Origin of the sequence: Fibrella musci (assembly GCF_041321105.1) — a bacterium.
Lineage (GTDB): Bacteria > Bacteroidota > Bacteroidia > Cytophagales > Spirosomataceae > Fibrella > Fibrella musci.
Genome location: NZ_JBGGWD010000012.1, coordinates 1 through 51,096, shown reverse-complemented (window position 1 = coordinate 51,096; position 51,096 = coordinate 1). Strand labels below are relative to the sequence as shown.

Annotated in this window: 29 protein-coding genes and 1 tRNA gene; 24 read left to right on the top strand and 6 right to left on the bottom strand. The window is 55.7% G+C overall.

Annotation, left to right across the window (positions count from 1 at the left end):
* Positions 1-78 precede the first annotated feature (78 nt).
* The 3 genes from ACAW74_RS28505 to ACAW74_RS28495 all read right to left on the bottom strand — a co-directional run bounded on the left by ACAW74_RS28505 (position 79) and on the right by ACAW74_RS28495 (position 2,755).
* Positions 79-456 (bottom strand): HPF/RaiA family ribosome-associated protein, encoded by a 378-nt coding sequence (locus ACAW74_RS28505; protein WP_370701619.1) that lies wholly within the window; start codon positions 454-456, stop codon positions 79-81.
* A 298-nt stretch (positions 457-754) separates the two neighbouring features.
* Complete coding sequence (locus tag ACAW74_RS28500; protein ID WP_015333537.1) at positions 755-940, bottom strand: CsbD family protein; 186 nt, start codon at positions 938-940, stop codon at positions 755-757.
* Positions 941-1,063: 123 nt separating this feature from the next.
* Entirely contained in the window at positions 1,064-2,755 is a 1,692-nt protein-coding gene (locus ACAW74_RS28495; RefSeq protein ID WP_370701618.1) for an AMP-binding protein, read from the bottom strand.
* Between the two features lie 96 nt (positions 2,756-2,851).
* Between ACAW74_RS28495 and ACAW74_RS28490 the strand changes: the two genes are divergently transcribed.
* Together ACAW74_RS28490 and ACAW74_RS28485 are read left to right on the top strand one after the other, a co-directional pair.
* Complete coding sequence (locus tag ACAW74_RS28490; protein ID WP_370701617.1) at positions 2,852-3,424, top strand: hypothetical protein; 573 nt, start codon at positions 2,852-2,854, stop codon at positions 3,422-3,424.
* An 88-nt stretch (positions 3,425-3,512) separates the two neighbouring features.
* Positions 3,513-4,208 (top strand): hypothetical protein, encoded by a 696-nt coding sequence (locus tag ACAW74_RS28485; protein ID WP_370701616.1) that lies wholly within the window; start codon positions 3,513-3,515, stop codon positions 4,206-4,208.
* 9 nt (positions 4,209-4,217) lie between these two features.
* On the opposite strand, the gene tgt is transcribed toward ACAW74_RS28485, so the two are convergent.
* Positions 4,218-5,348: a tRNA guanosine(34) transglycosylase Tgt gene (tgt, locus tag ACAW74_RS28480; protein WP_370701620.1), complete on the bottom strand. Its 1,131-nt coding sequence runs from the start codon at positions 5,346-5,348 to the stop codon at positions 4,218-4,220.
* Between the two features lie 188 nt (positions 5,349-5,536).
* On the opposite strand from tgt, the gene ACAW74_RS28475 reads away from it, so the two are divergent.
* The 6 genes from ACAW74_RS28475 (at position 5,537) to ACAW74_RS28450 (ending at position 10,552) form a co-directional block, all read left to right on the top strand.
* Complete coding sequence (locus ACAW74_RS28475; RefSeq protein ID WP_370701615.1) at positions 5,537-6,700, top strand: glycosyltransferase; 1,164 nt, start codon at positions 5,537-5,539, stop codon at positions 6,698-6,700.
* Positions 6,701-6,794: 94 nt separating this feature from the next.
* Positions 6,795-7,415 (top strand): 16S rRNA (guanine(527)-N(7))-methyltransferase RsmG, encoded by a 621-nt coding sequence (gene rsmG, locus ACAW74_RS28470; RefSeq protein ID WP_370701614.1) that lies wholly within the window; start codon positions 6,795-6,797, stop codon positions 7,413-7,415.
* 132 nt (positions 7,416-7,547) lie between these two features.
* A complete protein-coding gene (locus ACAW74_RS28465; protein WP_370701613.1) occupies positions 7,548-7,874 on the top strand; it encodes a hypothetical protein in 327 nt (108 codons plus the stop codon).
* A 176-nt stretch (positions 7,875-8,050) separates the two neighbouring features.
* Positions 8,051-8,124 (top strand) — tRNA-Asn (locus ACAW74_RS28460).
* A gap of 96 nt (positions 8,125-8,220) precedes the next feature.
* Positions 8,221-8,955: an nSTAND3 domain-containing NTPase gene (locus ACAW74_RS28455; RefSeq protein WP_370701612.1), complete on the top strand. Its 735-nt coding sequence runs from the start codon at positions 8,221-8,223 to the stop codon at positions 8,953-8,955.
* 4 nt (positions 8,956-8,959) lie between these two features.
* Complete coding sequence (locus ACAW74_RS28450) at positions 8,960-10,552, top strand: nSTAND3 domain-containing NTPase (RefSeq protein ID WP_370701611.1); 1,593 nt, start codon at positions 8,960-8,962, stop codon at positions 10,550-10,552.
* 455 nt (positions 10,553-11,007) lie between these two features.
* Here ACAW74_RS28450 and ACAW74_RS28445 read toward each other — a convergent pair whose 3' ends face one another.
* Together ACAW74_RS28445 and ACAW74_RS28715 are read right to left on the bottom strand one after the other, a co-directional pair.
* Positions 11,008-11,289: a toprim domain-containing protein gene (locus ACAW74_RS28445; protein WP_370701610.1), complete on the bottom strand. Its 282-nt coding sequence runs from the start codon at positions 11,287-11,289 to the stop codon at positions 11,008-11,010.
* A gap of 2 nt (positions 11,290-11,291) precedes the next feature.
* Positions 11,292-11,528, bottom strand: a complete 237-nt coding sequence (locus ACAW74_RS28715) for a DUF8464 domain-containing protein (RefSeq protein WP_502918619.1) — start codon at positions 11,526-11,528, stop codon at positions 11,292-11,294.
* 296 nt (positions 11,529-11,824) lie between these two features.
* Here ACAW74_RS28715 and sbnA point away from each other — a divergent pair, with 296 nt between their 5' ends.
* From sbnA to ACAW74_RS28365, 16 genes are all read left to right on the top strand, one after another.
* Complete coding sequence (sbnA, locus tag ACAW74_RS28440) at positions 11,825-12,817, top strand: 2,3-diaminopropionate biosynthesis protein SbnA (protein WP_370701609.1); 993 nt, start codon at positions 11,825-11,827, stop codon at positions 12,815-12,817.
* 7 nt (positions 12,818-12,824) lie between these two features.
* Entirely contained in the window at positions 12,825-13,790 is a 966-nt protein-coding gene (locus ACAW74_RS28435) for a 2,3-diaminopropionate biosynthesis protein SbnB (RefSeq protein WP_370701608.1), read from the top strand.
* Positions 13,791-13,887: 97 nt separating this feature from the next.
* A complete protein-coding gene (locus ACAW74_RS28430; RefSeq protein ID WP_370701607.1) occupies positions 13,888-14,799 on the top strand; it encodes a tryptophan 2,3-dioxygenase family protein in 912 nt (303 codons plus the stop codon).
* Positions 14,796-16,151: an FAD-dependent oxidoreductase gene (locus tag ACAW74_RS28425; RefSeq protein WP_370701606.1), complete on the top strand. Its 1,356-nt coding sequence runs from the start codon at positions 14,796-14,798 to the stop codon at positions 16,149-16,151. Before ACAW74_RS28430 ends, ACAW74_RS28425 begins: the two co-directional genes overlap by 4 nt.
* Positions 16,152-16,191: 40 nt before the next feature.
* The gene (locus ACAW74_RS28420) at positions 16,192-18,609 is read left to right on the top strand and encodes an outer membrane beta-barrel protein (protein ID WP_370701605.1); all 2,418 of its coding nucleotides are present in this window, start codon (positions 16,192-16,194) and stop codon (positions 18,607-18,609) included.
* Between the two features lie 15 nt (positions 18,610-18,624).
* Positions 18,625-19,563, top strand: a complete 939-nt coding sequence (locus ACAW74_RS28415) for a DUF6734 family protein (RefSeq protein ID WP_370701604.1) — start codon at positions 18,625-18,627, stop codon at positions 19,561-19,563.
* A complete protein-coding gene (locus tag ACAW74_RS28410; RefSeq protein ID WP_370701603.1) occupies positions 19,560-21,170 on the top strand; it encodes a condensation domain-containing protein in 1,611 nt (536 codons plus the stop codon). Before ACAW74_RS28415 ends, ACAW74_RS28410 begins: the two co-directional genes overlap by 4 nt.
* A gap of 94 nt (positions 21,171-21,264) precedes the next feature.
* A complete protein-coding gene (locus ACAW74_RS28405) occupies positions 21,265-22,227 on the top strand; it encodes a glycosyltransferase (RefSeq protein ID WP_370701602.1) in 963 nt (320 codons plus the stop codon).
* Positions 22,214-24,634 (top strand): penicillin acylase family protein, encoded by a 2,421-nt coding sequence (locus ACAW74_RS28400; protein WP_370701601.1) that lies wholly within the window; start codon positions 22,214-22,216, stop codon positions 24,632-24,634. The genes ACAW74_RS28405 and ACAW74_RS28400 overlap by 14 nt, the downstream gene beginning before the upstream one ends.
* 246 nt (positions 24,635-24,880) lie before the next feature.
* The gene (locus tag ACAW74_RS28395) at positions 24,881-25,261 is read left to right on the top strand and encodes a hypothetical protein (protein WP_370701600.1); all 381 of its coding nucleotides are present in this window, start codon (positions 24,881-24,883) and stop codon (positions 25,259-25,261) included.
* Between the two features lie 8 nt (positions 25,262-25,269).
* Positions 25,270-26,163, top strand: coding sequence for a glycosyltransferase family 2 protein (locus ACAW74_RS28390; protein WP_370701599.1), 894 nt, complete (start codon positions 25,270-25,272; stop codon positions 26,161-26,163).
* Positions 26,160-26,732 (top strand): GNAT family N-acetyltransferase, encoded by a 573-nt coding sequence (locus ACAW74_RS28385; RefSeq protein ID WP_370701598.1) that lies wholly within the window; start codon positions 26,160-26,162, stop codon positions 26,730-26,732. Before ACAW74_RS28390 ends, ACAW74_RS28385 begins: the two co-directional genes overlap by 4 nt.
* A 16-nt stretch (positions 26,733-26,748) precedes the next feature.
* Positions 26,749-28,752 (top strand): AMP-binding protein, encoded by a 2,004-nt coding sequence (locus ACAW74_RS28380; protein ID WP_370701597.1) that lies wholly within the window; start codon positions 26,749-26,751, stop codon positions 28,750-28,752.
* 57 nt (positions 28,753-28,809) lie between these two features.
* Positions 28,810-39,618, top strand: coding sequence for a non-ribosomal peptide synthetase (locus ACAW74_RS28375; RefSeq protein ID WP_370701596.1), 10,809 nt, complete (start codon positions 28,810-28,812; stop codon positions 39,616-39,618).
* A 33-nt stretch (positions 39,619-39,651) separates the two neighbouring features.
* Positions 39,652-41,376, top strand: coding sequence for a carbamoyltransferase N-terminal domain-containing protein (locus ACAW74_RS28370; protein WP_370701595.1), 1,725 nt, complete (start codon positions 39,652-39,654; stop codon positions 41,374-41,376).
* A gap of 68 nt (positions 41,377-41,444) precedes the next feature.
* A partial coding sequence (locus ACAW74_RS28365; protein ID WP_370701594.1) for a non-ribosomal peptide synthetase occupies positions 41,445-51,096 on the top strand: 9,652 nt, incomplete at its 3' end.

The following is a 51,096-nucleotide window of genomic DNA, read 5'->3' as shown; positions in this document are numbered from 1 at the left end:
CGGACCGCTGACGCATCTTACTCTTGCGTCAGCGGTCCGCCGCCCGGCCATTATTCATTATACACTATTCATTATTCATTAAAACTCGTCCTGCTCTTGCTCAACGGCGTTTTCTTCGAGCTGGTAACGAGCGCTGGTGATAGCTGGGCTTGAGAAGTCGGTACGTTTCTGTTTACAACGTACCAGTTTGTCCTTCATCACGTCGACTACCTGATCCACAGCGGCTTCAAAGGATTTATTGCGTTCTGTAACAAAGAGTTCTTTTCCTGGGATGTTGAGCCGAACCTCAACGATTTTGTCTTTCACTTTGGTCGTTTCGGCCCCATCAAGTTTTAAAAATACCTCCGCACTCACTATGCGGTCGTGGAAGGTGTCGAGCTTGTTAAGTTTCTTCTGAATGAAGTCCAGAAGTGTCTGATCGGCCGTGAAGCGCACGGCGTGAGTTTGTACTCGCATACTGTCCAAGCGGTTATAAAGTGAAACATATACCAATGGACTACCTAAGTTTGCCAAAATGCCTATACGAGTCAACCCCAACGTCGAAATATCCAAACGTGTTTCACGGGTAATCTGAGCAAATGGCGCTTCAGGTAAGTGAGTGTGCTAATATGCCACTGCGTGGAACAGTCGGTAAATGAAGATTCTTTATATTATCTAACTACCGCCCTGTCAGAAACGGAAAGGTGCCCATTTGGGCACAAAAAAGCCCAATTAGCCATGTAGACCAATTGGGCAAATCAGGTAGCGCTGTTCCTTACAGATCAGCTATAGACTTATTGATTTCGTCTTTCGTTTTACCGGTCTTCTGCTGAATCCGGCCCCACATTTCATCTTCTTTGCCGTCGGCGTACGTCAGATCGTCGTCGGTCAGGTCGGCGTAGGCCTGTTTGATTTTCCCTTTCATTTCGTTCCAGGCGCCTTTCAATGTTGTCTCGTTCATAATGTTGAATGGATTTGTGTGTAAATAAGACAGACCCACGTTGAGTCATGGTAATAGAACTAGGACAAGAAAAAATTGTTTGTGCGATTGATTTATGCGCGCAAAAGCCTGTAGCGAATGTATTTATTCCCAGATAATTAACTGGTCCTGGTTGTACCAAGGTTGTAGTTGGGCATCGTAACGCGCTTCGATGATATTGCGCTTAATCTTCATGGTGGGCGTCATCATGTTGTTGTCGACCGTCCAGGCATCGCGCACCACTACCACCTTGCGCACGCGTTCGTAGGCATGGAGCGTCGGATTGAGGGCGTTGATGGTATCTTCCAGGCTGCGCTCGACCAAAATACGTTCGGCGTGTTTTCCCATTTCGGAGAGTACAACCAGCGCCATCGGTTGCGGTAACTGTTGCCCGGCCACACAAATCTGCTCGACGTAATTGTTGTCGGCAAAACCAAACTCGATCTGCGACGGCGCTACGTACTCGCCTTTGGCCGTTTTGTACATCTCCTTCACGCGCCCCGTAATGGTCAGGTACCCATCCTCATCCAACGTACCTACGTCGCCCGTGGCCAGCCAGCCATCCTGCAAGACCTCGCGGGTCAGCTCCGGATTTTTGTAATAGCCGCGCATTAGCCAGGCCGAGCGGGTCAGGATTTCGCCTGTGTGCGGGGCAATGGCTACTTCCATACCGGGGTAGTGTTTGCCCACCGTACCGTCGCGCATGTCGTCGAGGGGCATCATCGACACGGCCCCGAGGTTTTCGGTCATGCCGTAGGCTTCCTGAATGCGGATGCCCAACCGCCGAAACCACTGAATGAGCGACTTGGGCATGGGGGCGGCCCCCGTCAGGATGAGCACGGCCTTGTTGAGCCCCAGCCCCTGCCGAATCTTCTTCTTGACGAAACCCGATAGAATTGGGATACTGAGCAGTCGGTCGAGTTTTGCCTGCGGCATTTTGGCTAATATGCCCTGCTGAAACTTGGTCCAGATGCGCGGTACGGCCAGAAAATGGGTGGGTTTGGCTGCCGCCAGGTTCTTGGCAAAGGTGTCGAGCGATTCGGCAAAATAGACCGTGCCGCCCGTCGCCAGGCTCGTGGCCTGCACAATGTTGCGTTCGGCAATGTGACAAAGCGGCAGGTACGAAAAGAACCGGGCGTTGGGCGTGTCGTGTTTGAGCAGAACGCGGGTGTCGAACAGCGCCTCGGATACGGCCCGGTGGTCGATCATGACGCCCTTAGGCACGCCCGTTGTTCCCGACGTATAAATGATGGTAAACAGATCGTCGGGCTGGGGGCGGGCAATAGCGGTCATGGGTTCGTAATGCGCCATAACTTCATCCCAGGCCATTAGCTCACTACGATCTGCGGTGTCGGTGACGAGGCCGTAAGTGGGAAAGCCCACGAGCGTGACGCCCTCGGGAACGCCTGTTTTCATCCCTGTCCAGTTATCCAGCTTGCCCACAAACAGCACGGGGCACCCACTATGCGCCAGCACCTGATGGAGCTGATCGGCGGTGAGGGTAGGGTAGAAGGGCACCGAGATGTGCCCACTCAGCAGAATGGCGAGATCGGCGATGAGCCAGTGCGCGCAGTTTTTGGAGACCAGTCCGATGTTGCTGCCCGGTGGCAGGCCCAGCGCATTCAGGTACGTGGCCATCCGGCGAGCCTGTTGGCCGACGTCAGCCCAGGTATAGTCGATGAAGCCGTCACCCACGGGCTGCCGCAGGTACGTTTGCGTTGGTTTTTCGTGCTCCCAGCGAAGGAAAAGATCGATCAGGGAGGCATAGGGGGCTGACGAAGTGGGTGAGGCGTTCATCGATATAGTCAGTTGGTAGTGCTTTTAAGTGCAATTTAATGTCGGAAAAAGCATATCAAACAAGTCGAAACAAAATCTTACTCAGCCGGTTAGGAAATGATTATCGTAAACGCCCGGCGCATCGTCTGGCGGCAACAAGTACTCAACGACATGGCAACGACAACGACGAAAAAAGCTGATGATAAGTCGGCGAAACGTAAAACCAGTGGCGACCACAAAACCCACGCCACGACGAAAGCAACGACAACCAAGACCAAAGCGTCTAAGAAAGCCGATAACTACACCGACCCTGAGCTGCGCGAGAAGCTGAAAGCTGACATCAAGGCCGGCGAAAAAGGGGGTAAAGCAGGGCAATGGAGCGCCCGGAAGGCTCAACTGCTGGCTCATGAATATGAGAAAGCGGGCGGAGGCTACAAAGACGACCACAAAACGGAAGCGCAGCAACACCTCGACAAATGGACGGACGAAGACTGGCAAACGGCCGATGGCAAACCCGCTGAACGCGAGGGCGGCACCACGCGGTACCTGCCCAAAGAGGCCTGGGACAAGCTGTCGCCTGCGGAAAAGAAAGCCACCAACGCCAAGAAAGTAGCCGGTTCGAAAACCGGCAAACAGAACGTACCCAACACCGCAAAGGCAAAAAAAGCCCGGACCGGCAACGCGGATTAAGGCGATGAATTGGCATTTGTTTGCCTAGTAAGTAGCCAGATATAGGATTTGCGTGTCTAAATTGGGAGCCGCTAACTGCCGACCCTTTATGCACGTTTATCGCTTCTGGCTACTTCTGTTCTGTCTGATAACGCCCGCGCTGCTGTTGGCTCAGCCGCACAAAACGGTAAAGAAACGATCGACTCACCTGTCTGAGCAGTTCGACGTACTGGCCGACAATGATACCGTGCGCGATGGTACGTACGAGAAGCGAAGTATGCATAATCGCAAACTGCTCGAAACGGGTCAATACAAAGCCAACAAACGCGTAGGCGTCTGGACCTTCTACGGTTCCGATGAACAGCCCGAACTAATCTACGACTACGACGCCCGGCAAGTGAAAAGCAACACGCGCATCCCGTCGGCCTCGTCGGTGGCGCAGGTGCAGGAAGGCGACAGCATAGTGACGATGGTGCTCGACAACGGGCCGGTGTATCTGGCGAGTTCACCGCAGATATACGGTATCATCGCACGCACCGTTCGGTTGCCCATTAACCTGCAACGGGCTGGTGTGAACTTTCTGTCATTCAAGGTGTTGGCAACGGTATCCATTAGCGGAGCGCGCTACCGAGTTATCGCGTCGAACCAGGATAAAGAGTTTCTCAAAAGTTGCCGGGAGGCAGTCGATCTGGCGCTTAAAGACGTCGACTGGGCGCCCGCCCGTTACCGCGATCAGCCTGTCACGGCAACGTACCTGTTCGAGGAGGTCGTCCTGCAAGGATACGTCGTCGCCCAACCCCGTTAAGTGTTGCTATTACATCCGCACCATTAGCCGGGTCGTCATTTCGTTTTTCCAGGCGACAAAATCACCCGCTGCGATGTGCGCGCGGGCCTGCCGAACGAGCCAGAGGTAAAACGTCAGGTTTTGCAGGGAGGCAATTTGCCCGCCTAGCAGTTCGTCGGCTTTGAAGAGGTGGCGCAGGTAGGCTTTGCTATAAAACGTGCTCGCGTAACCACCCAGCGTGGCGTCGATCGGGCTGAAATCGCGGCTCCACTTCTCGTTTTTGATGTTGATGATGCCTTCCGTGGTAAACAGCAGCCCATGCCGGGCGTTGCGGGTGGGCATCACGCAGTCGAACATATCCACGCCTAGGGCAATGGCTTCGAGGATGTTGGCGGGCGTACCTACGCCCATCAGGTAACGAGGCTTATCGCGCGGCAGAATCGCGTTCACCAGATCGATGGTCTTGTACATCTCCTCGGCGGGCTCGCCCACCGCCAGACCACCGATGGCGTTGCCGGTCCGTTCTTTACTGGCGATCGTCTCGGCCGACTGCCGCCGCAGGTCTGGGTACGTGCTGCCCTGCACAATCGGGAACAGGTATTGCTGGTAGCCATAATGCCCTTCGGTTTCGTCGAACCGGCGGATGCAGCGGTCGAGCCAGCGGTGGGTCATGTCCATCGAGGCTTTGGCGTAGGCGTAATCGCAGGGGTAGGGCGTGCATTCATCGAAGGCCATCATGATGTCGGCCCCGATTGTGCGCTGAATGTCCATGACCCCTTCCGGCGTGAAGGTGTGCTTCGAGCCGTCGATGTGCGATTTGAACGTGACGCCCTCTTCCTTGATCTTCCGCGTATTCGACAGCGAATACACCTGATATCCGCCCGAATCGGTCAGGATGGGGCGTTGCCAGCCGTTGAAGCCGTGTAGCCCGCCCGCCTGCCGCAGCACGTCGAGGCCGGGGCGCAGGTAGAGGTGGTAGGTATTGCCGAGGATGATATGGGCGTTGATGTCGGTTTCGAGTTCGCGCTGATGCACCGCCTTCACCGTTCCCGCCGTACCGACGGGCATAAAAATGGGCGTTTGAATGGCCCCATGATCCGTCGTCAACGTACCTGTGCGGGCCTGCGACTGCGGATCATTGTGTTCAATCGTAAAGGTCATAATGGTAATGGCGCCATCCTTTGCCTGGTCTGCTGCCGGACGCGGCGATTCTCGGAGCGTCATTTTTTTGCGGATAATCTGTTGCTGACGCTCGCGAGACGCAAAGGGTTGCGTCTCTACAAAGGTACGTCGCTATCTTTACAGACCGTTTCTCCTCGTACTCATTTGATAACACCGCTACGGTTCTTGTGATTCTCATTCTACTGGCAGGCTGGCTCGTTGTGCTGGCTGTTCAGGTTGGTTGCCTGCTGTTTTTGTTTGCCCGAACGGCCTTTCGGCCTGTGCCTGATCTTGCGCCGCCAACGGCTCCCACAACGGGCGTAACCATCGTGGTTTGCGCCCATAATGAGCACGATAACCTGCTCGAACTGCTCCCGTTGCTGACGTCGCAGGACTACCCACTCTACGAAGTGCTGGTGATGGACGACCGCTCGACCGACCTCTCCGACGTGCTGCTCGACGAGATGGTGACGCTGCTGCCCAACCTGCGCTTCATCCGGATCGACGTGGAAGCGGCGCACGTGACGCCCAAAAAATACGCGCTGACCATCGCGCTGAAGAAGGCAACGTACCCCGTGGTGCTGCTGACCGACGCCGACTGCCGCCCCGCCTCCGACCAATGGCTGGCGGGTATGGTGGCCCCCCTTCAGAACAAGGAAACGGAGATCGTGCTGGGCATATCGCCCTACGAACGGGCACCGGGTCTGCTCAATTTCCTGATCCGGTCCGAAACGCTCTTTACCGCTGTGCAATACGTATCGCTGGCGCTGGCGGGACGGGCCTACATGGGTGTGGGCCGCAACCTGCTCTATCGCCGCGACGTCTTTTTCCGGCATAAAGGCTTTTACAGCCACATGCGCGTGTGGGGCGGCGACGACGATCTGTTTGTGAACGAAGCGGCCACGGCGCAGAACGTGGCCGTGAGCCTGCACCCCGACACGTTTACGACCTCGGCGCCGAAACGTACCTGGGCCGACTGGAAGCGGCAGAAACAGCGCCACCTGAACGTGGGACGGCATTACAAGAACGGCGACAAAGCCGTGCTGGGCCTCATCACGGCCTCGCACGTACTGACCTGGCTACTGGGGCTGGGCGTGGCTGGGTACGTGCTGTATCTGGCCGCTACGGGACAGCGAGACGCCCTGCTCAGTCCGATGCTGTTGGCGGCTACGGGCCTGTTTGTGCTGCGTTTTGGTTTATTTTGGGGGCTAATCGGCCGCATCAGCCATCGACTGGGCGCCATGGTGTCCTGGTACGCCATCCCCGCCACCGACCTGCTGCTGGCCATCTATTATTGCTTATCAACCGCCCGTATGGCCCTGACCTTCCGTCGGAAACAAACGGGTTGGTAGTATAGAATGTATAATGCACGATGTACAATGGCTCCGCTCCCGGACTCTGTCCATTATACATTGTGCATCGTGCATTGTACATTATCCATCATCCATGGAACAACTCCTTTCTTATTTCCCCAACCTCACGGATGAGCAGCGGGCGCAGTTTGCGGCGCTGGACGGGCTCTATCGGGACTGGAACGCCAAAATCAATGTGATTTCGCGGCAGGACATCGACGCGCTCTACGAAAAACACGTACTGCATTCGCTGGGTATCGCCAAAGTGATCTCGTTTAAGCCCGGTACCGAAATCCTCGACGTAGGCACGGGCGGCGGCTTTCCGGGTATTCCGCTCGCGATTCTGTTCCCGATGGCCAAGTTTCACCTGGTCGACAGCATCGGTAAGAAGATCACCGTGGTGAAGGAGGTGGCCGGGGCGCTTGGCCTCACCAACGTGCGGGCCGAGCAGGCGCGCGTGGAGCACCTGAGCGACACCTACGATTTTGTGGTAAGCCGGGCCGTCACGCGTCTACAGCCGTTTATGGGCTGGGTACGTTACAAGATCATCAAGCGCGGCAACAACGACTTGCCCAACGGTGTTTTATACCTGAAGGGCGGCGACCTTGCCGAGGAAATTGCCGAAATCCCCGAAAAAACGAAGATTTATAACCTCTCCGACTATTTTGCCGGCGAGTTTTTCGAAACCAAGAAAGTGCTACACGTTAAAAAATAGGTTGTCTGTCTAGTGTCTTCAGTCTTCTGTTCACTGTCTTCTGTTGGCTGACGCAGACGTACTCCGGCGTCAGCCAACAGAAGACAGTGAACAGAAGACTGAAGACACTAGACAGACAACTGAAAGACAATTATGAACGAACGATTCTCCAGCAGCAGCTTTAAAGATCCGATCCGGCGTGATGTGATCGAATTCAACGATAAGGGCGTCACCTTCAGCGTGAAGAAGCTCATCGGCGGCACCGACAACTTCGTGTTCTACTCCGACATCTCGGGTGTCGAAATCGATAACGGTCTGTTCTTCGCCACCATCCGCGTGATTCCCCGCGCCCGGCCCGAGATCATCATCAACAACTTTACCAAGGGCGATGCCCGGCGCGTGAAGGAGCTGATCCTGCAACAGGTACCTAATCACCGCCCCGACGCCTTCGGTGGCCCGACGACCGTTGGCCCGCGGTAAAAATTTTTGTCATTGATCGGGGTGCATTAGTGATTGGTTGTCACTGAGTTCCGACGACCGAACCACCGATACGGGCCGATCAATGACATTTTTTTAGCCTCAGCACTTGCGCAGGGTCGTTTTACGCCCTACTTTTGCACCACGATTTCACCGCAACGGTAAGTCGTCCGGCACATTCCCGAATAGCTCAGCCGGTTAGAGCATCTGACTGTTAATCAGAGGGTCGCTGGTTCGAGCCCAGCTTCGGGAGCAAAACCCCCAAATCAATTTGATTTGGGGGTTTTTTTGTTACATTGTAAAAAGAATATGTCTGAACAATCATACCTGTATTAGCTAAACGATTACTATGTTAAACTATGACTTCCTAAACTTATCACCACTTGAGTTCGAAAGTCTTTCTAGGGATTTGCTTCAGTGTCAGTTGCAAATAATGCTAGAGAGTTTTACAAGTGGGAAAGACGGTGGCATTGATCTAAGGTACATATCAGATGGTAAAAGCTTGATTGTACAGTGTAAGAGATACAATAACTATAGTTCATTATATTCTGATTTAAAAAAAGAGGTTTTAAAACTTAGGAAGTTAAACCCTAATCGCTATATATTAGTGACTTCGTCGGGATTAACTCCGTTTCAAAAAAAAGAAATACTAGATTTGTTTGGTTCGTTTATAAAAATAGAATCGGATATATTAGGAAAAGATGAAGTAAATAACTTGTTGGGGAAATATCCTAGTATCGAGAAAAAGTATTATAAGCTGTGGCTTACCAGTATAAATATAATGGACAAAATACTTAATTCTAGAGTTTATAATGGATCAGAATTTGCTCTGCAAGAAATTCAAAATAAAGTCAAGTTGTATATCCAAAATGAAGGAGTAAATCAATGTATAGAAAAGATCAATTCCAATAGATATGTGATAATATCTGGTCTGCCCGGAGTTGGAAAGACTGCCTTAGCGAATTATTTAGCAGTGTATTATCTAGGAATGGACTACCAAGAATTCGTGTATATATCTTCAAACATACAAGATGGGGTTATGATGTATAAACCTGATGTGAAACAAGTATTTTTTTTTCGATGATTTTTTGGGTACGAACTTTTTAGAAATTGGTTTTAATAAAAATGAGGATAATGAAATAGTTAGGTTTATAAAATTAATATCTTCTTCTAATGATAAAATATTAATTTTAACAACTAGAGAGTATATTTTATCTCAAGCCAAAGATAAGTCTGAAATATTAAATTATTCAGATATTGATTTTTCGAAATGTATAATTGATTTGGGTTCTTATACGAACCTGATTAAGGCAGAAATATTATACAGTCATTTGTACTACTCAAAAGTGCCTGAAAAATATATTAACGCGATAGTGAATACAGGTTTTTATAATTTTATAATTTATCATAATAACTACAACCCCCGAATTATAGAATATTTTACAAGCAAAAGTGTTTGGAGAGGAATAGATACAAATGATTTTCTTGAAAAAATTAAGGATTTTTTAAATAATCCCACTAAGGTTTGGGAGCATGCTTTCCTAAATAAAATATCAGTAATATCACAATACTTACTGATTAATTTGTTGCCCTTTTATAAAGGTATACTAATTGATGACTTGAAAGAAGTGCTATATAGTTTTTTTTCTGTCACATCATCAAAATACAATAATTTATGTTTTGATAGTATTCATTTTATGAAATCTATATCGGAGCTTGAAGGTAGTTTCATAACTACATCCTCTGATAATCGTGGAAGAACTATTGTAAAGTTTAAAAATCCATCCATATTTGACTTTTTAGTTATATATGTTGATACACATTTGAAAGATGTTATAGATGATATGATGAAATCATCAATATTTTTAAATCAACTTATTGATATTTCTGTTTTAAATTCAAATAAAATAAATTTAGTTGAGGTTGGTGATATGAGTTTTATTGCGAAATTGTTTAATAAGATAGTTTTGGATTTTAATAAAATGTCGATTTTAGACATAAATATTATGGTGTTTCAATCGAGAATTATTATTTCAAACAAGCATTATAATAGTATAGATGATAAACTTGTATTTTTGATCGAAAAATTTAATGTAAGTGCGAATTGTGATATGTATAATTTTATAGTTAAGAAATTTCAGGAGGTAGCTGAATTTGGATCTATTGACGGTAGGGATATTTCAAGATATGTGAGTTTGCTTAACTTGGTTAAAAGTAAGGTGCACTTTAATGTATTAGAAACTGTCAGTCGTATAGTAGATAATATCAAGACTATTGAAGACATTGAAGCGCTACTTGTTTTCTCAACACTATATGTGGATGAATTTTCAGTATATCTGAAAACGGACAATAATTTAGAATTTATGATTCAAGACGTTATTAGTTCTAGAGTTGAAAACAGTGATAGTATGTTTCTTTCCGATCTCATAGATATAGCAGATAGATTCCGAAGCGCTTTTGATTTGAATCTTGGCTATACAATAGATAGAATTCATTCACGTTTAGAGGAAGAGATGTATAGTAATATGCGAGACGCGCATGATAGTAATGAAGACTATATTGATGAAGATGATCGACATGAAATGCCTTACAGAAATGAGGAGACATTGGGTCGTAGTATTAACTTAATTGAAGATATTTTTGATTCTTTAAAAATACATTCTGGTACGAAAGATGATTGATCTGATTGCGTTAACTTGCGAATAAGTCTGTAATAAAGGCTAGCTGAATTATTAATGCTCTTTGATAACTTGATTAATTATGGTACTGAGCCAATATACAGACCTATTTACATGGCAACATTTTGCTATCTATTCTGTTTTCTTTGCCTCAAATGCGCTTTCTGACATCCTTGACAACAGAAGGTAGTGTCTATACGTCTAGCTTCAAAACTTTTTTTACAGAACACACAGTGTTTCATGTAGAACATACCTCGTTGCTCTTCTTTCCAGTGACCAATGTCACGATTATAATGACTTGTTACTTTGTTTTTTTGTGCTGATTCATAACTGTAATTTCTGAGCCCGTTTTTACCTTCTTTTAGTTTGCTATTTTGTTTCATGCTTATTGTACGCGTTAAGGATGGGTAAAACCTTTGTTAAACCTTCGTAAAACCTTGTCAATGGTGCCTGAAATGCTACCCTAAATGGTGCCTTATATGGTACTCATTATAGTCTTTGCAGGCTGGATAATATACTGAGCAGTCACTAGCCGCTATGCTTTCTGTTTGCAGATGCCCTAAGGCACGTTTTCCTGACGTATCGTTGTCGAAAAAGACGTTTACCTGTCGATAGGTGGTAAGTGTAGGTACTACCTCTTGAAGAAAGGAAAGCGAGTTCAAAACGATAGTTGGGTTTCTAAGCCGTATTGTTTTGAATTGCTGACAGCAAGAGAGTAGATCAAAAAAAACCTCAAACACGTTTAGCGTATCGCTATTTTGCCCGCTAAGGCTCGAAAACCATTTTGGGGATGTTGAACTTTGAAATGTTCACTTCGTAGCTTATAACCCCCCTTATCGTTTTTAAAGCTTAAGGCAAAATAATGTTTGCTCTTAACCTCATAATGCACTTCAGCTAGGTAGTGGCTCGCACAGGGAAGATGATACAACGACTTTGTAAGTAGGCCAGTAAAACCCGATTGCGGATAGGTTGAGTGCATACAATACAAAGCTTGCTCTCTGTTTGAGAAGTTGAGCCGTTAAAGAAAAGGACGCGTTTCCTTGGTCCCTCGCTCTTTAGCGACAGAGCAGGCTTATACGTACCTGGCTAGCTGATCGGGTGCCGCTCAACTACCCTTACCCCATATCTACACCCACCGCTGACCGGTACATGCACGTCGTGCCAACGGCCGGTTTTGTCGTCCCAATGAATGGGCTTGTCCTCTTTATTTGAGGTTGCTTGCGCGTCCCGTCAACTTAGACCTACTAATAGGTAAAAGACGAACACGTATAGCAGATGACTATCCTACAAGAACCGTATATCAGTGCCGGACGAATTAGCGACCACTGCCTTGAACTGGTGGGCAATACGCCCATGGTGCGGCTGGGCGAAGGCAGTATACCCAACGCCAACGCCTACGTTAAGCTGGAAGCGTATAACCCCACGGGGTCAGTAAAGGACCGTGCGGCCCACTATATCCTGCGTAACCTGCTGGCGATGGGCACTATCGACGCCGATACCGAAATCGTCGAATCGTCGTCGGGCAACTACGCCGTGGCGCTGGCGGCCTACTGCCAGTATTATGGGCTGCGGTTTCGCTGCGTGATCGACCCCAACATTACGCCTTATAACCTGCGGATGGTGGAGGAATTCGGCGCGGTGATCGACATGGTCTCTACGCCCAACACGGTCGGCGGCTACCTGAAGGCCCGCCTGTCGCGTATTCACGCGCTGATGGCCGAGCCGCAGAAACGCTACTGGATCAACCAGTACGCCAACCCGCTCAACGCCCAGGCCTACTACGAAACGCTGGGGAACGAAATCGGTAATCAGCTACCCTCGCTCGATTATGCCTTCGTAGGGGTCAGTTCGGGTGGTACCATCACGGGCCTGTCGCGCAAGCTGAAAGAGACGTACCCAGCCATTCGCATCATCGCAGTCGATACGGTCGGGTCGGTAGTGTTTGGCTCACCCCCCAAAGGGCGCTACATCCCCGGTATCGGGTCGAGTCAGCGCCCGGCTATTCTCGATCAGGCTTATATCGATGATGTCGTCTGGATCGACGAAGCCACCGCCGCCCAGGCGTGCCATGCCCTGCTCAAAGACCATTTCCTGTTTACCGGCGGCTCGTCGGGGACGGTCTACGCGGCCATGAAGTACTATTTCGGTCGGCAGCCCCATAGCCTGTCGTCCCCGACAGCCCTGGCCATTTTCGCCGATAGCGGCAGCAAGTACCTCGACACCGTGTATAACCCGGCCTGGTGCCGCGACAAACTGGGCCTGGCTTAATTCCATCATGATCACTTACATCAACCAGTACGATATACTGTCGGCACCGCTGTCGTGGCCGGCCTACACGGGTGTTATCCGGCAGGCGCTGGGCTGCATCAGCCAGAACGACTACGCCCAGCCGCTCAAACCCTACCTACGCTACGGCGACCCTCAGAACCGGATTATCAGCATGCCGGCTTATGTGGGCGGCGGCATTCACCGGGCGGGTATTAAATGGATCGCCAGCTTTCCCGGCAATCACAAACGGCAATTGCCCCGCGCTAGCAGCGTCGTGATTCTGAACGACGCCGATACGGGCCAACCGGTAGCCATCATCAATACGGCGCTGTTGAGTGTGCTGCGTACCGCCGCCGTCAGCGGCTTGTTTGTGCAGGCGGTAGCCCCTTTGTTTGGGTCGCGGCCGCTGCGGGTGGGTATCACTGGCTGGGGGCCCATCGGGCAATATCATTACAAAATGTGCCAGGCGTTGCTGGGCGAGCAAGCGACATCGGTGCGCGTCTACGACACTAACCCTGAACTGATGGCGCAGGCCCGCGACGCCGGTATCGACACGGCCGACTCCTGGGCCGAGGTCTACGACGAGGCCGACCTGTTTATGGCCTGCACCGTAGCAAAGGAGCCCTATATCACCCACGCGCCCAAAAACGGCTCGGTGCATCTCAACGTATCCCTGCGCGATTATGCCCCGGTTACCATTCCTTTCTTCAACCAGCATGTGGTCGTCGACGACTGGGACGAGGTCTGCCGCGAAAACACCTTCGTGGAGCGGGCTTACCTGAGCGGGCAGCTTCAGCCGGAGCAGGCTCATTCGCTGGCTGATGTGGTGTTTAGCAAGGCCATTACACAACTGCCCATCGAAGGCGCGCTGCACTTCAACCCGATGGGCATGGCCGTGTTCGACATCGCTCTCGGCAACTACATACTGGAGCAGATGACCACCGATGGAAAGGGGGTTCGGCTGGCGGCCTGATTACGCTACGATAGGATAAGATTTAGGATTTGACGATAGAAAATGGCTAGAAAACATGATGCATAGTATAGAACTACCGGAAACACTGAGCGCAAAAATGGAGCAGCTGCTCACCCAGTTTAGCGAAGCCGACCTGCGATGGCGACTCGATAAACTACCCTACGAACGCGAGATCGTCTACGCCGATTACATTCAGCTCGACGCGCTCCTGCACCTGCAACAACCCCGAAGCCACTACCCCGACGAGGTTATCTTCATCACGTACCATCAAATTACCGAACTGTATTTCAAGCTGATCATTCAGGAAATCAAGCAATTGCTGGCGTTACCGGCCACGGCTGGCGAAACCTTTCTGGATAAGGTACGGCGCATTAATCGCTATTGTAAAAACCTGATTTACTCGTTCGACATTGTCATCGACGGCCTCGACCGGGTTCAGTTTGAACAGTTCAGGAAAGTGCTTGTGCCCGCCAGCGGGTTTCAGTCGCTTCAGTTTCGGCAAATCGAGCTTTACTCAACTTCGCTGATGGCCCTGACCAACGGCACCGTCACGGCCCCGGCCACGGTAGAGCAGCTGTTTGCCAGCTTGTACTGGAAACGCGGTGCTATCGACACCACCACGGGGCAGAAAGATCAATGCCTGGTCAATTTTGAGCAGGCCTACGATCAACTTCTCTACCGTCATGCGCTCAACTGCCAGGGCCAAAACATCTCGACGAGTTTCGAGAAATTTTACGATCAGCCCGAATACCCGCAGATCGTCGCCGAACTGCGCGACTACGATCAACTCTTTAACGTGGGCTGGAAAACGATCCACTACAAGGCTGCGCTGCGCCACCTGATGCGCAACGGCAACGCCGCCGCCGCTACTGGGGGCACCAACTGGCGGGCCTACCTGCCACCGCGTTTTCAGCGGATTTCATTTTTTTCCAGCCTTTGGCAGCAGGAAGAAGAAGCCGAGTGGGGAAAACTCTATGTTGAAAAGTACGTAACCCAGGCCGCCGCATGAAAACTGTTCGCACGATCAGCGTGCTGGGCGCGGGGCTGGTTGGCTCCCTGCTGGCACTGATGCTCTCCCGGCGTGGTTACGCGCTGTCGATCTACGAAAAACGCGCCGACAGCCGCCGCAAAAATACGCGGGGACGGTCGATTAACCTGGCGGTAAGCTGCCGTGCCTGGAAGGCCATCGAACAGGTGGGTCTCACCGATCAGGTACGTCCCATTGCCCTGCCGATGTATGGCCGTCAGATTCACCACCTCGACGGCACCGAGTCGTTTATGCCGTATGGCGGGGCCAACGAGGCGATTTACGCCGTGTCGCGGCAGCTGCTCAACGAAGTCTTGCTCAACGCCGTATCGGCCGACCCCAGCATCGCGCTGCACTTCGATACGCCCTGTCTGGAAGTTGATTTTGCCCGGTCTACGTTCACGGTGTGCCCGCCCGACGCGGCCCCCACGGCCTGCGCTACCGATCTGCTGATCGGGGCTGATGGCCTGAACTCGGTGCTTCGCAGCTACTATCCAACGCTCCCGGCATTTCAGCTCAATACTCGGCAGATTGCCCAAGCTTATAAAGAGCTGACCATTCCGGCTTCGGTGGCGGGGGAGTTCCAGCTTCAGCCCGATCGGCTACACATCTGGCCCCGGCAGCAGTTTATGATGATTGCCCTGCCCAATATCGACGGCAGCTTTACAGGTACGTTGTTTTTGCCATCGAAGGGGCCCGTTTCGTTCGACGCCTTGCAGACCGACGCGGCCATCGACGATTTTTTTGCGACGTACTTCGCCGACCTGATTCCGCTGGTGCCGACCCTCACGGCGCAATTCAACGAAAATCCCGTGTCGGCACTGATGTCGGTCGACTGCTACCCTTGGTGCTACCAGGACAAGGCCATGCTCGTGGGCGACGCCGCCCATGCGATTCTGCCCTTCTTCGGGCAGGGCATGAACGCGGGTTTTGAGGACTGCTCGACAATTATGGCCCTGCTTGACGACTGCGAAGGGGATTGGGCCTGCGTAATGGCTACCTATCAGCAGCAACGCAAACGTGATACCGACGCCATTGCGGCGCTCTCGCTCCAGAATTACGAAGAAATGCAGGCTAAAGTGGCCGACCCGCGCTTTTTGCTCCGCAAGCAGATCGACGCCAAGTTGACGCAGGAGTACCCCGACCGCTGGCGATCACTGTATGGCATGGTGTCGTTTAGCGATGTGCCCTACCATCAGGTAGTAAAAGTAGGCAAACAGCAAACAAACCTACTCGATCAGATCATGGCCACCGACAACATCGAGTCGGTTTGGCAGGAGCTCGATTACACGCCGCTGCTCATGAGCAAGCCGGTAGCCGAACTGGCGGTTTAGTGCTTTCCTAACAACTACACAATCGCAATCCCTTTTACTTATGAAAACTAAACTAGCAACCCTATGCCTGTTAATGGGCCTGAGCTGCTCGTGGGCTTTTGCCCAAAAACTGAACCTGACCGGCACCGTCAGCGGGGCCAACAAGGCGGGGGCCTACGCCACTGTCAAGCTCCTGAAAGCAGCCGACTCGGAGTTTGCCACCGGTACCCTGGCCGACGAAGAAGGCCGCTTCACATTAGACGCCGAAGCAGGTAGTTATGTGTTACAGATCTCAAAAATTGGCTTTGGCCTACTCACGACCCCTGCCTTTCAGTTGGAAGTCAATATGGTCTATAAAGACTCACTGGCGCTAACCGAAGAGGTGCAACAACTGAACAGTGTAACGATTGTTAAGAAGAAGCCCTACGTAGAAAACCATATCGACCGGGTGGTGCTCAATGTAGAGCAACGCAACGGTGTGGATGGGTTGAATACCATTGAGTTATTGCGTCAGGCCCCCGGCCTAACTGTTGACGGCGACGATAATATTCGGATGGGTGGTAAGTCGGGCGTCAATGTCTTTGTAAACGGGCGGGCGTTGCAGATGTCGCAGCAGGATTTGGCCACGTTCTTGAAATCGTTACAGGCCAATACCATTGCATCTATCGATCTGATCAGTAATCCGTCGGCTAAATACGATGCCGCTGGTAACGCGGGTATCATCGACATCAAGCTAAAACGGCAACCGAAGGCGGGGATTAATGGCAGCGTAACAGGTAGCTTTCTGCAAAGTGATCATGCCCGCTACAACGCTGGCACTGACCTAACTTTCAACGAAGGCCGGTGGACGCTCTTTGGCAACTACTCGTTTAACGGGGGGCGACAGTTTACGCGCTCGACTAACAACCGGCTATTCCGCACCACCAATGAACGCAACGATATGGTGGGGCTCGACGTGGAAAACTGGCGTACCTATAGCTACAAAGCAGGCGGCGAATACCGGCTGTCGAGCCGTCAGGTGGTTGGCTTTCAGGTGATGGGCAACGGCAGCAACGACTATTTCGACAATACGAATGAAGCACTGCTTTACCGGCAGCAGATACTCCAGGAAACCGCCCTGACCACGCGCTACGTACCTCACCATAAAACGCGCACTAACTACAACCTCAATTATCGCTACTCCGACACAACCGGGCTTGATTATAGCCTCGACGTGGACCTGTCGCCCTATACCAGCGTGGATGGTAATTACCTGATGAACGTACTGACGCAAACCGGGCAACCAAGTCAGCGGATTGATCGGCTAACCAACGATACCAACGGTGATATCGATATTTTCTCGACGAAAGGGGATCTCTCAAAAATGTGGAAACAGGCCAATACGAAGCTCGAAACGGGATTTAAAACAACCAGCGTGCGGTCGGTCAGTAACTTGCGTACGACCACCACGATGCAGGGCGAGGCCTTTATGGCCATGAACAATCAGTTTGTCTACAATGAGCATATCAGCGCCCTCTACGCCAACCTGAATCGCGGCTTTGGTAAGCTTAATGTGCAGGCTGGCTTACGTGCTGAGTATGCCCGTATCAAGGGTAAATCCACCACCAACGTTGATCTGGTGGGGACCGAGAAACCCGACACCAGCTATTTGAACCTGTTTCCGTCGGCGTTCGCGCAGTATCAGCTAGGGGAGGGCAAAACGCTCAGCATGGCCTATGGCCGTCGGATCGATCGTCCGTTTTATCAAGACCTCAATCCGTTTACTTATCAGGTCGATTTCTTCACGCAGGCCCGCGGTAACCCCTATATCCTGCCACAGTACACCAACAACGTCGAGCTGTCATACACCTATAAATACGCCAGCACCTTCAAGTTGAGCTACAGCCATACCAACAGCCTGTTTTCGCAGATCCGTGAGCAGTCAGGTACGTTGATCTATGACATTACGCGCAATGTGGGCTACCAACGCAACCTGACGCTGAGCTTTAGCAGCCCCATCAACGTGACCAAATGGTGGAGCGGCTACCTCTATGTGGGGGCGTTCTACAACTATTTCAAAGGACAGCTGCCTCAGAGTACGCTCGATGTCGGTCGCTTTGGTGGGACGCTCTACTGGGGTAACACCATGAAACTCTCGAAGAAATCGGAGTTTGAGATTGGTGGCTGGTACAACTCGCCCTCGCAGGAAACGCAGTTCCGTACCCGCAGCTTAGGTAGCCTCGACATGAGCTATAAATACATGATGCTGAACAACCGAGCCAATCTGAAAGTGGGCCTGTACGATGTGCTGAACACCCAACGCTGGGCCACCGAATTAATTTCGGATTCATTCACGATTCAGTCGTACCGTAAGTGGGAAAGCCGCCGGGTCTTCCTGAGCCTGACCTATACCTTCAACCGGGGCAAGGTGCAGGAAGTCAACGCACGGGAGTCGGGCGCTGAAAGCGAACGCCGCCGGATTCGGAATAAAGACCACTGATACGCCCAACCGGCCATGAAAATTGTTCACACGTTCTGGTCCTGTAACCTGGCTACCGTCGAGGAACTGCTCAACCACCCCGCCGGGTGGCGCGAAAGCAAATTCCACTACATGAGCTGGGCGCTGAGTTGCCTACTGGCCCGTCGCCACTATGCCGAGGTGGAACTGGTTACCGACGAGGTCGGTAAGGAATTGCTCGTCGACCGGCTGAAGCTACCATACACCAGCGTGAAGGTCGCCCTCGATGGTACCATGACCACGTACCCGCAAACCCTGTGGGCCCTGCCGAAGCTGGTGAGCTACCAGCTTCAGCAGGAACCCTTCCTACATATCGATGGCGATGTGTTCCTGCACAAACCACTGGCCCCGCGCATCACCACGGCAACGCTGGTGAGCCAAAACATTGAGGTCAATTTCCCGATCTATCACGAAGCCATCGAGGCTATTGAGTCGCACTTCAGGTACGTACCTGACAGCATCAGGGCCAATCGGCAGACTACTCCGCAGCTGAGCGCGTCCAACACCGGTTTATTTGGGGGAACCAACTACGGCTTCATCAGCACCTATGTACGTGAGGCGAAGCACTTCATTGACCAGAACAAAGCGCACTGGGATAAAGTCAATTCGGTCTATTTCAACTGTGTATTTGAACAGCACCTGCTCTATTGCCTGGCGGCACAACACCGGCTGCCAATCACGTACCTGCTGAATCCCGTCGACACATTTGACGAGTACGGGCCCATTGCCCGCTACATGGGCAAGAGCAACGAACTGGGCTATAGTCATCCCGTAGGGCCATTTAAACAAAGCCCGCTGGGTTGCAAATACGTGGCCAAGGGACTAGCACGTGTTTCGCCCGACTATTACCGAAGGATCAGCAAATTATACCCCGAACCGGCCTCCCGCTGGTGGCCTATCTGGTGGTCCTACAAACAAGCTGCCGCTACGCTATGACCGTCACCGATATTTTTCTGCAACTACGGCAGGCAGGTGCCAACCTTAGCCTGAAGGGCGACGCGCTGCACCTAAGCGCGCTGCCCAACACGTTGCCAGCCAGTTTGTTGCAGGCCGTCCGGACGCAAAAGGTAGCTTTGGTTGAGCACCTGAGCCAGCCGAAGGAACAGGGGCCTGGCCCGCTGACGCCCAGTTGGCAGGATGCGGCGGGAATTTACTATCCAGTGCATCCGGTGTTGGAGCGAGAATGGCTGCTGTTTCGGCTAAAAGAAAATGGTAATTTTTTCAATATCCAGTTGGTCGTTGAGGTCGAAGACCTGAAAAAACCATTGCTGGAAGCCGTTATTCGCCATCTGGTTGCTCGCCATGAGAGTCTCCGAACTTGTCTGCGGGTGGTGGCGGGAACGCTGCGGCAACTGATCGTAGAGCCGGGCCAAATCGGGCCGCTACCCATCGATTACCGCCTGCTCCCCGAGGGTCCCACGAGCTTCCCAACCTGGGTAGAATGGTGCCGTCAGGCAAACGAAACGGCGTTCGACCTTGAACGGGCGCCGCTGTTTCGGGTGCTGTGCGGCCAACAGACAGACGGCCGCTCTAAACTCTGCCTGACCATTCACCACGCCATTGCCGACAACGAATCGACACAACTCCTGAAGCAGGAAATGGCGCAGGTGTATGCCAGCCTGTTACGGCAGGAGCCCGTTGGGCTTCCCCCGGTGATCGAGCATTACAAAGACTACATCCATCGTCGGTTATGGCGTGCATCGCAACGCAAATCCTACTGGCTCAGACTACTCAGGCAGGGCCTGCCCGAGTTGACGCTTGGCGCGTTGCCCGCCGCCCGCCCGGCTGACCAATACGAGACAATCCACGCCAGTATCAATCGGCTGGGTATTGGCCCGGCTCGCTGGGTAAGAGAATTGGTGCGGCGTGTTGATACCCCCGACGGTGGCGAATTCAAAACCTGCTTCGACCAAGCCACGCTCGATCGGTTGCACGTCTACTGCCGCGCCTGGCAGGTTGAGTTTCCGGCCTTGTTGGGTACGTTGTTCAGCCTAGCCCTGCGCCAGACGGTTGGGCAGCAGCGGGTCGTGTATGACGTACCCATGATCGACCGCGATCCGCACCGCAACGCTCACACAATTGGCTGGCTCACCTGTGGCATTTACTGCCCCGTGGACATCGACGAAACGCAGCCGCTGGGCAAAGAAGTCGTTCGGGTTCAGGCGATCATGCAGGAAGGCATTGACAACGGCGGCGTCGATATGACCAGTCTGCTCGATGAAGTTGGCTTACCCGAGGCCCAAATTCCCTCGATGCTATTAAACTGCCTCCGGTTTTCGGGCGCCAGCCTACCCGAAGCCCGCCAGCAAACCACCCACAAGACCGGCGGCCTCATCGCCTACTTCGATCTGTTCCTGATGATCGGCCAGTTTGATAATGCGCTGGAATGGATTACCATCTACCGCACGGATCGGGCCTCGGCGGCCGTCATCGAGCAGTTGCATGCGAGTCTAGCCAGCCTGCTCGCGGCGCTGCCCGGCCCGCAAGAACATACCTGCACGGCTGCCGACCTGATGGGCCGAACAGCGACCTACACCCGGTAGCCTGCTGAGGCATGGCGCTCTGCCTACTAATAGAACCTATATAATGCTGATAATACGTCGATTACGTAAAACGAGATATAAATAAATAGTAGCTATGAAAACCAGTCAGACAACATCCTGCCGGCCCTACAGGGCCAGTGTTATTATACCAACCTATAACCGACGCGACCTGCTCAACCACACCTTGCAGACGCTCGTAAAGCAAACCCTATCACAGACCGACTTTGAGGTAATTGTGGCTGACGACGGCTCCTCCGACGATACGTTTGCGCTGGTGCAGCACTATCAGCAAACTGGGCAGTTAGCCATCCGCTATTGTTGGCAGCCCGATCTGGGTTACCGGCCCGGTTCGGCTCGGAATATGGGTATCCTGTTGGCCCAGAGTGAATTATGTATCTTAATCGACTCCGGGGTTTTGCTTGCGCCCGATGCCGTCGAACAGCACATCCGCATGCACACCCTGGCCGAACGGCCCCTGGCTCTGATCGGGTATGTGTACGGCTTTGAACAGTTCGATACGCACGGGGATGAACTCAAACGCCTGATCAACCCCGGTGATATGGCTCATACAATCAGCTTGTTGCAGCAATCGGGGGACTTCGCCGATATCCGTGAAGCGTATTACCAGCAGTACAACGACGACCTGATCGACTTGCCAGCGCCCTGGATTTTCTTCTGGACATGCCACGTTTCGGCCCGGCGCCAAGACTTCATCAATGCGGGGCTGTTTGATGTTGGCTTCGACGGTATCTGGGGTTGCGAAGACAACGACATGGCCATTGGCCTGCAAGAAGCTGGTACTACGATCGTACTAAACCGGCAGGCTATCGGCGTGCATCATCCGCACGATAAAGGCTCTGAAGAGAAGTTTCGGCTATCGCACCAGAACCGGGTTTATCTGCACCAGAAGCGCAATACCTACGCGACGTATCTGTTGCAGAAAGCCGTTGGCGAAGAATGTAGTGACCTGAACGAACGCATCCTGACAATGCCCCTCGTCGCACCCCGTACGGTAGCCACCACCCCTGCAAAAGCCGCCCTTTATGAAACCGTATAAGCTACTAGTCTGGCTGCTGCCCACCGTGGCGCTGGCGCTGGCGCTCAACACGCCGATCATGCACCTGCCACCCCTTGGTGCTTTTCTAAGCCCGCAGGAAGGGTTCTGGCGTAACGAAGAAACGAGTGGCCAAACCGAGCTGGCTACCCCTCTGGCTGGCAACCTAACGCAGCCCGTCGATGTCACCGTCGATTCTGCGCAGGTATGTCACATTTTTGCCAAAAACAACCACGACCTGTACTTCATGCAGGGCTATCTGACGGCCCGAGACCGGCTTTGGCAGATGGAGTTCCAGGCGCTGGCAGCAGCGGGTCGGCTGGCCGAAATAGTAGGAGATGGGGTGCTGGAGATGGACCTGTCGCAACGCCGAACAGGCCTCACCAAAAGCGCTGAACTGACGATGCGCCAACTGAGCCGAAACCCCGAAGCGATGGCAGAACTAGAGGCTTATGCCAGTGGCGTAAATGCCTACATCGCCACGTTGCGCAAATGTGATCTGCCGGTCGAATACAAGCTGCTTGATTACCAGCCCGAACCCTGGACACCGATCAAGAGTGTGCTGTTGATGAAGCAGATGGCCCTGATGCTCTGCGGAGAATCGGACGATCTGCGTATGACCAATATCATGAAGAAAGTTGGGCTGGCGCAAACCGAAAACCTGTTTCCCAACCGACCTTATCAGGATTCGCCCATTATCGTTGGGCCCCAGGAACGTACCCAGCCGCCCATCCGGGTGGCGCAGGGAAAGAACAAGGCATGGGATGCGCTGGTCAGCACCCGCTCCGAGCCCGAACGGGTTGCGGGGCTAGGCTCCAACAACTGGGTTGTGGGAGGAAGTAAAACGCAGAACGGAAAACCCATCCTGGCCAACGACCCGCATCTGTACCTTGGCTTGCCGTCGGTTTGGTATGAGGTGCAGCTGGTCAACCCAACAAACAAGCTCAACGTCTATGGTGTCTCGCTGCCGGGTATTCCGTATGTCATTATCGGGTTCAACCAATCGGCCGCTTGGGGCGTCACTAACGCCGAAGCCGATGTGGCCGACTGGTATAAAATCGAGTTCAACGACGCCCGCAAGACGGCTTACCGCTACGGTGGTGGCTGGCGACCCGTTGAACGTCGGGTCGAAGCGATACGAGTACGGGGTGGGGGCATGGTTTATGACACCGTTTGCTACACTCACCACGGCCCCGTACGCCAATATGAGGGCGAACCGACAACCGCCACCAGTGGCTACGCCTTTCGTTGGGTAGGCCACGAGCCATCAGCCGATCTACTGTGCTTCAAGCACCTGAACACCGCCGCTAACCTGACCGATTTTCAGCACGCACTGTCGGGGTACGGGTCACCCGCGATGAACTTTATCTTTGCCTCGAGCCAGAATGACATCGCCATCTGGGTCAACGGGCAGTTTCCGTTACGCTGGGCGGGGCAGGGTAAATACCTGCTCGACGGCAGCGATCCGTCGCACGATTGGCAGGGCTTTATTCCGTTTGACCAAAACCCGCACCAGAAAAACCCTGGCAAAGGCTACCTGTTTTCGGCCAACCAGTCGCCCGTCGATCAGAGCTACCCCTACTACCTGAGCTGGCAATACGCACCCTCCGAACGGGCTCGTCGCCTCGATCAGCGGCTGAGGCAGATGAACCACGTGACCATTGACAGCATGCAGCGCCTGCAAACTGATGTCTTCAACGTACGGGCCTACGACGTGCTGCCGCTACTACTTAATCAGCTCGATGCCGGTGCGCTGAGCCCGCAGCAACGCAAAGCCTACGACATGCTCACGAAGTGGTCGTACCAGAACACCACCAACGCCGTGGAGCCCGCCATTTTTCAGGAATGGATGTGGCGCTTTACCGACGCCGTCTGGAAAGACGAGTTTGCAGGCGAAGGCACACAGGCCATGCGGTACCCGTCATTCGATCGCACGCTGCACATGATCCGACATGAACCCACGTCGCCCTGGTTCGATAATCAGACAACGCCCAAGACGCGCGAAACCCTGACCGACGCCGCCCGGCTGTCGTTTTCGATGGCCATCGACTCTATGGTAAAATACATTGGTCCCATCGATGAAAAATGGGCCTGGTACCGCTACAAATCGACGTCGATTCGGCATCCTATCCCTGGCCTCGACGCCTTCAGCCGACAGACGCTGAAGATTGGCGGAGGCGATAATATCATCAATGCGGTCGGGAAAAACTGGGGACCTTCGTGGCGAATGGTGGTCGAAGTGGGGCCGGAGCCGAAAGCCTATGGGATATATCCGGGGGGGCAGTCGGGCAATCCGGGCAGTACCCATTACGACGACATGCTACCTAACTGGCAAACCGGGCAATTGCGCCCGTTACGCTACCTGACCTCGGCGATCCAGCCATCGTTGCGAACGTTCCGGTTCGAGTAAGCGGGCCTAAAACGCACAGTGCGTCTGGCGCGGCGGCGTGGATGAGGCTAGCAAAAGCCCGTCTACGCCGCCGCGCCAGACGCACTGTGCGTTTTAGGATAGCCCAAAATCAACCCGCCTAAATCCCTCCGTTCGCCGGGTTTGTATGACCAAAGGGGGGTGGTTGTCCTTTTTTATTGGGCTCTTTTCTAGGCTAACCTACATTCGATCAATCAATTACGGACGGCCATTTCTCGCTCTACTCTTATGAACCTTCGTGCTACATCGACCCGACTCATTCTGGCTACGCTGGGCCTCTGGATAGGCTTCCAGGGAATGCTACCCTGGTGGTCGGCCCTGCTGGCGGCCGTCCTGATCGGCTACGCCACCACTACCGCTCGTGCAGCCACGGGCCTGATTGCCGCCCTGACTATCGGCCTGATCTGGCTGGCTACCGCCGTCTGGCACTACGCACCGTCCAACGGCATCCTGACGGGCCGTATCGGCGAGTTGCTGCACGTAGGTGGCACACCCGGTGTCTTCGTTGTCGTGGGCGCGCTGGGTATGTTACTGGGTTTTCTAGGCGGCATGGTCGGTTACGAAACCCGCCTCCTGACCCACCTATTTAGCAAACCTGTAACGCGCTGAACGGTCCAATGAAAGCATCTGTCATTATTCCGACGTATAACCGGGCCAATATTCTGGCGCACACGTTGCACTCGCTCACGCAGCAGCAGCTAGCTACCGGGCAGTCTATGGAAGTGCTTGTGGTCGACGATGGATCGGCCGATCACACCGAGGCCGTGGTCGATTTGTTTAGTCAACAGTTGCCTTTAACGTACCTGTGGCAGGACGATCGCGGTAACCGTACGGGCGAGGCGCGCAATAAGGCAATTGACCGAGCTACCGGCGACATCGCCGTATTTGTCGACTCGGGCATGCTGCTGGCGTCGGACTGCGTTACCGCGCATCTGGCAACGTACTTGCGCCACCCCGAGCCCTTGGCTGTAGTGGGCTATGCCTATGGTTTTGAGCAGTTTAATGAGCTGGATGCCGCTCTTTGGCAGCATGTCGACGTGGACAACCCCGACCAGACCATCCGGCGGTTTCGCAACATGCCCGCTTTCGGCGACATGCGCGACACTTGCTATACCCGCTGCAACGATCAGATCGATCAGCTACCGGCCCCGTGGGTGTTTTACTGGACCTGCAATGTCTCGGCCCGCCTGACCGATCTGCGGGAGGTGGGGTGTTTTGACCTCGATTACGATCAGTCGTGGGGGTTTGAAGACATTGATCTGGCCTATCGGCTTCAGCTGGCGGGCGTTCGAATTGTCCTCAATCGGAACGCGATGGCGGTGCACCTGCCCCACGCCAAAGAAGACGACGCCTTCAAGCTACAGTCGCAAACTCGCAATGCGCGGCAGTTTCATCAAAAATACAACTCGCTACAGTCTAGGCTTTACTTGGAAACCAACCTGATGGATTTCAACGACTACCTCATTGGGAAAGGGGTTGGAAAAAATCAGCCTGCTTTACTGTCCCTATGAAGACGATGCTCAACACCCTTCACATCACGTGCCCGGATGTACACCTGCGGGAGCATACGGAAGAAGACCTGTTTTCGCTCCACAGCGTGTTATCAGACCCGACCGTGATGCGGTTTGCGGCCATTGAGCAGAGCAAGAGCATCGAAGACACACAATATCATCTGGAAAGAATGATCAGCGAGGCGCAAAACCCCGACCGGCAGAACTTCTACCTAGCCGCGGGGCTGGGTAAAGCCAACCACATCGGAATTGGTGGTCTGAGCATCACGCGGAAAAACCAGACGGGCGGCATCGCCGAAATTGGCTATTACCTGAAAGAGAAATACTGGCACCGGGGCTACGCCACACAGATTGCCCAGGGGCTGATCAATTTCGGCTTCAAAAACTTGGGCATTCATAAAGTTGTCGCCTCATGCAGCGTCAACAACATGGCGTCGGTGAAGGTGTTGCAGAAGTGCAACATGAAGCTGGAAAGCGTTGTCCGCGCTGACCGCTACGAAGGAGGTGCCTGGGTCGACTCCTTGTCATTCAGTATTCTAAAAGATGAATGGCTTGACATGCACGCATAAACCTACTGCCATGAACATGACCTTTACTTTACTCGACAAACTGGCCCAGCATGCCACCCAGACGCCCAACAAACGCGCCTACAGCTTCGAGACAGCGTCGCCTGGTGGCCTCACTAGTTTGACGTTCGGCGATCTGCACCGGCGGGCAATGGCAGTGGGGCTGCAACTCGCCACCCTCGACGATACCAACCTACTGCTGATGTTTCCGGCTGGTCTTGAGTTTATCGTTGCGTTTCTGGGTTGCCTATATGCTGGTAAAGTGGCGGTGCCGCTGCCAGTGCCCAGCACCCGCGATAAACACAACCGGATCGGGCCTGTGGTGAATGACGCCGCCACGCGCACCGTGCTGACCAACGCCGCGGTAATCCAGGCCTGCGCCGACACTAACCGGCTGGCCGAACTTGACAGCCGCGACCTCCGCTTTCTGGATATCCAGACGCTTCAGGAAACGGCTCCAACGGCATCTGCCGACTACGAACGTACCCAGCACCGGGCTTTTCTGCAATACACCTCCGGCTCGACCGGAACACCGAAAGGTGTGATGGTGACGCGCCGTAACCTCGACGCAAACCTGGCCGATCTGGCCGAAAACGCCGGATTCGACTCAACCTGTACCATGGTTACCTGGCTGCCGATGTTTCACGACATGGGGCTGGTGGCGGGTATTATGCTCCCGATGTATTGTGGCGCTACCTGCGTGGTGATGTCACCCCTCGATTTTATGGTGAGCCCGATGAAATGGCTGATGGCTATCACCACCTCGCGCGGCACGCACTCAGTGGCTCCCAATTTTGCCTTCGACCTATGTCTGGCCAAAATCACCGATGAGCAGCTTGGCCAACTCGATTTGAGCAGCCTGCGGTATCTAGGCAACTGCGCCGAGCCTGTTCGGGATACAACACTGGTACAGTTCAACGAGCGCTTTGCCAAAGCCTATTTGCCCGCCAATGTCCTGAAACCCGGCTACGGTATGGCCGAAACAACCCTGAAAATAACCGCCACGCACCGTAATGAAGCCTATCAGCTACTGCGGGTCAATAGCCGGGAGCTGGCCCAGAACACGATCACCTTGGCTACCTCTAACGACTCGGACAGCGTCCGGCTGGTTGGCTGCGGGCGTGTACCGGAGCACACGCAGGTACGTATCGTTGACCCCGCCACGCTGGCCGTCTGTTCCGACGATCAGGTGGGCGAAATCTGGGTAAAATCCGATTCGGTGGCCGAAGGCTATTTCAACAACCCGATCGTAAGCCAACAACTATTTGGTGCCTATTGCGGCGAACCGCAGGAGGGTCCCTTTCTGCGTACGGGCGATCTGGGCTTCCTGCACCGCAACCAGTTGTTTGTGACGGGACGGCTGAAAGACATGATGAAGATTAGGGGGCGGAGCCTCTATCCGCAAGACCTGGAATGGACGAGCCAGGCTGTATCGCCCCACCTGAAGTCAGCGGCGGTCTTTCTGACCGACAAAGCGCAGCCGGGTGTCTGCATCGTGCAGGAAGTGGCGCTCAACCGGGTCCGGCCCGACGACTACGACGCCCTGACGGTGAGCATTCAACAGGCTGTGGCACAGATGCACGGCGTAGAGGTCGATCAGGTGGTTTTGTTGAAAAGCGGGGTGGCCCCTAAAACGTCGAGCGGTAAAATTCGCCGCGACGCCTGCCGGACCCGCCTGCTCAACGACGAGCTGGAGGTGGTCTACCGGCGTTGGTTTACGACCCAGCCCCAACCCACGACTCACGGCCTGCTGATGGTGTCGTCGCCGTCCGTTGCGGTAGCCCCCGTTCTGCTGGCGGCCGTCCGGGCCATGTCGGGTCTCGATACCCTCACCGACGATCAACTCCTCGATCAGTCGATTTATAAACTCGGGATCGACTCGCTGTCGGCCGTTAGGCTGTTGCACCGTCTCGAAGATCAGCTTCAACGCCCCATTCCGGCGGAATGGCTGCTGGCGAGCCCCACCATCCGGGCCTTCTGCCAGCAACTTACCGACCAGCCCGAAGCCCAGCCGATAGCCTGATTACCCGATAGATAGTAGCGTTTTTAGATAGCGATAGATAGTCGTTCGATTAAGAAAATGGTATCCGAAAAACAATCAACCGAGCTGTCTGTAGCGCCGGGTTTTGCCCTGACAGCCGGCCAGCAAGCCTTATTATTTATTCAGCAACGCTATCCCCGGCACGGTGCCTATAACGAAGGCTTTGCGCTGCGCATCGCCGCTACCTTGTCGGCCGGGCAGTTGACCACCGCTCTACAACGGCTGATGGACCGTCACCCGGCCCTCGGCACGGTCTTCCAGATCGAAGCGGGCAACTGGTCGCAACGGATGGCCGCCGCCCAACGCAACTGGCACTTTATTGAAGCTGCCCAGTGGACCGACGGGCAGTTGCTCGCCCACCTCAACGCTGCCCATAACGAACCATACCGCCTGGAAACCGACGGGGCTTTCCGCGCCATAGCCTACCAGCGCCCCACCGAAACGGTGTTGTTGCTGGGCGTTCACCACATTATCGGCGACGGATGGTCGATGAGCCTGCTGCTGACCGATTTACTTCAGTTGCTGACGACGCCTGACGCCCTCGCACCCAATCCTGTAACGTACCTGGATTTTCAGCGCGATCAGTACAAAACGCAGCAGAGCGAACGCGGTATGCAGGCTCAGGCATACTGGGAAACCCAACTGACAAACCTGCCCAGCCTTGATCTGCCGACGGATCGCCCCGCTCATAACGAGCAGCCGGGGCGGGCTGCACAGGTAGTGTGCAACGTACCTGCCGACGTATATCGGCAACTGGGCCAGTTTGCGCCGGCGTTGGGCATTTCTAAAATGGCCGTGCTGCTGGGCACGTATCAACTTGCTCTCCACGTCTTCACCGGGCAAGACGATGTGGTAGTGGGTTTTCCGGTCGCCAACCGCCTGCAACGCCGGTTTGCCAACCTGGTTGGGTACGTGACAAACCCGCTGCTGAATCGCTCGCTATACGTACCTGGCGATACGGTAAGTACGTACCTGCAACAACAGCACACCCAGCTGACCAGGGCGCTGATCCAGCAGGCATTTCCGCTGGCCGATACGCAAGCTCAATCACGCTACCAGACCTTTTTTAGCTACCTGCGGCCCGATGCCGACTCCGTAGCCGAGCAACTCCTGCTCAATCCTGGCCAAGGCTACACAGTAGGTACGTTGCCAATTGAAACCATCGCCCTTATCCGGCACCACACTCAGTTTCCGCTGGCATTCGATTGCCTGGAAACAACGGGGCAGTTGACGTGCCGGGTTACCTATGATGCCAATCAGTTTGAACAGACTACCATCGAAAGTCTGCTGGGTACGTTCATCCAATTGCTTACGCAAGTGGTGGCCCAGCCCGAGAGCCCATTGGCGCAACTCGATCTGCTCTCGCCTGATGAGCAAACGGCCATGCTGGCGATGAGCAGCGGTCCCGGTCGAACCTATCCGACCGACCGGCTTTTTGGCGACTTATTCACGCAGCAGGCCCGGCAAACGCCCGATGCCATCGCGGTGCGCTGCGGCGATCGTGAACTGACCTACCAGCAGCTCGATAGGCTGACCGATCAACTGGCTAGCTTCCTGCACCATCAGGCCGGTATCGGGGCGGGGCAGGTTGTCGGGCTATTGCTCGACCGCTCCGAATGGTTGCTGGTGGGCCTGATCGGTATTCTGAAAGCGGGCGGGACGTACCTGCCCATCGATCCCGAATTGCCCGAGACACGGATTGCCTGGCTGGCCGAACAGACACAGTTTTTGCTGACCGATACCAACAACTACACTCTACCTGCCACTGTCCGTTCGTTGGCTCTCACCAACACTGCTGACTGGCAGACCGGTCCCCCAATGACAGGTACGTTGACGACGGCTTTGCCCGACGACGTAGCCTACCAGATTTACACCTCCGGCTCAACCGGGACACCCAAAGGGGTGATGGTGCAGCACAAAGGCCTGATCAATCATTTGTTCTCGCGCATCGACGCCTTCGCCCTGACGGCCGACAGCCGGGTGGTACAAAGTGCGTCGCATAGCTTCGATATTTCGATCTGGCAGTCGCTGGCGGCGTTGCTGGCGGGGGGAACCACGCTGGTGTACCCTCGTTCGCTGGTGTTGCAGCCCAACCAGTTTCTGGCGCAACTGGCCATCGACCGGGCTACAGTGTTGCAGGTGGTGCCAACGTACCTGGCCGAACTGCTCCATCACCTGCCCAAACTAGCCGACACGCTCGATTTCTCGGCCCTGACCTGGGTAGCGACGATCGGCGAAGAACTGGCCTACGGATTGGCCGAACGCTGCCTGAACCAATGGCCGCAAGCTCAACTGGTAAACACCTATGGCCCAACCGAAGCCGCTGATACAGTATCGCAGGCCTACATCACCGCCCTCCCCGCTAGTCGCCGGATTCCGATCGGGCAGCCCATTCCAAACACCAGCCTGTATGTGCTGACGGCGGCAGGTCAACTCTGCCCGGTGGGTGCCAAAGGCGAGTTGTACATCGCCGGTATGGGCGTCGGGCCGGGTTACCGCAACGCCCCCGATCAAACGGCTGCGGCTTTTGTGTCGAATCCGTTTAGCCGCCTGTTTCCGCGCATGTACCGTACCGGCGATCTGGCCCGTTGGCTTCCTGATGGCACGCTGGAATTTCACGGACGGGCCGATCATCAGGTAAAAATTCGGGGTCACCGGATCGAACTGGGTGAGATCGAACAGGTGTTGCAGCGGCTCGATGCCGTGAATCAGGCGGCGGTGGTTGTTCGGACCAATGCCCAAGGCGAAAAAATCCTGTGCGCTTATGTGGTCGCTACGACCGATGCTGTTGAACCCGATCAGATTCGGCAACACCTACGCGATCAATTGCCTGCCTACATGGTGCCTTCAGTTGTAGAACTGCTGGCGCACATGCCTCTGACGACCAGCGGGAAGATCGACCGGAAGGCTTTGCCCACGCCGTCCACCCTCAACCTCAGCAACAGCAACCGGCGGGTGCTCCCCCAAAACGATACCGAAGCCCGGCTGCTGAGCATCTGGCAGGACGTGCTGCGGCAAACCGACATTGGCCTCGACGACGATTTCTTTGCCCTCGGTGGTCATTCCATCAACGCCCTGGCTGTTGTAGCAAGGTTGCGCGACGCGTTCGATCGGCAGGCCGAACTAGCCGATTTGTACCAGTACCCAACCATCGCCCAGCTGGCCCAATGCCTGCTACAAAACCAGTTGGCCGAAACGCTGTCTCTATTGCCCACGCCTCGTACGGGGCGCTATCCGGTCACCGAGGCGCAGCGTAAGTTATGGCTGGCCTGCCAGGCAACCACCAACGCGCAGTTGTATAACATGCCTGGCTTCTACAAGCTGACCGGGCCGCTCGATAGTCTTGCGCTGCAACAGGCGTTTGGCTGGGTTGTGGCCCGTCACGAAAGCATGCGTACGGTATTTAGCTTTGATGGTACAACCCTCTGGCAGCACCTGCAACCCGCTTCTGAGCAGTTCATCATTGACGACATTGTAGCCCAGAATCAGGCTGCTTTTGAAGCCCAGCTAGCCAGCACGGCCTTCGATCTAGCTACCGGTCCGCTCTATCGGGTTGGGCTCTGGCGCGAAACCGACCAATGCCACTGGTTGGGTATTGTGTTGCACCATACCATTGCCGATGGGGGTTCGGCCAACGTGCTCTGGAATGATCTGGCGCACGCCTACAACGCCTTTTACCAACAGCAGACGCCGTCAAAAGCGCCGCTGGCTATTCAATATTCTGACGTAGCCGTGTGGCTCAACGACACCCGGAATCAGGCGCGCGAAGCCGATAATCTACACTATTGGCAGACCCGGTTTGCCGATGAAGTACCCCAATTGGCCCTATCGGTTCGTCAGCCACGCACCACTGAAGCCACCCAGCCCGGTCGGCGGGTGAGCCTCGCCCTGGATTCAGCGCTGACGACGGCTATCCGGCAGTTGGCGGCTAACCAGCATGTGTCGGTCTTTACGGTGCTGGGCGCGGCACTCAATGCGCTTTTCTACAAGTATACCGGGCAAACCGACATCGTTATCGGAGCACCCGTGTCGACGCGCACCCAGGTCGAATTGCTCGATCAGGTTGGATTGTATCAGCGGGTAGTGCCTCTGCGCACGACGTTCAGCGACAACCACACGATAGCCGATCTGATCGCCTCTTTTAGCGACACTGTGGCCAACGCCGTTCAGCATCAACACATCTCGTATGAACTGCTGGTGAGTGAATTACGGCAACAGGGTCGCTTGGCCGGTCACGACCTATTCGATGTTGTTGTCTCGTACGAAGTGCAGACGCCCGGCGACATCACCACCCTACACAACCTCACGGTGACGGCTCATGAGCCCGACCATACGCTGTCGGCCAAATACGCGCTGGACCTTTTCTTCACAGAACAACCCGACCAGATCGTGTATACCTGTGTGTACAACGAAGCGCAGTTCGATGACTGGTATATCGAGCAACTGAACCGGCATCTGCTACGGCTGCTCAACCACTTAACGGGCACTGAACAATCAACAACCCGTCTGGCTGACCTGTCGGTGCTATCGGCCGCCGACGTAACCTGGCTCAGCCAGACAGTGAATGCCAACACGGAGCCTTACGACCTGACTATTGACTACCCGACGCGGTTTGCCGAACAGGTGCAGCAAACGCCCGACGCCATCGCAGTTCGTTGTGAAGGCCGCACCTTGACTTACCAGCAACTCGATCGGCTGACCGACCAGCTGGCCACGTACCTGATGGCTGAGGTTTCGCCCGGGCCCGGTCAGGTGATTGGCGTCCTGACCCGCCGCACCGAAAACCTGATCATCAGCTGGCTGGCGGTGTTAAAAACAGGCGGCGCTTTTCTGATGCTGGCCAAAACCCTGCCTACCGACCGGCTCCAGTTTATGGTGCAGGATGCCGACTGCCGGGCTATTATCACCGATGAGTTGCTTAATCCGGCGCTGGATCTGAACGTACCTGTGATGCTGATGGCCGATGCGCCGAAACAGACCACACCGATGCAGTCCATCGGGACGGACACCAACCGGCAGGCGTATGTGATCTACACCTCTGGCTCAACGGGTAAGCCCAAGGGCGTGGGTATTTCAATGCGCAGTCTGGTCAATTTCACGCTGAATCTGAACAAACATACTCTCGACGGCAACCGCTATCCCGCCGTACTGCTGTCGCCCGTTGCCTTCGATGGAAGCCTGATCAGCATGCTGGGTACGTTGCTGCGTGGCGACGATATCACCCTATACCCCGACGAGCTGACCGTCGACAACATGCTGAAAGCGGCGTTCGCGACCGATTCAGTCGCCCGGATGACGTTCCTGACGCCGTCGCACGTGGCCTTGTTGCCGCACCTTTCGATCTCGCAAACGCAGATGGCCTGCGTCGTTCTGGGTGGCGAACAGGTGAAAGCCGAGCACGTGGACATGCTGCGGCAGCTTAACCCAGCCATGGAGATTCGGGTGATTTATGGACCAACCGAAACCACTATTGGGTGCAGCATTGAGCGGGTCGCCGACACGTACCCACCCCGTCTGCCTATCGGTACGCCCGATGCAAACTGTCGGTTGTTTGTGCTGGATCGCCAGCAGCAATTGGTGCCCATGGGCGTACCCGGCGAACTGTATATCGGTGGTGCGCAAGTTGGGTTAGGGTACCTGAATCGGCCAGAACTGAATCGGGAGCGCTTCGTGCAGCTACCCCATCTGGATGGTGGTATGTGCTACCGGACAGGCGACAACGTGCGGTGGACACCCGACGGAAAACTGCTGTTCATGGGTCGTAATGACGAGCAGATCAAACTGTTTGGCCAACGGCTCGAACCCGCCGAAATCGAATATCAACTGACCCAACTCGATACCATTACGCAGGCGTTCGTGACGCTGTACCAGGCCGAAACGCGCCCGATGCTGGTTGCCTACCTGCAAACCGACCAGCCCAACCGCTGGACTGAAGCCGATGCCAAGGCCGCCTTGCGCCAGACCTTACCGGCCTACATGGTGCCAACCCGGTTGGTGTTCCTGTCGGCCTTCCCGCTGACGATCAACGGTAAGATCGACAAACGGCAGCTACCTGCGCCGGTTCTGGACGTGACGCCAGCCACCGACCAGACGGATGCCGAGCTAATGACGAAAGAACAGTTGTTGCTACAGGCCTGTGCCGACGTGCTGGGTCGCCCGGTAACGCTTAACGACGAATTTTTCCTGGTCGGTGGCGACTCCATCGGGGCGATTCAGATCATCTCACGGCTGAAAGCGGCGGGGTATCGCCTCACCGTGCAGGCGCTGTTTGAAGGCAGTACCCTCCGCCGGATTGCGCAGGCGATCGATCCCGAACAGGCATCGGCTGCGCTGTTATCCGCCGTGGGAGACGCACCGCTATCGCCTATACAACGTCATTTTTTTACGACGGCAACCGCCAAACCCGAGCATTTCTGCCAGACAGTCCTGCTCAAAACGGCCGATCGGCTGGATACTGCCCGGCTAGAAAACGCTCTCAACGCCCTGCTCGATCAGCACGATGCGCTACGCATGACCTATCAACCAGCGACTGATGGGCAATGGCAACAAAACTGCCCGGCGGCTGGCGTGCGCATCACCGTCGATACGTATTCGTTTGAAGAACACATTGCGCCCTGGCAGGGGATTGATCGGGTGGTGAATCACCTGGTCGCCGCCTTTGATCTCGGCACGGGCCCATTGATGAAGGCCGTTGTGTTTCGCCTCGCCGATGCCGATTACCTGTTCTGGGCCATCCATCACCTGGTTGTCGATGGCGTTTCGTGGCGGATTCTTACCGACCAATTGGCCAATCTGTATGGTAATTCAGGGTATTCGCTGCCTGCCAAAACGGCTTCGTATCGGCAGTGGACAACCGAACTGGCGCAGTATACCCACACCGCGGCGTTTGCCAGCGACCGTGCCTATTGGCAAGCTCTGGCGGATCAACAAAAGAGGACCTCAGACCCCGTTAAGGCGGCTCAAGCGGGCTGGTATGACGCCACTCGGCAACTCAGCATCGAGGCGACGCAGACGCTGCTGACATCAGCCAAAAGCCAGTATGGTGCTGGTGTCGATAGCCTGCTGCTGACGGCGCTGCAACTGGCGCTGCCGGCTGACGACCTGTTCCAACGTGGCATCGTCGACATGGAACGACACGGCCGCGACGCGCTAACGGCGGTAGGAGGGGCTGATGTGTCGGGCACAGTAGGCTGGTTTACGCAGCTGTTTCCCGTGGTGCTGCCCGCATCGGTATCGGTTGACCTGGGCCAACAGGTGACAGTGGTGGCAGAAGCCGTAAGCGCGGCTGCGCAGCATGCAACCGGGTTTCTGGCACTTCGGCAAACCGACCCGTCGCTCGTTACGCTGCAAGCCCCTGTGCTCGTCAACTACCTGGGTCAACTCGATCAGCCTACCCAGACCAGCTGGACAGCAATCGATGCCTACACGCAGACCTATCAACACGACGCCGACGCCTTTCCGTATGCACTGGTGGTGAACGGCGCCGTGCTGAATGGCCAACTCCGGCTACAATGCCTCGCCAATCGCGATGTGCTGGCCCCTGCCGACGCCGACCAACTGGCCGACCGGCTGACGGCGGCCTTCGAGCAACTGCTGGCCGGTGTAGTAGCCAAAACCGATTCTACCGAAACCGCGACGGAATGGCCACTGTCGCCGGGTCAGCAGCGGATGTGGTTTATCGACCAATACGAGAAAGAAACGGTCAGTGCCTACAACCTGCCCCACGCGGTGACGTTGCGCGGCCAATTGAATCGTTCTGTTTTTGAGCAGGCGCTGGGCCAACTGGTGGCCCGCCATGACGCCCTGCGAACCAACATCTGCATGAAGGGCCCACAGCCGGTGCAGGTGGTGACGCCCGCCGACAGTTTTGCCCTGCCTTTTGCCTGGCTGGATGTGCGGCTGGCCGAAAACCCATGGGAGGCCGCCTGCCAACTGGCCAATGAAGAAGCGCGTCGCCCCTTCAAACTGGCGACCGACTCGCTCGTGCAGGTGCGGCTGATTCAGTTCGACGTCGATGCTTACCTGCTGGTCAATGTGATTCACCATATCATGGCCGATGGTTGGTCGTTGCAGTTGCTTTATCAGGAACTGATGACCGTCTATAACGCGCTGCTGGCCAACCGCGTGCCCGTTTTGCCCGCGTTGACGTCGACCTACGGGCAGTTTGCCCGCTGGCAACAACAATACCTGCAAACCGACGCCTGCCTGGCCGACCGCGCTTACTGGAAAGCACAACTGGCGGGCGAACTCGTGCCGCTACAACTACCCACCGATGCCCCCCGGCCGCGCTACAAAACCTACAATAGCCAGAATCTGGACTGGGTCGTCAATGAGGCCGTAAGCACGCAGGTAAATCACTATCGGCAGCAGACTAAATCGAGTCTGTTCAGCACGCTGTTTGCGGCGATTGGCGTGTTGCTCCACCGCTACAGCAATCAGGAGGATTTGGTGATTGGCACGCCGGTTACGTACCGCGAACAACCGGGTCTGCAACAGCAGGTGGGCCTTTTCCTGAATACGCTGCCCATCCGGCTTAACACAAGCGAGACCGACAGCTTCACGCAGGTACATCAGCAGGTACGTCGGCGGTTGCTGGAAGGCTACGAGCATCAGCTGTATCCGCTCGAGCAGATCGTTGATGACGTGCAGGCCAGCCGCGACATGAGTCGCTCGCCGCTGTTCGACGTGATGATCGCGTCGGAAGATTTCCGGTTGGCCAGCGACACCGGCGAACGCACCTTCGAGGGCCTGACCGCCGTGCCCCATCCGATGACGTTTTCGGCCAACAAGTTCGACCTGAGCTTTTACCTGAAAGAAACCGATGGGCAACTGGTCATCAGCATTGGCTACAACACTGATTTGTTTGGGCAAGACCGCATCGAACGCATGGCCCGTCATCTGGAAACGATCCTGGATCGCCTGACCGACGCCCCCGACGCCCCCATTGCCAGCTTCGATTACCTGACCTATGCCGAGTACAAGGCGCTGGTGATCGATTTCAACCAGACGGAGGTACCGTACCCAACCGGCCAGACCTTGCACCAGATGGTCGAAGAAAGCGTAGCCAAACACACCGACCGGGTTGCCTTGCGGCTGTTCGATAAAACACTCACGTATGGCCAGCTCAACCAACAGGCCAACCAACTGGCGCACCATCTGATTGAATCGGGGTTGCCCAGCGGCGCCAACGTGGGCCTGATCGCCGAGCGCGACTTTGGGATGATCGTGGGCATGCTGGCAATTCTGAAAGCCGGTGGGGCCTACGTACCCATCGACCCGACGTACCCCGCCGACCGCCAGGCCTACATTCTGCAAAACGCGGCCGTGACAACCCTGGTGACTGATCGGCCCGCCGAAGCTCCCGCCGTTGAGCAACCGCTGACCATCGTACCGCTGACCGAATCGGCCTATGTAACATACCCAGCCAGCAACCCGAATCGCCCTAAATCGGCGCAGGATCTGGCCTATATTATTCATACCTCCGGTTCGTCGGGGCGACCTAAAGGCGTTATGATCGAGCACCATTCGGCGGTCAATCTGGTGCGTTGGGTGAACTGCTACGCTAACATCAGCGCCGCCGATAAGCTGTTGTTTGTTACGTCGATGTGCTTCGATCTGTCGGTATATGACATCTTCGGCATGCTGGCCGCCGGTGGTGAACTGGTCATTACCCCGACTGATACCCTGTTGAAACCCAGCCTGCTGGCCGACTACCTGCAACAGACCGGCGTGACCTTCTGGGACTCGGTGCCGACCACGTTCTACCAACTGCTAACGTACCTGGAAGCCAACGCTCCCAGCTACCAGCAACTGGCCCTGCGGACGGTGTTCCTCAGCGGCGACTGGATTCCGGTCAGCATTCCGGGGCAACTGCCGCCGTTTTTCCCCAACGCCCGGCTCACTAGCCTTGGTGGCGCAACAGAGGGCACGGTCTGGTCGAATTTTTACCCGGTCATGGCGCCCAATCCCAACTGGGTTAGCATTCCTTACGGCAAACCTCTCGATAACAATTTCTTCTACATCCTCGACGCGCAACTCAACCCGGTGCCCGAGGGCGTCGTGGGCGATCTGTACATCGGTGGGGTAGGGGTGGCTGCCGGGTACGTCAACGATGTGGCCAAAACCGAAGCCGCCTTCATGCCCGACCCGTTCAACCAGCAGTTGGGAGGCCGCATGTACCGCACTGGCGATCTGGGCCGTATGATGCCCGACGGCAACATGGAGTTTTTGGGCCGGAAAGATCAGCAGGTAAAAATTAAAGGCTACCGCATTGAGATTGGCGAGATCGAAACCGTGCTCAGCCAGCATCCGCAGGTTCGGGAGGTGGCCGTGCTGGCTAAAGCCGACCCCGCCGGGCAAAAACAACTGGTGGCGTTTGTGGCCGCGCACCAAGCCGTCGATGCCGGCGAGCTGGGTACGTTCCTGCGGCAGACCTTGCCAGCCTATATGATTCCGGCGCAGTTTGTGTCCATCGACACTCTGCCGCTCAATACCAACGGAAAAATTGACCGCAAAGCACTGGCCGAACGCCGTATCGACGAGGTACTGGCCGATACGGCGTACGTAGCTCCGCAAACGACGCATCAACAACAGCTTGCCGAGTTACTGGAATCCATTATCGGCACGCCGCAACTGGGTATCCAGACCAATCTGTTTACAGTTGGCCTCGATTCGCTGAAAGCCGTGCAGGTGTACGACCGCATCCAGCACACCTTCGGGAAGACGATCGAAATCCGTGAATTATTCAGCCAGCCTACCATTGCTGAACTAGCCCTTTTACTCGAACAAACGCCTGCCTCGGGTGCCGAAACTGCACAGACACCCGCCGATATCGTACTAGAATTCTAAGAAGTTCATCCTGTTTATATAAGCTATACGACTATGATTATCTGTGGTTTAAAACTAACACACGACGGCTCTATCGCTGTTATCAAAGACAATACGCTGTTGTTCAGCATCGAAATTGAAAAACTGAAAAATAATCCACGCTACGCCAGCATCGAGGAAACCAACCTGATTGAAGCCGTTCTGGAAGACAACGGCATCCGGCTCGATGAAGTCGACCAGTTTGCCATCGACGGTTGGGGCGGCTACGACCAGGAAGCCCTCGCCATTCAACCCCGGCTCACGATCGGCGAAACGGCCAACTGGCTGTCGGCCACGCATAACGGCCAACCCATTCAGCTGGCCGTGGCGCAGTATCAGGAACGTACTCTGGAGGACAACATCCTGACCGGGCAGCGGTTCAGTGGCCTGCCCATCGGTCGGCGCACCGTCGATTACACGAGCTACCTGCACGTGACGGGCCATGTGATGAGTGCCTATTGCACCAGTCCATTCGCTGCCAAAGGGCAGGGGTCGTATGTGCTGGTTTGGGATGGGGGCATGTATCCCCGACTCTATTACGTGAGCGCCAATTCGAAAAAAGTCGAGAACATCGGCCCGATTTTCCTGCTGATCGGCAACATGTACACGATCTTCTCGCAGCACTTTGGCCCTTATAAAGTGACAGGCGGGTTTGCCAAAGACAACCTGTCAGTAGCCGGAAAGGTGATGGCCTACATCGCACTAGGCACGGTTCGGCGGGAGTTGCTGCTCATCTTCGACGAAATCTACGCCAACAATTACGACGCCCCGATGGGCTTTGCCAACCAGTTTGCGGTGGCTTTCAAACAGCGAATCGAGGGGAAAGGCTACTCCGATGAGGATGTGCTGGCAACCTTTCATGTGTTCCTGGAAGAACTACTAGTGCTGAAGTTGGCCAAGAAAATTGGCCGTTTCCCCCGCCCCGATAAAAACCTCTGCCTGGTTGGCGGCTGCGCGCTGAACATCAAGTGGAACAGTGCCGTTCGCGAAAATGGCATGGTCAACGACGTGTACGTACCTCCTTTTCCCAATGATTCGGGAAGCGCCATTGGTGCCGCCTGCACGCTCAACCTCGCCCTGACGGGAAACATGGCCATCGACTGGAACGTATACAGTGGACCGTTCGTAGCGGAAAGCAAGCTGCCCGCCGACTGGCAGAGTCGCCCTTGCGACCTAACCAAGCTGGCCGAATTGTTGCATACCACTGGCGAACCCGTTGTTTTCCTGAATGGCCGCGCCGAGTTAGGGCCACGTGCATTGGGGAACCGCAGCATTCTGGCACCGGCCCATTTGCCCGCGATGAAAGATCGGCTGAACGACATGAAGAAGCGCGAACCCTACCGCCCCGTGTCACCAATTTGCCTTGAGCGGGCTGCCGCCAACATCTTCCTGCCTGGCACGCCCGATCCCTACATGCTCTTCGACCATCAGGTACGTCCTGAGTGGAAAGAGCGCATTCCGGCCGTTTGCCACATTGATGATTCGGCCCGGCTACAAACCATTAATGCCAAACAGAATCCGCAGATAGCGGCCCTGCTCGAAGCCTATTACGCCCTGAGCGGTATTCCGCTGCTGTGCAACACCAGCGCCAACTTCAACGGCAAAGGCTTCTTCCCCGACGTGCAGTCGGTGATGACCTGGGGACAGGTCAACTACATCTGGAGCGATAATGTCCTCTACGAACGCATGCCCGAAGAGGCCTTTTCTGGTGCGTCGGTTGCGTTGCAGGAAGTCGCCTGATTGTAGTCGGCAGTGGGCCTTTTGCGCCCCGATCGTATTCTGTTCAACCCCATTCAACTCCGTTTCCAGTGGATACGCAGATCGCAATTATCGGCATGGCCGGGCGTTTTCCGGGCGCCCGCACCATCGACGAGCTCCATCAACTGCTTCGGCAGGGGCGCGTTACCATTGCCCCCATTACTCCTCAGCGTCTGGCTGATACAACGTTGCCCGCCGACGGCAATTATCACCGGCGCGGCTACATGGACGGTATCGATCGGTTCGACCCGGCGGCGTTTGGGTTGTCGATGGCCGAGGCCCAGACCATGGATCCTCATCAGCGGCTTTTGCTGGAAGTGGTGCAGGAAACCATCGAAAATGCCGGTTACGCCCCCGATCAGTTGAAAGACACCAACACGGCAGTGCTGGCCACCGATAGCAAACTGGTGTATTACCAGCACGCCGATACCTTTGAACCAACACTCGTGACGGGCAACGGCTCGGAGTTTCTGGCCGCCCGTATCAACCGGACGTTCGGGCTGTCGGGCAGTGTGTCGGTGATCAACACGTCGTGCTCATCGGGCATGGTGGCGCTGCACCACGCCTGCAACGAACTGATCACGGGCAGTGCCGATATGGCCATTGTGTGCGGGGCCAATCTGGAGCTGTTTCCCGACAAAGCCGACGACGCCTACCACCTCGACATTGAGTCGGCGGATGGGCTGTCTGTGCCGTTCTCCGACCGCGCCAACGGCATGGTGTTCGGCGAAGTGGTGGCGGGCCTGCTGCTGAAACCGCTGGCCGCTGCCCTGCGCGACGGCGACGTGGTGCAGGCCGTGATTCTGAGCACGGCGGTCAACAACAACGGGCACCGTGCTGCCAGCCTGACGGCGCCCGATAGCACGGCGCAGGCCGAAGTAATTCTGCGGGCCTGGCAGCGGGCCAACATCGACCCCACGCAGCTTCAGTTTATCGAAGCGCACGGCTCAGGTACGTTGCTGGGCGACACGCTCGAAATGGGCGGGTTTGACCTGGCGTTTCGGAAATACACCGACCAGCCCCACCAGTGCGCCATTTCCAGCATCAAAGGAAACATTGGCCACGGGCGCAGTGCCGCTGGCCTCTCGGGGGTAATCAAGGCGGTACTGGCGCTCCGCGAGGGGGAACTGTACCCCGCCATAACGACGGGCGCACCGTTACCCTACGTGAATCATCAGGCGGCATCGGTGTATGTCAATGCCGAGGGAAAGACACTAGCTAGCGGAGAACAACCGCTGATTGGCGCCGTAAGCTCGATTGGCTTCAGTGGCACCAACTGCCACGCCGTACTACAGCAACCGCCCGTGCAGGCTCCCGCGCCGATTACCGCTACGGCCTGGGTCATTGCCCTGTCGGGGCGGCGGGCCGATCTGCTTCGCCGGAATGTTCAGAACCTACGGCAGGCGCTTTCCCAACTTACCGACGCCGATCTGCCCAATCTGAGCTATACGCTGGCGAAAGGGCGGCAGTGGCACTCGGCCCGGCTGGTCCTGACCGTGAGCACGCTCGACGAACTGGCTAGTCAGCTCGATACGTACCTGGCGAATCCGTTGGCTGAAGCAGAGATCGCCTCGACGCCCAAAGTCATTTACTTGTTTTCGGAAACCATCAGTGGCTCACCCATAGCCAGTTTTCTGCATCAACTGGCGCAGGCGGATCAGCTTACCGACCTGGGCCTGACCGCCGACCGCATGTTGGGCGTCGGGCTGGGTAAAGTGGTGGCCGACGTAGCGGCGGGCAAACGCGCCGCCTCCGAAGCTGAAACGTCGATTCGGGCGTATCAGGCCGAAGCCATTCCGAATGTAGCGGGTCGGGTTAACGACCTGCTGGCGCGGGAAGCCAACGGCCAACCCGTGCTGTTTGTCACCCTGGGCGAACCAAGCCAGATTGCCGAAGCCATTTGCCAGCATCCGCTCTTCGGGCATACCGTAACGGTAACCCAGGCGCCAGCGGTGAATGCGCCCGCCCGGGCCCGCCTCGATTGGCTGGGTACGTACCTGACTCGTGGCCTTCCGCTCAACTGGGATCGCCACTTTGCCGGGCAGTCGGTGCGGCGTATGTCGTTGCCAGCCAGTGCTTTCGATCCGAAACGTTGCTGGCTCCGCACCGAACCCCGCGCTAAAGCCACCACTACCGCTTCGCCGGCCCCCGTACACTACCTGACCGAGCCCGGCGCGACACCAACCCAACAGGCCGTAGCAGCCATCTGGGCCGAGGTACTCAACACCGACCAACTGGCCCTGACCGACAACTTCTTCGCCATTGGCGGCACTTCGCTACGGGCCTCGAAGGTGATTCAGCGGGTTAATCAGCAGTATGCCCTACACCTCGATTTCGAGGATATGTTTGATTACCCCACGCTGGCCGCGTTTTGCCAACTGATCGAGCCCGAAGCCGACCTCACCACCCAACTTACCCAAATCTGGGTTGACGTACTCAAGCAGGATACGGTGCGGCCTACCGATAATTTTTTTGAACTGGGCGGTCACTCGTTGCTGGCCAACCGCATCCTGAACCGCATCCAGGCTCTGACGGGCGTTGGGATCGACTTCGATGCATTCTTCAAAGCACCCACCATTGCCGAACTGGTCGATCTGGTTGAAGCACGGCGGCAACAGGCAAGCAGCGGCGGGCAACAGGCTATTGAGCGCATAGCCGACCAACCTTATTACGACCTGTCGAACGCGCAGAAACGCCTCTGGCTGCTGAGTCAGTTGGAAGAGAGCTCGGTCGCCTACAATGAATTTCTCTCGTACCGCCTCGATGGCCCCGTCGACATCGACGCCCTGAACCGGGCGTTTGGGGCTGTTGTGGCGCGTCACGATAGCCTTCGTACCGTCTACGACGTTATCGACGACGATGTAAAACAGCGCGTCCTGTCGGTCGACGAGCACGGGTTTGCGGTCGACGTGATCTACCTGCAAACCACCCCCGACGCCGAAGACATGGCCTGGGCGATGGCTAACCAGTTGGCCCGTGAGCCGTTCAACTTGAAAACGGGGCCGGTGATCTGGGTGAAGCTGCTGAAAATGAGCGACACTAGTCACGTGCTGCTGATCAATATTCACCACATCGCCTTCGATGAGTGGTCGATGAAGGTGTTCCTAACCGACCTTTTCACGGCCTACAGCCAATATGCGCTGGGCCACAATGCACCACTGCCCGCCACGCCCGTTCGCTATGTCGATTATGTGGCCTGGCATCAGGCGCAACTCAACAGTGACCGTCTGGCCGATAGCCGTGCCTACTGGCTCGATCAGCTTCAGGGCGAACTACCCACGCTGGAACTACCCGCCGACCTGTATAGCCCCGGCAACCGCACCTACCTGGGCGACATCAGTACCCTGACGCTGAACCGGGCCCAAACCGAAGCCCTACAGGCGTTGTGTCGGCAGCAGGGTGTCAGCATGTACATGCTCCTGCTGGCTACGGTCAACTCGCTGTTGTACCGCTACACAGGCCAGACCGACATCATCGTGGGGGCACCCGTAGCGGGACGTACCCACCTGCAACTCGAAGAGCTGGTCGGTTTTTTCGTCAACACTGTAGCGCTACGTACCCAGCTCGATGGTCAGCTTACATTCGATAAACTGCTTCAGCGGGTAAAGGCGGGCGTGCTGGGCGCGTACGAACACCAGCAATACCCCTTCGATCAACTGGTCGACGATCTGAAATTGCCACGCGGACTCGATGAGTCGCCGCTGTTCAACGTGCTGGTTGTTTACGATAAAGCCAACTGGAAAGCCCTGATGCAGGGTGGGTTCAACGGCATTCGTTTTCAGGAATACGGTGCCCGGCGTGGTACCGCCAAATTTGACCTCGATTTCACATTTCATGAAGAGCAGGATAGCCTCACGCTCACGCTGGGCTATAGCACCGATCGGTTCAGCGCCGCACGCATCAACCAACTGCTTCAGCATTTTGCCCGGCTGACCGAGTCAATCCTGACCAATCCGCTGGCACCGCTTGCGTCGTTGACACTCTTGTCGCCCGCCGACGTGCAGCGCCAACTGATCGACTGGCAGGGAACGCCGCAACCCTATCCCAACGAGGCTACGCTGCTGTCGATGATCGAAGCGCAGGTGGCTCAAACGCCCGACCGGGTGGCGGTGATACACGGCGACGCTCTGCTTACGTATGGGCAATTGAACCGGAAAGCCAACGCGCTGGCGCTTTGCCTCGCCGATCGGGGTATCGGAAAAGGCGACCTGGTGCCGGTGCTGATGTCGCGCGGCCTTGATTTTACGCTGGCGTTCCTGGCCATCATGAAAACGGGTGGCGTGGTTGCCCCCATCAGCAAACACCTGCCCGTTGGCAAACTCCGCGAACTGCTGACCGACCTGCAACCCCAACTAATCCTGACAGAAACGAGCACCGCCGACCTCGTTACCGACGATGAACCGGCCTATGTGGTCGATTACCGGCGCATCGGCGAACGGACCGAACAGCCTGCCGTAACCGTGCGCCCTGCCGACTCACTCTACGTGATTCACACCTCCGGCTCAACGGGTAAACCCAAAGGCGTCGATGTGCCGCACCGGGGCATCGTAAACCGTTTTGGCTGGATGAACCGCTACTTTGGCCCCGCCACGGCGCAATCGGTGTTGCGGACGACCAAACACGTTTACGACAGTTCGGTCTGGCAGTTGTTCTGGCCGATGGTCAACGGCGGCAAAACCGTGATTCCGCTCGAAGACCGCGAGCTCGACATGGATTATCTCTTCGAAACCATCCGCGAGCACGCCATTACCATCGTCGATTTTGTGCCCTCGCTGTTCGACGAAGTCGTGCAGAACCTGGCCGAACGGGCAAGTCAGATTCAGTCGCTGCATCACGTTATACTGGGCGGCGAAGCCATCCGGATCAACGCAACCAACCGGTTCAAAGCGCAGTATCCGGCTATCCGGGTCACCAATCTCTATGGCCCAACCGAGGCCAGCATTGGTTGCATTGCTTACGAAGTGACTGGTACTGATGAAGAGCGCATTCCCATCGGCCAACCCATCGACAACGTGCAGGTCTACGTGCTCGACGCCAATCGCCAGCTGTTGTCGGCGGGCCTGATCGGCGAGCTCTACCTGTCGGGCATTTGCCTGGCCAATGGCTATCTCAACGATCCCCAGCGGACGGCCGACGCCTTTGTGCCGAACCCCTTTGGTGGTGATAAACACCCCCGCATGTACCGCACGGGTGATCTGGTACGCTGGCTAAACGGCCCTGCTGGCCCGACGCTTGACTTTGTGGGGCGGACTGATTCGCAGGTGAAAATTCGGGGACACCGGATCGAACTGGGTGAAATTGAGCACGTGCTGCAACAGGCACCCGGTCTACAGGAGGCAGCCGTCGTGGCGATTGGTCCTGACGATAACCGGCAACTAGTGGCTTATGTGGTCGAAAAAACGGAGGCAGCCAATACGCTACCCTCGCCAGAAGAGCTGACCCTGCTCGATAGCTTCAGTGGCCCTGAATACCCGCTGCCCGCCAACGAAACCTGGCTCAACGCGTTCGTTGCGCAGGCCGCTGCTTACCCCGACCGGGTGGCGCTGGTCTGTGGCGAACGGACCATAACTTACCGGGCACTCGATACGCTGACGGCGCAACTGGCCCGACAACTGGTCGAACGCGGCGTTGGCCCCGAAACCATGCTGCCCGTTGCCTGCGACCGGTCTATCGAGTGGCTGTTGCTGCTGATGGGCGCCATGCGGGCGGGTGGGGTCTACATCCCACTTGCCCTCGACAAACCGACGCAACTCAAACAAACCATACTGGCCGACTGCGCCGCTACGTACCTGCTGACAACCGATGTGGCCAGTCAGCAGCATCAACTGGCTCGTGAGCTGCCGCAGGTAACCATCCTGACGCTCGAAACGCTGCTGGCTGCCCCCGATACAAACACGCCGCTGCCAGCGCTGACGCCCGACCAACTGGCCTACGTACTCTTTACGTCGGGTACGACCGGTCAGCCGAAGGGCGCGATGATCGAGCACCGGGGTATGCTCAACCACCTGTTGGCCAAAACCCACGACCTGCACCTTACGCCCACCAGCCGGGTAGTGCAAAACGCGTCGATGAGCTTCGATATTTCGGTCTGGCAGGCGCTGGTAGCCCTGACGGTGGGTGGACAAACGCTCATCTTCGTCGATGATGTCGTGCAGAATCCGGTGCTGTTTACTGAACAGCTGGCCCACACGCAGCCAACCATTTTGGAAGTGGTACCCACGTACCTGACGGTGCTACTGGGTATCTATGAAACATCACTGGCCAAGGCTGCACTGCCGCTGAAATACCTGCTGGTAACGGGCGAAACCGTGAAGAAAAACGTGATTGCCCGCTGGTTTGCCCGTTTTCCGGCAATTCCGGTGGTGAACGCCTATGGCCCCACCGAGTGCTCCGACGATGTAACGCACTGCATCCTGACCGAAACACCCGCCGACGATCGCATCTCGATTGGGCGGCCCGTGCTGAATACCACCATTTACATTCTCGATGAACAGCAGCGCCGTTGCAACCTGAACATACCCGGCGAAATCTGCGTGGCGGGGGTAGGCGTAGGACGCGGCTATTTGAACCAGCCCGAGAAAACGGGTCAGGTCTTCGGCGTCGATCCGTTCGCGACTGCGCCAATGAGCCGCTTGTACCACACGGGCGATCTGGGGTATTACAACGCCGACGGGTCTATCACGTTCCTGGGTCGCCGCGATACGCAGGTGAAATTCAGAGGGTACCGGATCGAACTGGAAGACATCGAATACCACCTGACCCAACTCGACGGCGTCGAGAATGCGGCGGTGCTGATGCTGGACGATGCTACGGGTAACCAATACCTGCACGGTTTTGTACAGGCTACTGCCAGCCCAACGCTCAATCCAAGCCAGTTCAAAGCCGCCCTGGCTGCCAGCCTGCCCGCCTATATGATTCCGGGCCAAATCGAGGTGATGGAGGCACTGCCGCTCACCGCCAACGGTAAAATAGACCGCAAAGTCCTGAAAAAACAGCCTGTTCTGATGCCCGAAGTTCAGCCGCTTACAGACAGCAGCGAAGCCTTTCTGGCGGCTCTACAAGCGCATTTGGCTCACTTTCTGCCCTCCCACATGCGGCCCGCGCACATCATCCGGCTCGATAAAATGCCGGTGGCGGTTACGGGCAAAATTGACCGGAAACACCTCAACTCACTGGCCTTACCCGTCCGCTCGTTGAGCCAAACTGGCTCGACGCCCCAAACCGAACGCCAACAGGCCGTTGCGGCCATCTGGCAGCGCGTATTGGGCCGCGAGGAGGCCATCGGCAATGAGCAAGATTTCTTCAGCCTGGGCGGTCACTCGCTTACCATCACCAAACTGATTGCCGCCTACCAGCGTCAGTTCGGTATCAAGCTTAACTTCCGCGATCTGTTTGTTCAAACGACCATTGCGGGGCAGGCTACCCTGCTCGATCAACGGACGGCCGCCGCCCGGCTCGAAGCGATCAGTCATGTTCCACAGGCCGAATCGTATCCGCTGTCATCAGCCCAACGACGCTTATGGATGCTCCATCAACTCGATGGCGCCCAAGCCGCTTACCATATCAGCGGCACTTTCTGGCTGACGGGTGAAGTGGATCAGGTTGCGTTTGAAACGGCCTTTACGGCACTCCTAGATCGGCACGAAAGCCTGCGCACCACGTTCCGGCTACACAACGGCGAACCCCGGCAGTTTGTGGCACCGGCTACCGCTTTCCCGTCGATTGTAACGTACCTGACCCTCAATGAGCAGCCCGAGCCAGCCTACGATACACTAGGTACGTTGCCCGCCGACGAGCCTCCGTTCAATCTGGAGCAGGATGCACCCATCCGTGTACGCCTCGTCCGATTTGGGGCGACTCACTACCAACTCGTCTTTACAATCCACCATATCGTGTCCGACGAGTGGTCGATGCGCGTGCTGGTTGACGAATTTCTGACGTTATATGCCGCCCAAACCGGGGCTACGCAGGCCGACCTGACACCGCTGCCGATTCAGTACCGCGATTTTGTCGCCTGGCAAGCCGATCAACTGGCAGGATCGGCTGGTCAACGGGCCGCCGCTTACTGGCAGCAGCAATTTGCTACACCGGTACCTGCACTCGAGTTGCCTACCGATGCCCAGCGGCCAGTTTGGCAGACATATCGTGGCGCCAACTACCAGCATCGGTTATCGCCTGAACTGACCCGGCAGCTGCGCCTGACTAGTGAAGCGGGCACGACCCTGTTCGCAACGATGCTGGCGGGCTGGAAAGGGCTGTTTCATCGGTACACCGGCCAAACTGATCTGGTGATTGGTACGCCGGTTGCCGGGCGCGATCACCCCGATCTGGATAGGCAAATTGGTTTGTACATCAACACATTACCAATTCGCACAGCCATCAATCCTGATTTGGGATTTGATGCCCTGCTTCGGTCGGTGCAACAGAAGGTCATCGACGCCTACGACTATCAGCTCTATCCGTTTGACCGTATTGTAGCCGATGCGCCTCGGGTGCTGGACACCAGCCGGTCGCCGCTGTTCGACGTGATGCTGGTGGCCGAAACGTCGAGCGTGAGTGAGCAACAGCATCGGTTTGACTCGTTTACCGTCGAACCAGCTAGTACTGGCCAAACCGTCAGCAAATTTGACCTGACGATCTATTACAATACGGACGGCGACGCGATTGATGTCAAACTGAACTACAATCCCGACTTATTCAGCGAAGCGACCATCGAGCAGATGGCGCGGCAGTTTGATCTGTTCCTGATGCAGGCACTGGCGCAACCTGCCCAGCCGTTGCGTCAGGTAACGTACCTGCAACCCGCTGATACGGATACTCTATGGCAATTGGCGGCGCAACCCGCCCGGCTGTCCCCGGCGCTGCGCGACCGACTGTCGGCAGAAGAAAAGCCAATCTATGCGGCCATTCCCGACACAAACGGGCAACTCAAAGGCATCGGTCTGGAAGGAACTCTATACGTGTCGGCGCAGCCCTGGACGCCCGAAACTGGCCTGACTACGTTCTGGCCAACGGACTTGCTAGCTCGCTTACTAACCGACCGTACGCTGGCCCTGGTGGGCGAAACAGAGCGGATGATCGTTCGGAAGAGCCGTCGTATCAATCTGATGGCGCTGGAAACGGCCTTGCAAAGCCTGCCGGGTGTACGTGACGGGTACGTTGCTTACCACCACGACGAACTGATTGCCTATGTCGGAAGCACAAAGGCGTTGACCGTCGACGCGCTTGAAACCCAATTACTGGCCTTACTACCGCCCTATGCCATGCCCACCCAATTTGTGGTGGTAGCGACCCTGCCGCGGTTAGCCAATGGTCAAATAAACATTGATGAACTGGAAAGCCTGAGCCCGCTGGCAGCAGTCGCTCAGTCAGAAGATGAGCAGGCCGTGGCTGCGCTTTGCGAAGCGTTTACTACGGTGCTGGGTCGCGAAACGGTTGATGCCGATACGGATTTTTTCAGCGAAGGCGGCGATTCTATCAAAGCCATCCAAATTATCGCCTATCTGTACCAGAAAGGGTATCGGCTGGATCAGAAAGCCATTTTCACGTACCCGGTACTGGGTCGTTTGGCGAGTCAGCTGAGTCGGGTGGGGGCGCTCATCGAGCAGACCCCCGCCCAGGGCAGCTTCCCCCTCACCCCCATCCTGGCCAGCTTCGCCAACCAGCCCCGCCACAACCCCAACCACTTCAACCAGGCCCTCT

Excerpts from the sequence above, each read along its gene's own strand:
- ACAW74_RS28455 (WP_370701612.1), top strand. The coding sequence starts at position 8,221 with ATGTTAAACTATGACTTCCTAAACTTATCACCACTTGAGTTCGAAAGT.
- ACAW74_RS28390 (WP_370701599.1), top strand. The coding sequence starts at position 25,270 with ATGAAAGCATCTGTCATTATTCCGACGTATAACCGGGCCAATATTCTG.
- ACAW74_RS28465 (WP_370701613.1), top strand. The coding sequence starts at position 7,548 with ATGAACGAACGATTCTCCAGCAGCAGCTTTAAAGATCCGATCCGGCGT.
- ACAW74_RS28495 (WP_370701618.1), bottom strand. The coding sequence starts at position 2,755 with ATGAACGCCTCACCCACTTCGTCAGCCCCCTATGCCTCCCTGATCGAT.
- ACAW74_RS28500 (WP_015333537.1), bottom strand. The coding sequence starts at position 940 with ATGAACGAGACAACATTGAAAGGCGCCTGGAACGAAATGAAAGGGAAA.
- ACAW74_RS28485 (WP_370701616.1), top strand. The coding sequence starts at position 3,513 with ATGCACGTTTATCGCTTCTGGCTACTTCTGTTCTGTCTGATAACGCCC.
- ACAW74_RS28405 (WP_370701602.1), top strand. The coding sequence starts at position 21,265 with ATGAAAACCAGTCAGACAACATCCTGCCGGCCCTACAGGGCCAGTGTT.
- ACAW74_RS28410 (WP_370701603.1), top strand. The coding sequence starts at position 19,560 with ATGACCGTCACCGATATTTTTCTGCAACTACGGCAGGCAGGTGCCAAC.
- ACAW74_RS28380 (WP_370701597.1), top strand. The coding sequence starts at position 26,749 with ATGACCTTTACTTTACTCGACAAACTGGCCCAGCATGCCACCCAGACG.
- ACAW74_RS28400 (WP_370701601.1), top strand. The coding sequence starts at position 22,214 with ATGAAACCGTATAAGCTACTAGTCTGGCTGCTGCCCACCGTGGCGCTG.
- ACAW74_RS28420 (WP_370701605.1), top strand. The coding sequence starts at position 16,192 with ATGAAAACTAAACTAGCAACCCTATGCCTGTTAATGGGCCTGAGCTGC.
- ACAW74_RS28435 (WP_370701608.1), top strand. The coding sequence starts at position 12,825 with ATGATCACTTACATCAACCAGTACGATATACTGTCGGCACCGCTGTCG.
- tgt (WP_370701620.1), bottom strand. The coding sequence starts at position 5,348 with ATGACCTTTACGATTGAACACAATGATCCGCAGTCGCAGGCCCGCACA.
- ACAW74_RS28425 (WP_370701606.1), top strand. The coding sequence starts at position 14,796 with ATGAAAACTGTTCGCACGATCAGCGTGCTGGGCGCGGGGCTGGTTGGC.
- ACAW74_RS28385 (WP_370701598.1), top strand. The coding sequence starts at position 26,160 with ATGAAGACGATGCTCAACACCCTTCACATCACGTGCCCGGATGTACAC.
- ACAW74_RS28490 (WP_370701617.1), top strand. The coding sequence starts at position 2,852 with ATGATTATCGTAAACGCCCGGCGCATCGTCTGGCGGCAACAAGTACTC.
- sbnA (WP_370701609.1), top strand. The coding sequence starts at position 11,825 with ATGACTATCCTACAAGAACCGTATATCAGTGCCGGACGAATTAGCGAC.
- ACAW74_RS28370 (WP_370701595.1), top strand. The coding sequence starts at position 39,652 with ATGATTATCTGTGGTTTAAAACTAACACACGACGGCTCTATCGCTGTT.
- ACAW74_RS28505 (WP_370701619.1), bottom strand. The coding sequence starts at position 456 with ATGCGAGTACAAACTCACGCCGTGCGCTTCACGGCCGATCAGACACTT.
- ACAW74_RS28395 (WP_370701600.1), top strand. The coding sequence starts at position 24,881 with ATGAACCTTCGTGCTACATCGACCCGACTCATTCTGGCTACGCTGGGC.
- ACAW74_RS28715 (WP_502918619.1), bottom strand. The coding sequence starts at position 11,528 with ATGCACTCAACCTATCCGCAATCGGGTTTTACTGGCCTACTTACAAAG.
- rsmG (WP_370701614.1), top strand. The coding sequence starts at position 6,795 with ATGGAACAACTCCTTTCTTATTTCCCCAACCTCACGGATGAGCAGCGG.
- ACAW74_RS28415 (WP_370701604.1), top strand. The coding sequence starts at position 18,625 with ATGAAAATTGTTCACACGTTCTGGTCCTGTAACCTGGCTACCGTCGAG.
- ACAW74_RS28430 (WP_370701607.1), top strand. The coding sequence starts at position 13,888 with ATGGAGCAGCTGCTCACCCAGTTTAGCGAAGCCGACCTGCGATGGCGA.
- ACAW74_RS28375 (WP_370701596.1), top strand. The coding sequence starts at position 28,810 with ATGGTATCCGAAAAACAATCAACCGAGCTGTCTGTAGCGCCGGGTTTT.